The organism is Ferrimonas sediminum (genome assembly GCF_900100175.1).
GTDB classification, from domain to species: Bacteria; Pseudomonadota; Gammaproteobacteria; order Enterobacterales; family Shewanellaceae; genus Ferrimonas; species Ferrimonas sediminum.
The window spans coordinates 1-56718 of sequence record NZ_FNEM01000019.1 but is presented as its reverse complement, the minus strand read 5'-3'; the positions used below and the strand labels follow the sequence as shown (position 1 = coordinate 56718).

At 55.7% G+C, this 56718-nt stretch carries 56 protein-coding genes and 1 tRNA gene (1 of these 57 only partly in view); 22 read left to right on the top strand and 35 right to left on the bottom strand.

Annotated features, from left to right (window positions below):
- The 3 genes from ileS to murJ form a co-directional block, all read right to left on the bottom strand.
- Positions 1-2134, bottom strand: the 5' portion of a protein-coding gene (gene ileS, locus BLT77_RS17155; protein ID WP_090367681.1) for an isoleucine--tRNA ligase. The gene continues 689 nt to the left of window position 1, outside the view; 2134 of the gene's 2823 nt are visible here — the first part of the coding sequence; its start codon is at positions 2132-2134; the stop codon falls past the left edge of the window.
- Between the two features lie 33 nt (positions 2135-2167).
- Positions 2168-3097: a bifunctional riboflavin kinase/FAD synthetase gene (gene ribF, locus BLT77_RS17150; protein ID WP_090367679.1), complete on the bottom strand. Its 930-nt coding sequence runs from the start codon at positions 3095-3097 to the stop codon at positions 2168-2170.
- A 68-nt stretch (positions 3098-3165) separates the two neighbouring features.
- Entirely contained in the window at positions 3166-4722 is a 1557-nt protein-coding gene (gene murJ, locus BLT77_RS17145; RefSeq protein ID WP_090367677.1) for a murein biosynthesis integral membrane protein MurJ, read from the bottom strand.
- Positions 4723-4985: 263 nt separating this feature from the next.
- Between murJ and rpsT the strand changes: the two genes are divergently transcribed.
- Positions 4986-5246, top strand: a complete 261-nt coding sequence (rpsT, locus tag BLT77_RS17140) for a 30S ribosomal protein S20 (protein ID WP_028114160.1) — start codon at positions 4986-4988, stop codon at positions 5244-5246.
- Between the two features lie 131 nt (positions 5247-5377).
- Positions 5378-6772, top strand: coding sequence for a M20/M25/M40 family metallo-hydrolase (locus tag BLT77_RS17135; RefSeq protein WP_090367675.1), 1395 nt, complete (start codon positions 5378-5380; stop codon positions 6770-6772).
- Positions 6773-6821: 49 nt separating this feature from the next.
- Here the strand turns inward: BLT77_RS17135 and yaaA are convergent, their stop codons facing one another.
- On the bottom strand, positions 6822-7598 hold the full coding sequence (gene yaaA, locus BLT77_RS17130) for a peroxide stress protein YaaA (protein ID WP_090367673.1): 777 nt from the start codon (positions 7596-7598) through the stop codon (positions 6822-6824).
- A 115-nt stretch (positions 7599-7713) separates the two neighbouring features.
- Positions 7714-9168, bottom strand: a complete 1455-nt coding sequence (locus BLT77_RS17125; protein WP_090367671.1) for an alanine/glycine:cation symporter family protein — start codon at positions 9166-9168, stop codon at positions 7714-7716.
- Between the two features lie 508 nt (positions 9169-9676).
- Between BLT77_RS17125 and BLT77_RS17120 the strand changes: the two genes are divergently transcribed.
- The 4 genes from BLT77_RS17120 to BLT77_RS17105 all read left to right on the top strand — a co-directional run bounded on the left by BLT77_RS17120 (position 9677) and on the right by BLT77_RS17105 (position 13366).
- Positions 9677-10129 carry a porin family protein gene (locus BLT77_RS17120; protein ID WP_143026670.1) on the top strand — a complete coding sequence of 151 codons (453 nt, stop codon included), beginning with the start codon at positions 9677-9679 and terminating at the stop codon, positions 10127-10129.
- Between the two features lie 285 nt (positions 10130-10414).
- A complete protein-coding gene (gene tal, locus BLT77_RS17115) occupies positions 10415-11371 on the top strand; it encodes a transaldolase (RefSeq protein WP_090367668.1) in 957 nt (318 codons plus the stop codon).
- A gap of 59 nt (positions 11372-11430) precedes the next feature.
- Positions 11431-13074: a glucose-6-phosphate isomerase gene (pgi, locus tag BLT77_RS17110; RefSeq protein ID WP_090367666.1), complete on the top strand. Its 1644-nt coding sequence runs from the start codon at positions 11431-11433 to the stop codon at positions 13072-13074.
- Between the two features lie 109 nt (positions 13075-13183).
- The gene (locus tag BLT77_RS17105; RefSeq protein WP_028114166.1) at positions 13184-13366 is read left to right on the top strand and encodes a DUF3545 family protein; all 183 of its coding nucleotides are present in this window, start codon (positions 13184-13186) and stop codon (positions 13364-13366) included.
- Between the two features lie 51 nt (positions 13367-13417).
- Here the strand turns inward: BLT77_RS17105 and BLT77_RS17100 are convergent, their stop codons facing one another.
- Both BLT77_RS17100 and ung read right to left on the bottom strand, forming a co-directional pair.
- The gene (locus BLT77_RS17100) at positions 13418-13960 is read right to left on the bottom strand and encodes a hemerythrin domain-containing protein (RefSeq protein ID WP_090367664.1); all 543 of its coding nucleotides are present in this window, start codon (positions 13958-13960) and stop codon (positions 13418-13420) included.
- 97 nt (positions 13961-14057) lie between these two features.
- Positions 14058-14714: a uracil-DNA glycosylase gene (ung, locus tag BLT77_RS17095; RefSeq protein ID WP_090367662.1), complete on the bottom strand. Its 657-nt coding sequence runs from the start codon at positions 14712-14714 to the stop codon at positions 14058-14060.
- Positions 14715-14835: 121 nt separating this feature from the next.
- On the opposite strand from ung, the gene nfo reads away from it, so the two are divergent.
- The 3 genes from nfo (at position 14836) to yciA (ending at position 17586) form a co-directional block, all read left to right on the top strand.
- On the top strand, positions 14836-15687 hold the full coding sequence (gene nfo, locus BLT77_RS17090) for a deoxyribonuclease IV (protein WP_090367660.1): 852 nt from the start codon (positions 14836-14838) through the stop codon (positions 15685-15687).
- 484 nt (positions 15688-16171) lie between these two features.
- On the top strand, positions 16172-17191 hold the full coding sequence (ltaE, locus tag BLT77_RS17085; protein WP_090367658.1) for a low-specificity L-threonine aldolase: 1020 nt from the start codon (positions 16172-16174) through the stop codon (positions 17189-17191).
- Entirely contained in the window at positions 17191-17586 is a 396-nt protein-coding gene (gene yciA, locus BLT77_RS17080) for an acyl-CoA thioester hydrolase YciA (RefSeq protein WP_281241983.1), read from the top strand. The genes ltaE and yciA overlap by 1 nt, the downstream gene beginning before the upstream one ends.
- A gap of 49 nt (positions 17587-17635) precedes the next feature.
- On the opposite strand, the gene BLT77_RS17075 is transcribed toward yciA, so the two are convergent.
- The 6 genes from BLT77_RS17075 to BLT77_RS17055 form a co-directional block, all read right to left on the bottom strand.
- Positions 17636-18931, bottom strand: coding sequence for an NAD(P)/FAD-dependent oxidoreductase (locus tag BLT77_RS17075; RefSeq protein ID WP_090367654.1), 1296 nt, complete (start codon positions 18929-18931; stop codon positions 17636-17638).
- 436 nt (positions 18932-19367) lie between these two features.
- The gene (locus tag BLT77_RS17070) at positions 19368-21605 is read right to left on the bottom strand and encodes a putative bifunctional diguanylate cyclase/phosphodiesterase (RefSeq protein WP_090367653.1); all 2238 of its coding nucleotides are present in this window, start codon (positions 21603-21605) and stop codon (positions 19368-19370) included.
- Between the two features lie 355 nt (positions 21606-21960).
- Positions 21961-22125, bottom strand: a complete 165-nt coding sequence (locus tag BLT77_RS20360; protein WP_176819365.1) for a hypothetical protein — start codon at positions 22123-22125, stop codon at positions 21961-21963.
- A gap of 7 nt (positions 22126-22132) precedes the next feature.
- Positions 22133-22765, bottom strand: a complete 633-nt coding sequence (locus BLT77_RS17065) for a TetR/AcrR family transcriptional regulator (RefSeq protein WP_090367651.1) — start codon at positions 22763-22765, stop codon at positions 22133-22135.
- 95 nt (positions 22766-22860) lie between these two features.
- The gene (locus tag BLT77_RS17060; RefSeq protein WP_090367649.1) at positions 22861-23976 is read right to left on the bottom strand and encodes a PilT/PilU family type 4a pilus ATPase; all 1116 of its coding nucleotides are present in this window, start codon (positions 23974-23976) and stop codon (positions 22861-22863) included.
- Positions 23977-23984: 8 nt separating this feature from the next.
- Positions 23985-25016, bottom strand: coding sequence for a type IV pilus twitching motility protein PilT (locus BLT77_RS17055; protein ID WP_090367647.1), 1032 nt, complete (start codon positions 25014-25016; stop codon positions 23985-23987).
- A gap of 28 nt (positions 25017-25044) precedes the next feature.
- Between BLT77_RS17055 and BLT77_RS17050 the strand changes: the two genes are divergently transcribed.
- The 7 genes from BLT77_RS17050 (at position 25045) to hemW (ending at position 29721) form a co-directional block, all read left to right on the top strand.
- Positions 25045-25728 (top strand): YggS family pyridoxal phosphate-dependent enzyme, encoded by a 684-nt coding sequence (locus BLT77_RS17050; protein ID WP_090367645.1) that lies wholly within the window; start codon positions 25045-25047, stop codon positions 25726-25728.
- A 1-nt stretch (position 25729) separates the two neighbouring features.
- Complete coding sequence (gene proC, locus BLT77_RS17045) at positions 25730-26545, top strand: pyrroline-5-carboxylate reductase (protein ID WP_281241982.1); 816 nt, start codon at positions 25730-25732, stop codon at positions 26543-26545.
- Between the two features lie 23 nt (positions 26546-26568).
- Positions 26569-27114, top strand: a complete 546-nt coding sequence (locus BLT77_RS17040; protein WP_090367643.1) for a YggT family protein — start codon at positions 26569-26571, stop codon at positions 27112-27114.
- A complete protein-coding gene (gene yggU / locus BLT77_RS17035; protein ID WP_090367641.1) occupies positions 27111-27398 on the top strand; it encodes a DUF167 family protein YggU in 288 nt (95 codons plus the stop codon). The genes BLT77_RS17040 and yggU overlap by 4 nt, the downstream gene beginning before the upstream one ends.
- A 77-nt stretch (positions 27399-27475) precedes the next feature.
- Positions 27476-27913, top strand: coding sequence for a DUF4426 domain-containing protein (locus BLT77_RS17030; protein ID WP_090367639.1), 438 nt, complete (start codon positions 27476-27478; stop codon positions 27911-27913).
- Positions 27914-27979: 66 nt separating this feature from the next.
- Complete coding sequence (gene rdgB, locus BLT77_RS17025) at positions 27980-28579, top strand: RdgB/HAM1 family non-canonical purine NTP pyrophosphatase (protein WP_090367638.1); 600 nt, start codon at positions 27980-27982, stop codon at positions 28577-28579.
- Positions 28579-29721 carry a radical SAM family heme chaperone HemW gene (gene hemW / locus BLT77_RS17020; protein WP_218126947.1) on the top strand — a complete coding sequence of 381 codons (1143 nt, stop codon included), beginning with the start codon at positions 28579-28581 and terminating at the stop codon, positions 29719-29721. The genes rdgB and hemW overlap by 1 nt, the downstream gene beginning before the upstream one ends.
- A gap of 738 nt (positions 29722-30459) precedes the next feature.
- Here the strand turns inward: hemW and BLT77_RS17015 are convergent.
- The 5 genes from BLT77_RS17015 to trmB all read right to left on the bottom strand — a co-directional run bounded on the left by BLT77_RS17015 (position 30460) and on the right by trmB (position 34421).
- Positions 30460-31389, bottom strand: a complete 930-nt coding sequence (locus BLT77_RS17015; RefSeq protein WP_028114187.1) for a LysR family transcriptional regulator — start codon at positions 31387-31389, stop codon at positions 30460-30462.
- 96 nt (positions 31390-31485) lie between these two features.
- A complete protein-coding gene (locus BLT77_RS17010; RefSeq protein ID WP_090367634.1) occupies positions 31486-32289 on the bottom strand; it encodes a DUF2884 family protein in 804 nt (267 codons plus the stop codon).
- 151 nt (positions 32290-32440) lie between these two features.
- Positions 32441-33355, bottom strand: coding sequence for a glutaminase B (glsB, locus tag BLT77_RS17005; protein WP_090367632.1), 915 nt, complete (start codon positions 33353-33355; stop codon positions 32441-32443).
- Complete coding sequence (locus BLT77_RS17000) at positions 33355-33696, bottom strand: YggL family protein (protein WP_245709986.1); 342 nt, start codon at positions 33694-33696, stop codon at positions 33355-33357. Before BLT77_RS17000 ends, glsB begins: the two co-directional genes overlap by 1 nt.
- An 11-nt stretch (positions 33697-33707) precedes the next feature.
- Positions 33708-34421, bottom strand: a complete 714-nt coding sequence (gene trmB, locus BLT77_RS16995) for a tRNA (guanosine(46)-N7)-methyltransferase TrmB (RefSeq protein ID WP_090367630.1) — start codon at positions 34419-34421, stop codon at positions 33708-33710.
- A 90-nt stretch (positions 34422-34511) separates the two neighbouring features.
- On the opposite strand from trmB, the gene mutY reads away from it, so the two are divergent.
- Positions 34512-35555, top strand: a complete 1044-nt coding sequence (mutY, locus tag BLT77_RS16990) for an A/G-specific adenine glycosylase (protein WP_090367628.1) — start codon at positions 34512-34514, stop codon at positions 35553-35555.
- Positions 35556-35611: 56 nt separating this feature from the next.
- Positions 35612-35887, top strand: a complete 276-nt coding sequence (locus BLT77_RS16985; protein WP_028114193.1) for an oxidative damage protection protein — start codon at positions 35612-35614, stop codon at positions 35885-35887.
- Between the two features lie 33 nt (positions 35888-35920).
- On the opposite strand, the gene BLT77_RS16980 is transcribed toward BLT77_RS16985, so the two are convergent.
- The 16 genes from BLT77_RS16980 to BLT77_RS16905 all read right to left on the bottom strand — a co-directional run bounded on the left by BLT77_RS16980 (position 35921) and on the right by BLT77_RS16905 (position 51573).
- On the bottom strand, positions 35921-36742 hold the full coding sequence (locus BLT77_RS16980; protein ID WP_090367626.1) for an ABC transporter permease: 822 nt from the start codon (positions 36740-36742) through the stop codon (positions 35921-35923).
- Positions 36742-37650 carry an ABC transporter ATP-binding protein gene (locus BLT77_RS16975; protein ID WP_090367624.1) on the bottom strand — a complete coding sequence of 303 codons (909 nt, stop codon included), beginning with the start codon at positions 37648-37650 and terminating at the stop codon, positions 36742-36744. The genes BLT77_RS16980 and BLT77_RS16975 overlap by 1 nt, the downstream gene beginning before the upstream one ends.
- The gene (gene nosD / locus BLT77_RS16970) at positions 37647-38972 is read right to left on the bottom strand and encodes a nitrous oxide reductase family maturation protein NosD (RefSeq protein WP_090367622.1); all 1326 of its coding nucleotides are present in this window, start codon (positions 38970-38972) and stop codon (positions 37647-37649) included. The genes BLT77_RS16975 and nosD overlap by 4 nt, the downstream gene beginning before the upstream one ends.
- A gap of 9 nt (positions 38973-38981) precedes the next feature.
- Positions 38982-39503 carry a nitrous oxide reductase accessory protein NosL gene (locus BLT77_RS16965; RefSeq protein ID WP_090367619.1) on the bottom strand — a complete coding sequence of 174 codons (522 nt, stop codon included), beginning with the start codon at positions 39501-39503 and terminating at the stop codon, positions 38982-38984.
- 49 nt (positions 39504-39552) lie between these two features.
- Positions 39553-40497: an NrfD/PsrC family molybdoenzyme membrane anchor subunit gene (gene nrfD / locus BLT77_RS16960; protein WP_090367618.1), complete on the bottom strand. Its 945-nt coding sequence runs from the start codon at positions 40495-40497 to the stop codon at positions 39553-39555.
- Between the two features lie 5 nt (positions 40498-40502).
- On the bottom strand, positions 40503-41168 hold the full coding sequence (locus tag BLT77_RS16955; RefSeq protein WP_090367616.1) for a 4Fe-4S dicluster domain-containing protein: 666 nt from the start codon (positions 41166-41168) through the stop codon (positions 40503-40505).
- Positions 41169-41267: 99 nt separating this feature from the next.
- Positions 41268-41981: a tetratricopeptide repeat protein gene (locus BLT77_RS16950; RefSeq protein WP_143026669.1), complete on the bottom strand. Its 714-nt coding sequence runs from the start codon at positions 41979-41981 to the stop codon at positions 41268-41270.
- A gap of 43 nt (positions 41982-42024) precedes the next feature.
- Positions 42025-42783, bottom strand: a complete 759-nt coding sequence (locus BLT77_RS16945) for an FKBP-type peptidyl-prolyl cis-trans isomerase (RefSeq protein WP_245709985.1) — start codon at positions 42781-42783, stop codon at positions 42025-42027.
- Between the two features lie 57 nt (positions 42784-42840).
- Complete coding sequence (locus BLT77_RS16940) at positions 42841-43263, bottom strand: rhodanese-like domain-containing protein (protein WP_090367610.1); 423 nt, start codon at positions 43261-43263, stop codon at positions 42841-42843.
- Between the two features lie 49 nt (positions 43264-43312).
- The gene (locus tag BLT77_RS16935; protein WP_090367608.1) at positions 43313-45334 is read right to left on the bottom strand and encodes a cytochrome c3 family protein; all 2022 of its coding nucleotides are present in this window, start codon (positions 45332-45334) and stop codon (positions 43313-43315) included.
- 425 nt (positions 45335-45759) lie between these two features.
- Positions 45760-46704, bottom strand: a complete 945-nt coding sequence (nrfD, locus tag BLT77_RS16930; RefSeq protein ID WP_425431745.1) for an NrfD/PsrC family molybdoenzyme membrane anchor subunit — start codon at positions 46702-46704, stop codon at positions 45760-45762.
- A gap of 5 nt (positions 46705-46709) precedes the next feature.
- Positions 46710-47411 (bottom strand): 4Fe-4S dicluster domain-containing protein, encoded by a 702-nt coding sequence (locus tag BLT77_RS16925; protein ID WP_090367712.1) that lies wholly within the window; start codon positions 47409-47411, stop codon positions 46710-46712.
- A 58-nt stretch (positions 47412-47469) separates the two neighbouring features.
- Complete coding sequence (locus BLT77_RS16920; protein WP_090367605.1) at positions 47470-48168, bottom strand: tetratricopeptide repeat protein; 699 nt, start codon at positions 48166-48168, stop codon at positions 47470-47472.
- Positions 48169-48211: 43 nt separating this feature from the next.
- The gene (locus tag BLT77_RS16915) at positions 48212-49021 is read right to left on the bottom strand and encodes an FKBP-type peptidyl-prolyl cis-trans isomerase (RefSeq protein ID WP_176819364.1); all 810 of its coding nucleotides are present in this window, start codon (positions 49019-49021) and stop codon (positions 48212-48214) included.
- A 39-nt stretch (positions 49022-49060) separates the two neighbouring features.
- The gene (locus tag BLT77_RS16910) at positions 49061-49474 is read right to left on the bottom strand and encodes a rhodanese-like domain-containing protein (RefSeq protein WP_425431744.1); all 414 of its coding nucleotides are present in this window, start codon (positions 49472-49474) and stop codon (positions 49061-49063) included.
- A 74-nt stretch (positions 49475-49548) separates the two neighbouring features.
- Positions 49549-51573: a cytochrome c3 family protein gene (locus BLT77_RS16905; RefSeq protein WP_090367599.1), complete on the bottom strand. Its 2025-nt coding sequence runs from the start codon at positions 51571-51573 to the stop codon at positions 49549-49551.
- 515 nt (positions 51574-52088) lie between these two features.
- Between BLT77_RS16905 and BLT77_RS16900 the strand changes: the two genes are divergently transcribed.
- Genes BLT77_RS16900 through BLT77_RS16890 form a run of 3 tightly spaced genes read left to right on the top strand, consistent with a single transcriptional unit; the run spans position 52089 to position 54993 of the window.
- A complete protein-coding gene (locus BLT77_RS16900; protein ID WP_176819363.1) occupies positions 52089-53996 on the top strand; it encodes a heme lyase CcmF/NrfE family subunit in 1908 nt (635 codons plus the stop codon).
- The gene (locus tag BLT77_RS16895; RefSeq protein ID WP_090367595.1) at positions 53990-54376 is read left to right on the top strand and encodes a cytochrome c-type biogenesis protein; all 387 of its coding nucleotides are present in this window, start codon (positions 53990-53992) and stop codon (positions 54374-54376) included. Before BLT77_RS16900 ends, BLT77_RS16895 begins: the two co-directional genes overlap by 7 nt.
- 14 nt (positions 54377-54390) lie before the next feature.
- Complete coding sequence (locus tag BLT77_RS16890; protein ID WP_090367593.1) at positions 54391-54993, top strand: TlpA family protein disulfide reductase; 603 nt, start codon at positions 54391-54393, stop codon at positions 54991-54993.
- Positions 54994-55052: 59 nt separating this feature from the next.
- Here BLT77_RS16890 and BLT77_RS16885 read toward each other — a convergent pair whose 3' ends face one another.
- Positions 55053-56345 carry a transcriptional regulator gene (locus tag BLT77_RS16885; protein WP_176819362.1) on the bottom strand — a complete coding sequence of 431 codons (1293 nt, stop codon included), beginning with the start codon at positions 56343-56345 and terminating at the stop codon, positions 55053-55055.
- A 296-nt stretch (positions 56346-56641) separates the two neighbouring features.
- Here BLT77_RS16885 and BLT77_RS16880 point away from each other — a divergent pair.
- Positions 56642-56717 (top strand) — tRNA-Phe (locus BLT77_RS16880).
- The last annotated feature ends 1 nt before the right edge of the window (position 56718 follow it).

Sequence of the window (56718 nt, the reverse complement as noted above, 5' to 3'; positions counted from 1 at the left end):
TGTACTCGTCGTAAGCAGCCACAATCTCCTGCTGCAGTTGATAGGCACGGCCCACCAACCAGCGGTCCAGTGCTACCATCTCATCCAGATCGACCATATCTCGAGACGGCTCAAAGCCGCTCATGTTGGCCAACAGGAAGCGAGAGGTGTTACGAATACGACGATAAGCATCGGCACTGCGCTTGAGGATCTCATCGGATACCGTCATCTCACCGGTGTAATCGGTGGACGCCACCCACAGGCGCAGAATATCGGCACCCAGCTTGTTCACCACCTGCTGCGGGCTGATGACGTTACCGATGGACTTGGACATCTTGCGGCCCTTGCCATCCACGGTAAAGCCATGGGTCAGCACCTGCTTGTAGGGGGCTTTGTCTTTGATGGCAACGCCGGTCATCAGGCTGGACATGAACCAACCGCGATGCTGATCAGAACCTTCCAGGTACAGATCGGCTTCGGCACCGTTAAATTCAGGACGGGCATCCACCACCGAGGCGTGGGTAGACCCGGAGTCAAACCATACATCCAGGGTATCCAGCACCTTATGGTATTGGTCGGCTTCCTCTCCAAGCAGTTCACTGGCGTCCAGATCCCACCAGGCCTGAATGCCGGATTCGGCCACTCTGTCAGCCACCATATTCATCAGGGCAACCGAGTTCGGGTGCAGCGCCTGGGTTTCGTTGTGGACGAACAGGGCAATAGGCACACCCCAGGTACGTTGACGGGAGATGCACCAGTCAGGACGTCCGGCCACCATGCCTTCGATGCGGCTCTGGCCCCAGTCCGGAATCCACTGAACGTCTTTGATCTCTTCCAGCGAGCGCTCTCGCAGCTTGGCCTGGTCCATGGAGATGAACCACTGTGGCGTCGCTCGGAAGATGATCGGCGTCTTATGGCGCCAGCAATGCGGGTAGGAGTGGCGGAACGCTTCGTGATGCAGCAGCGCCCCCTTCTCCTTCAATACCTCAACCACGGCGTCATTGGCTTTAAAGACATGTTGACCGGCAAACAGCGGGGTATCCGGCAGGTAAACGCCGTTGTTGCCCACAGGGTTGGCCACTTCCAGGTTGTACTTGTTGCCCACCACAAAGTCTTCCTGGCCGTGCCCAGGGGCGGTATGCACCGCTCCGGTACCGGACTCGGTGGTCACGTGATCACCCAGGATTGCCGGAACCGTCATCTCATAGAAGGGGTGGTTAAACTGTTGCAGTTCCAGATCCTTACCCTGACAGAAGCCAAGATTATGGAACTGTTCAATGCCAGCGCGATCCATGACGTCTTTCACCAGATCCGCCGCCAGGATCAGTCGCTCAGGTTGCTCACCTTCAACCTGGACCAGGGCGTACTGCAGATCGGCGTGCAGGCACACGGCACGGTTTGCAGGCAGGGTCCAGGGGGTGGTGGTCCAGATCACGGCCGACAGCGGACCGTGGCCGGTGTGGCCCTCGGCGCAGTCAAACTTGTCTTCCACCAGCTTGGCATCCACCGCCGTGAAGCGAACATCGATGGAGGGAGAGGTCTTATCCTCATACTCCACTTCTGCTTCCGCCAGAGCCGAACCGCAATCGGTACACCAGTGCACCGGCTTGGCGCCTTTGTGCAGGTGGCCGTTATCGATGATCTTGGCCAATGAACGGATGATCTCCGCTTCGGTACCATAGTCCATGGTCAGGTAAGGCTTGTCCCACTCACCCAGTACCCCCAGGCGAATAAAGTCGGCTTTCTGGCCATCCACCTGCTTATGGGCGTACTCGCGGCACTTCTGGCGGAACTCGGCGGCAGAGATCTTCTGCCCTGGCTTACCCACCTTACCTTCAACCTTCAGCTCAATCGGCAGACCATGGCAGTCCCAACCCGGCACATAGGGGGCATCGAAGCCCGCCAGCGTCTTGGACTTGATAATAATGTCTTTCAGAATCTTGTTAACTGAGTGACCAATGTGGATGTCGCCGTTGGCGTACGGAGGGCCATCATGCAAAATGAATGGCTTCGCTCCCTGACGGCTGGCACGAATCGCTTTATAAAGCGCTTTCTCGTCCCACTGTTTCAACATTTCCGGTTCCCGCTTGGCCAGGTTGCCTCGCATCGGGAAATCGGTTTCCGGCAGGTTTAGCGTTGATTTATAGTCGCTCATTGATCCTTTCACCATTACTCAGGCTAAAAGCTGTTAAGACACAGACAGCAGGCGTCGGGCCTGCTCCGCATCCTTGAAAATCTGATTCTTCAGGGCATCCAATGACTCAAATGCCCGCTCTTGTCGCAGGTGCTCTATCAACAGCACCTGCATGTGTTCGCCATACAGATCACCCTCGTAATCGAACAGGTGAACCTCCAGCTGGCAGCGGTTGCCCGCCACCGTCGGCCGAACGCCGACATTGGCCACACCAGGGTATCGTTGACCCTGAGGGTCGATGGCCTCCACCGCAAACACCCCGTTCACCGGCGCCACCTTACGTTTCATAAGGATATTCGCCGTCGGGAAACCGATGGTGCGCCCCAGCTTGCGTCCGTGGGCAATGCGGCCGGTGATCTGATAAGGGTACCCTAACATCTGGTTGGCCAGATTCAGATCCCCCTGTTGCAAAGCCTGACGAATTAACGTCGAGCTGACCCGTTGACTGGCCAGTTTAAAGCTGGCCGTCGGTACCACATCAAAACCGTGTTGCCGGCCAGCGGTCATCAAGGTATCAAAACTGCCTTTACGGCCCTTGCCGAAACAGAAATCGTCGCCGACCACCAGGTATTTAACACCCAGCTTCTGCACCAGTAACTGCTCGATAAACTGCTCACTGCTAAGCTCGGCAAAGCGATGGTTAAAGCTGACGCACAGCACACGCTGCACCCCAAGCGCTTGCAACCGCCGCAGCTTGTCCCGCAATAAACTGATGCGAGCCGGGGCACGATCGCCAGCAAAATGCTCCTGAGGCTGTGGCTCAAACAGCATCACCGTTACCGGAAGGTTCATGCTTTTGCCTTTAGCAACCAGAGACTTAATCACCTCGGCATGGCCCAGGTGAACGCCATCAAAATTACCAATGGTCAATACGCACCGGCGATGCCTCGGGCGCAGATTGTGTATACCGCGGATGAGCTCCATAGTCCTGCTTGGGCTTTTACTGTCGAAAATCGCCGGATTATACCTCAGAGTGACGCCAGAATCAGCATTCAAACTGCACGCAGATCCCGGGGACGGATCCCCATCACTAACAGGGTCAACAGATACACCGCCACTCCGGCGCCAATCAGGGCCGCCAGAGTCAGGCAGCGGGTCACAAACTCCATCGCCACCCAACCGGCCTCGGCCGGAGACAACCAAGCCACGGTGGCCGCCATCACTACGCCGGCCACCAGCACCCGAATCAAAAACCCCCAGGTCGAGCCACTGAGTTCGAACACGCCTTGATGCTTGAGGCCGCGATACAACAACAGCGCATTCAGCGTCGCCGACGCGGCCGTTGCCATCGCCAGTCCCACATAGCCGAAGGGAATGGCAAGCAGCAGGTTAAACCCCATATTGCTAACCATGGCAATGATGCCGTAACGCACCGGAGTCTTGGTGTCCTGACGGGAGTAGTAGCCGGGCGCCAGCACCTTCACCAGCATAAAACTGAGCAGGCCACTGCCATAAGCCATCAAACTGGCCGCTGCCATCTGGCTATCGTGGACACTGAACTCGCCGCGCATAAACAGCACCATCAGCATCGGCTGAGCCAGGGCAATCAACCCCAGCGCTGCCGGCACCCCCAGCAGCACCACGCTGCGAATGCCCCAGTCCATGGTCGCGGCGAAGCCGCTGCTGCTGGCATCCACATGCTTACGGGACAGGGCCGGCAGAATAACCGTCGCGATAGCGATACCAAACAGGCCGAGAGGGAACTCGAGCAACCGATCGGAGTAATACAGCCAACTGATGGAACCGGTCATCAGGAAACTGGCAATCAGGGTGTCAAACAGCAGGTTAATCTGACTCACCGACACTCCGAACATCGCCGGTATCATCAGGGTCCGAATCTTAGTAACCCCAGGGTCATTCCAACCCCAGCTGGGACGCACCAGTAACCTGGCCCGCAACAAAAACGGCAGCTGAAACGCAAACTGAATCAATCCACCAAGGAACACCCCCCACGCCAGCGCCAACTCAGGCTGTGCCAACTGTGGCGCCAGATACAGGGCGCAGCCGATGATGGCGACATTAAGAAATACCGGGGTAAAGGCCGCCACCGCAAATTTGCCGATGGTATTCAAGATCGCCCCGGACAGGGCGGTAAAGGTAATAAACCACAAATAGGGGAAGGTGATCTTCAGCATCACGCTGGCCATCTCAAACTTGGCACCGTCCGGCTCACCATTGACCCAGGCCACAAACCAGCCGGTGCCAAACAGCGCCGCCAGGACCGGTGACGCCACCACCCCCAGCAGGGTGACCAGAGTCACTATGGTACCCAGGGTACCGCTGACCTTGGCGATCAACTGACGCACCTGGTCCTCACTGCCCTGTTGGCGATACTCGGTCAATACCGGCACAAAGGCCTGGGCAAAAGCGCCTTCGGCAAACAGGCGACGCAGAAAGTTGGGAATTTTATTGGCCAGGAAAAAAACGTCGGCGGCGGCTCCGGCCCCCATCAGGTTGGCCACGACCACGTCACGAACCAAGCCGAGCACGCGGGAAATCAAGGTCATGGCGCTGACCACAGCCCCGGAACGCAATAACTGTTTACTCAATGAAATCTGCTCTTAACCTGAGACGGGCTCGACGAATCCTCGGTGATGCTAACAAATATCACCTCACGCCCCTGTTGCCCGACAAAAAATGCTGCTAGAATTGCGCCCCATCTTAAACTAGTTGGCCGGAAGAAAGCCAAACTTCGGAGTTTCTCCGATTTTTGATGACGCTTATTTGTGCGGTAAGATTGACATTACCCCATAAAAGCGGTATTTTCCACGGCCTTTGAAAATACGACAGCACCGTCTTTTAGGAGTTTGCCTTGGCTAACATCAAGTCTGCTAAGAAGCGTGCAATTCAATCTGAGAAGCGTCGCCAGCACAATGCTAGCCGTCGCTCCATGTTGCGCACCTATCTGAAGAAAACTGTAGCTGCTATCGCCGCTGGTGATAAAGCTGCCGCTACTGAAGCATTTAATGCCGTTATGCCGATCCTGGATCGCATGGCGACTAAAGGCCTTATTCACAAGAATAAAGCTGCCCGTCACAAGAGCCGCATGGCTGCTCAAATCAAAGCTCTGTAAGAGTTTCGATTGTTGTGATGTAAAAACCGGCCTTGGCCGGTTTTTTTTTGCCTCCGATTTGCCTCAGCTGCCCATGAATCGGTTTTTTTGATACATTGCCCGGCCAAGGAACACTCACCACAAGGAAACCCATGCGCCTGCTGTTGACCCTGTCTGCTGCCCTGCTGGCCGCCCAGACCGCCTTCGCCGCCCCGTTCTCCGATTCTGTACTGCAGCACACCGAGGATCTTCGCCATCATGCCATGATCAGCCACCGGCCCTGGCAGATTCTGGAATCCCTCACCACCGAGGTTGGCCCCCGCCTGCCGGGAACCGAAGGAGACAGGCGCGCCGTAGCCTGGGCCCAAGAAACCCTGAATAAGCTGGGTTTCGACCGGGTCTATGCCGAGCCGGTAACCGTACCCCATTGGCATCGCGGCCACGCCGAGGCCAGCATCACCGCGCCGTTTCCACAGCCACTGGTCATCAGCGCTCTGGGCAACTCCATCGGCACCCCAACCGCCGGCGTCGAAGCCGAGGTGGTAGCGTTTGCGGATCTGCAGCAGCTCAAAGACGCTCCAGAAGCGGACGTTAAAGGCAAGATAGTGTTCATCGACAACAAGATGGAGCGCTACCGCGATGGACGGGGCTATGGCCCCGTGGTCAAGGCCCGGGGCAAAGGCGCGGTCGAGGCCGCCCGCAAAGGCGCCGTCGCCATGCTCTTGCGCAGTGTCGGCACCGACAGTCACCGCTTTGCCCACACCGGCATGATGCGGTACGCCGACGGGATCACCCAGATCCCCGCCGCCGCCCTCTCCAACCCGGATGCCGATCAACTGACCCGAATGCTGAATCGTCCACAACCGGTCCGGGTCAAGCTGCAGCTGGGCAGTGAAGACCGGGGGCCTCAGACCTCCTACAACGTCATTGCCGAGATCACCGGTAGCCGCTACCCGGACGAAATCGTCCTGATCGGGGCACACCTGGACTCCTGGGACGAGGGCACCGGCGCCCTGGATGACGGTGCCGGCGTCGCCATTGTCACCGCCGCCGCCAAACACATTCTGGAGCGGGGCAAACGGCCACAACGTACCATTCGAGTGGTGCTGTTTGCCGCCGAAGAAGTGGGCCTGGTAGGCGCCAAGGCCTACAAAGCCGCCCATCAGCAGGAGCTGGACAAGCTCTACATCGCCGCCGAAGCGGATTTCGGTGCCGGTCCCGTCTACCGTCTCGACAGCCGAGTCAATGACAGTGCCCTGCCGATGATGGATCAGGTAGCAATGCTGCTGGCCCCGTTAGGAGTCACCCGGGGTGGCAACACCTCCTGGGGAGGGCCGGACGTCTCCATTCTTCCCGAAGCCGGCGTCCCTGTTGCCGGATTGGCATTGGATGGCACCGACTACTTCGATTTTCACCACACTGCCGACGACACCCTGGATAAAGTCGATCCACAGGCGCTGCGTCAAAGCACTGCCGTCTATACCCTCTATGCCTGGCTGATGGCTAACGCCGAGCAGCCACTGCGCCCCATACCACCGGTCGAGTAAACGGCCACAAAAAAAGGGGCCGGCGGCCCCTTTTTTCATTACGTTGTCGCTACTGCACCTGGTCTCGCAAAAAAACCAGAGTGCTGGAGTCAGACTGCTCCGGGCTGAAGTAGTAGCCACCATCGCTAAAACTCTCCAGCTGCTGCAGCTCGGTCACCTGCTCCCTGGCCATATAGCGGGCCATCATGCCCCGGGCCTTCTTGGCATAGAAGCTGATGATTTTATACTGGCCATTCTTAAAGTCCTTGAACACAGGCGTCACCACCTGGGCATTAAGCAACTTCGGCTTTACCGCCTTGAAGTACTCATTGGATGCCAGATTCACCACCACCTGCGAGTCCATTCCGGCCAGAGTGCTATTCAGCGCCTCGGTAATAATATTGCCCCAGAAAGCGTACAGATCCTTGCCACGGGGATTGGCTAGCTTGGTGCCCATCTCCAACCGATAGGGCTGCATCCGGTCCAGCGGTTTCAGCAAGCCATACAGCCCCGACAGGATGCGCAGATGAGACTGGGTGTAAGCGAGCTCCTGCTCACTCAACGAAGCGGCATCAAAGCCGGTATAGACATCGCCGTTAAACGCAAAAATCGCCTGCTTGGCATTGTCTGCCGTAAAGGGACGCTGCCACGCCTGAAACCGGGCCACATTCAGGCCGGCCAGCTTGTCGCTCAGCTTCATCAGCGACGCCAGATCCGCCGGGGTCAGATTGCGGCACATCTCAATCAGCGTCTCGGCTTGGTCCAGCAGGTCGGCCTCGCTGTAGCCATCACTAGGGGCCTGAGACTCAAAATCCAAATTTTTTGCAGGAGAAATAACCGCCAGCATAGGGCCCGTCCATATTCAATTTATCAGCCCTCACTATAACAACGCGTCAGCCACAAAAAAACCACGCCCGGAGGCGTGGTTTTCGATAGCGACAATCGCTAAATCACTGTGGGGGTTACTTGTCCCACACCCCTTTTGCCAACTTACCCTTAAGCTCAGGGAAGCGGGCCGGATCAAAGCTCGGGGTTTTACCGGCATCCAGTTGCTCGACGTAGTCTTTTGCCAGCTTGATCGCCAGTCCGGACAGCGCTAGAACCGCAACGATGTTCACCACCGCCATCAGTCCCATGGAAGCGTCGGCCATATCCCAGACCAGCGCCACTTTCGCCATGGCACCAAACATCACCATCGACAGCACCGCCAGACGGAACAGCATCAGTCCCTTCTTCGTGTTGCCGTTAAGGAACATGATGTTGTTCTCTGCATAGCTGTAGTTGGCAATGATGGAGCTGAAGCTAAACAGGATAATGGCAAAGGCGATGAAGTAACTGGCCCAGCCGCCCAATTCATTGGTCAATGCCAGTTGCAGCAGACCAATGCCGGAGGCATCACCAGGGTTATCCAGCACGCCGGACAACAGGATGATGGCAGCCGAGGCGGTACAGATAACGATGGTGTCAACAAACACGCCGGTCATCTGGATGAAGCCCTGAGACGCCGGGTGCTTGGGGTTCGGGTTGGCACTGGCGGCCACACTGGCTGCTGAACCCATACCCGCTTCGTTAGAGAACAAGCCCCGCTTGGCACCAATGATCAGGGCACCCAGGGCACCACCGGCAAACTGCTCCAGGCCGAAGGCACTGTCGATGATCAGCCCCAGAGCCGCAGGTACCTTGTCCAGGTTCATCAGCACGACCACCAGGGCTACCGCCAGGTAAACCACGGCCATGATCGGCACAATGATCTCAGAAGCGTGGGCCACTTTCTTCAAGCCGCCGACGATGATCAGACCGGTAGCCACCACCATGATCAATCCCAGCACCACGGTATCGATGCCGAAGGCGCCGCCGATGGCGCCGGCAATGGTATTGGCCTGTACCGCATTAAACACAAAACCAAAAGCGATGATCAGGAAGATGGAGAACAGTATGCCCATCCAACGCTGACCTAGGCCCTTCTCCATGTAGAACGCCGGTCCACCACGATAAAAGCCGTCCTCGTCCTCAACCTTAAATAGCTGGGCCAGGGTGGCTTCGACGAAGGCGGTGGACATGCCCAGCAGGGCAATCACCCACATCCAGAAAATGGCACCTGGGCCACCACCGACGATGGCCACCGCAATACCAGCCATGTTACCGGTGCCCACTCGCGCCGCCATGGAGGTACAGAACACCTGGAAAGAGGAGATGCCGTGCTCGGTCTCCCTGCCATGGAATACCGAATGAAAGCCATGCCCCAGGCGGCGGAACTGGATGAACCCCAGCCGCACGGTAAAAAACAAGCCGGCAAATACCAGCAGGTAGATAAGGATGTGGTTCCACAATATCGAGTTGATGGCGCCTGTGGCTGTAGCCAGAACGTCGTTCACGGCTTCCAGGGCAGACGCACCTGCAACTGCTGTAATAGTCATATTGGAATTCTTCTTTGTCGTTTAGCCTGTTCGATACCGAACGGCTCACTATGAATGGATCTTTCCGTAACCAAATGGCGGCCATTCATGGCCTTATCGCCCTTTTTATAAGGTAGTTATTGATTGAACCACTGTGTGATTTTTCCACAGGGCTTTGGGCGATGGAGCGGCACAGTAGCATAGGTTCCCCGAAAATCCGCGTGACCCAGATCACAACGCAACACAACCCTATCAGCAGCGCAACGGAATCAAAACAATTTCCACGCCGTAAGCAAACGCACCGGCAACACCATTGCCACCCGACTTAGATACGACATCGAGTGGGCGTCAAACTCCGCCATATCTAAGCTATTAAGCATAAGTAACTGCAAAATGGTGAAAAACAACCCAAAAAAACACAATGACTCACTATCGAATTCAAATGGTGGAAGGCTGCAAATAGAGTTCGTACCCTAATGGCACCATTACTCAAAGCCACTCCTGTAGATAAAGGACAATCTGGAGTTAGATGATGACCAGAGAGCTCACCTTGCGCCACGCTGCTCTGCTTTTGACCAGCCTAGTCATGTTGCTTTCTCAAGCCCGTCAGCAACCCCGGTACCCGGGTTGCGGCCAGGGACACTCCAACTACGCGGGGATCTGTCCTCAAAGCTATGGCCAGGCCACGGATTGTGGCGACACCGACTTCAGCTATAACCTGTTCACCGGTTACCGGTTTAACGACGATGCCGCTCTGGAGCAGGGGGACGACAATCTGGGCCAAGCCAACAAGCCGTCCACACGGACCACAGGGCCGACGGCAACGGAAGTGGTCTATTTCGGCCAGGACTCCGACACTCCGGACAGCAATAACGCCGGTAAGCTCGATACAATCGACGAATTTCCGAGCCAATTTCCCGAATTCACCGCCACCTTTATCGGCGATGCAGATAAAAGTGGTAATGTGGATTACAATCAATGACTGGGTATTCGGCGTGGCAAAGCCGTCACCGACGACTTTAGTGATTGGTGGCAGATTGAAAGCCAACGTATGCAGGTAGACAGCCACGGGGCCAGCGACCCGGCCGCCGCTGTAAACCGACCCGACCGAAAAGTGGTTATCAACATTGACGACAAATAAGTTGGTATCGAGCCAGCCTTCGGGCTGGCTTACTGTAATTTTCTTACTTTATTGTTGGCAATTAATACAAAATCGCATTTAATGGTGGGCCAGTCCGCCCACCACGTTGTAATGGAAAAAACATCTATGGCCAATGCTCTATCTCAATTAAAAGCGCTGACGACGATCGTCGCGGATACCGGTGACATCGAAGCGATCAAACGTTACCAGCCTGAAGACGCGACCACCAACCCGTCGCTGATCCTAAAAGCTGCACAGATCCCTGAATATGCACCATTAATTGAAGATGCCGTAGCTTGGGCCAAGGCGCAGAGCAGCGACGCTGCCCAGCAGCTTGAAGACGCTGCCGACAAGCTGGCGGTCAACATCGGTCTGGAGATTCTCAAGATCGTTCCCGGACGCATCTCCACCGAGGTGGATGCCCGCCTCTCTTTTGACAGCAAGGGCTCTATTGAGAAGGCCAACAAGCTGATGCGCCTCTATAATGAAGCCGGTATCAGTAATGATCGCATCCTGATCAAGCTGGCATCGACCTGGGAAGGGATTCAAGCCGCCCGCCACCTCGAGGAGCAGGGTATCAACTGCAACCTGACCCTGTTGTTTGGCTTCGCCCAGGCCCGAGCCTGTGCCGAAGCTGGCGTATTCCTGATCTCTCCCTTCGTAGGCCGAATTCTCGACTGGTACAAGGCCAAGACCGGGGAAAACTACAGCGCCGATACCGATCCTGGTGTCGTTTCGGTCAGTGCCATCTATGACTACTACAAACGTCACGGCTACCAAACCGTGGTGATGGGCGCCAGTTTCCGCAATACCGGTGAGATTCTGGCCCTGGCGGGCTGCGATCGACTGACCATCGGTCCCGGCCTGCTGGAAGAGCTGGAGCAGAGCTCGGCACCGGTCAGCGGTAAGCTCAGCTTCAGTGGCGAACTGGCAGCCCGCCCGGCCCCGATCACCGAGACCGAGTTCCGCTGGCAGATGAACCAGGATGCCATGGCTACCGAAAAGCTGTCTGAAGGCATTCGCAACTTTGCCATCGACCAGAACAAGCTGGAAGCGATGCTGACCGAGCGTCTGGCGGGCTGATTCACGCCCTATTCCATAGGCTCCCAATTGGGGGCCTTACTGTTTTTTGAGGACCTGACATGAGCAACCTGACCTCGCTGCCATCCTGGCAAGCCCTGACAGAACACGCCGATGAGATCAAACAGAGCCATATGAAAGCGATGTTTGAGTCCGATCCAGCCCGAGCCCAGCGCTACGGTATCAGTGCCGCTGGCTTGCGGCTGGATTACTCCAAAAACCGCCTCAACGACGCGACCCTGTCCCTGTTTGAGCAGTTGGCGGAGGAGTGTCAGCTGGAGCAGCAGCGTCAGGCGATGTTTGACGGAGTTGCCGTCAACCACACCGAACAGCGCGCGGTATTGCACACGGCCCTGCGCAGCCACGACACCAGCCCGCTGCTGGTAGACGGCGAGGACGTTCGCGCAGAAATCACCTCGACTCTGGACAAGATGGCCGCCTTTGTGGCCTCGGTTCATCAGGGTGAGTGGCGAGGTTATACCGACCAACCCTTTACCGATGTGGTCAGCATCGGCATCGGTGGCTCCTTCCTGGGGCCCAAAATTATGGCCGAAGCCCTCAAGCCCTATTGGCGCAAGGGCCTGAACTGCCACTACGTTGCCAACGTCGACGGCACCGCCATCAGCGAAAAACTGAAGAAGCTGAACCCGGAAACCACCCTGTTTGTGATGTCGTCAAAGTCGTTCACCACACAGGAAACCCTCACCAACACGCTCACCGCCAGAGACTGGTTCATGGCCAACGGCGGCCCTGAAGAGGCCATCGGTCAGCATTTTGTCGCCGTCACTTCCAATGTGCCGGCCGCGATTCAGTTTGGCATCGACGCCGACAACATTTTCCCCATGTGGGACTGGGTGGGTGGTCGCTACTCCATGTGGTCCGCCATTGGCCTGCCCATTGCCCTGCAGATTGGTTTTGAGCAGTTCCGTCACCTGCTCGATGGCGCCGAGGCCATGGATACCCACTTCAGAACCGCACCAGTCACGCAGAACATGCCGGTAATGATGGCCATGATGGCGGTGTGGTACACCAACTTCTTTGATTCCGGCAGCCATGTGGTCCTGACCTACGACCACTACCTTCGAGGCCTGCCCGCTTACATCCAACAGCTGGATATGGAGAGCAACGGCAAGGGTGTCAACAATCACAACCAGGCGGTGGACTACCACACCGGGCCGGTCATCTGGGGCGGCGAAGGCACCAACGGCCAGCACGCCTACCACCAACTGATTCACCAGGGCAGCGGCGTCATTCCCGCCGACTTTATTCTGCCACTGAACAGCCACAACCCCCTGGGCCGCCACCATGCCATGCTGGCCGCGAACTGCTTTGGACAAACCCAGGCACTGATGGCTGGTAAGACTCTTGAAGAGGCACACCAGGAGTTGTTGGACAAAGGCGTCGACCCGCAAGCCGCCGATGCTTTGGCACCGCATAAAGTGATGCCGGGCAACAAGCCCAGCAACACCCTGCTGATGGACAAACTGACTCCCGCCACCCTGGGCGCCCTGGTGGCACTCTATGAGCACCGAACCTTTGTCCAGGGTGTGATCTGGCAGATCAACTCCTTCGATCAGTGGGGAGTCGAGCTTGGCAAGGTGCTGGGCAATTCGGTATTAGATGACCTGGAAAGCGCCACTCCCAGGTTGAATCAGGATGCCTCTACCGTCGAGCTGATTAAGATCTTCCGTAAAGGGGAGATATAAACCGACGAATCCACCCCTCGAGGCGCAACCTTTTTGCAACATTTAAGTTGCATACTGAAATCCGGCTATGGTATACCGGAGTCACTAAGGTAAGTTGAGGAGGGGACCTATGGAAAGGTTGGATTACGGCTCACCACTGGGCACAGTTGTGGAGAAGCCGACTCGAACAAGGACCAATAAGAAGCGCAAATGGCGAGAGATTGAAGCCTTGAAAGAGCGGCATCGCCTTGAAAAAGAGCTTCAAGGAATCGACTTCTCTTACGAGCCCGATTGGGAATCAATCGAAGCCTGACAAATTAAAAAGCCCCGCGATGCGGGGCTTTTTGTTATCTGCGACTTTGGCCTAGCCATCGGCATCTGCCAGATAGTTTCTCAAATCCTCAAACTCCTGCTCACTGCCTCGGCCAAACAGGGGATCCTCCACCAGTTTCGATGCCACCAGCTGGTCCACTTGTTTCCAGTCATCCTCATTGAAACTGGCTTCAAGCATCGGCAAGATCTTACTCTCCTCATACTCCAGGTGACGCGTCTGCATGCGCACAAAGCGCTCGACATCGCTGATCAATTTCTCCCGGGGTATCACGGCATCGTTGAGGATCATGCCCAGAGTATCCAGTAACTCCTCGGTAGCCACCCGCAACGACTGATGCTCCACTTCCAGTTGGCTGATCTGCTCCTCAACCCCTTTTTTTTCCAGATAGTACCGATACAAAATGTCTTCCATCGGATGATGGCTGGTATCGGCGTACTGAAGCAGATAGTGCACCACGTCGCGGATCAAGGTCAGATTGACCTCCTGTCCCTCCCGCAAACTCTTGGCCTTGCCTGACAACACCCGTAGCAGGGTGAGAATGTGTTTGTGGTCGGTGTGGATCCTGGCCAGCATGGCATTCCCCCTAATAATCACTTTAACTAATAATAGTTAACTTTAAGTTACACCCTATAACCTATCGCCGCCTAGCCTGAAACTGGGTTGACTCAGATCAAAGCTGCCAACGGATAGGATTACGTCCCTGTTTAATCAGCCACTCATTGGCTTTTGAAAAATGACCACAACCCAGAAAACCGCGATGAGCCGAAAGCGGCGACGGGTGTGGGGCTTTAAGAATCAGATGCTTATCGGCATCCAGAGCCTGACCTTTTTTCTGAGCATGAGCCCCCCACAGCATAAACACCACCGGTCTTGGCCCCCGGTTCAACTCCGCCAGCAAAGCATCGGTAAACCGTTCCCAACCCAGTTTGGCATGGGAGTGGGCCCGGCCCTGTTCCACCGTCAACACGGTATTAAGCAGCAACACCCCTTGCTTGGCCCAGTCGCTGAGGTTGCCCTGCTGCGGAATAATGAAACCGTCGACATCCCGGTGCAACTCTTTGAAGATGTTTCTCAGCGAAGGCGGTACCCTGACCCCGTCAGGAACGGAAAAACTCAATCCATGGGCCTGACCGGGGCCGTGATAGGGATCCTGCCCCAGAATCACGACTTGCACCTGTTGCAGAGGCGTCAGGGTCAATGCCGCCAACACCTGCTCTTCCGCCGGATACACGGCCACACCACTCTGCCTCAGTGCCGCCAGCCTGGCTTGCATATCTCTAAAGTAAGCCTGTTGCCGCTCTCGCTCGACAACCTCCTGCCAGTCCATGCCCATTTTCAGTCTCGGATTAAGAAAACGCAAAGCATAAACAACCCTTTATCATTGAGCAATTGATTCACTTAGCGCAAACCCATAGGATCCAGTTACCATTCCCCAGCCAACCCAGACCATGAGACGGATCGGAGCCCATGTCAGTGCACAGGGCGGTGTTGAAAATGCCCCGCTGAATGCCGCAGCCATTAACGCCAAAGCCTTTGCCCTATTCACTAAGAACCAGCGACGCTGGCAGGCCAAACCCCTGACCGAGGACAGCATCAGCGCCTTCAAAAGCAACTGCCTCAAGGTGGGCATTGCCCCTGGGCACATCCTGCCCCACGACAGCTACCTGATTAACCTCGGCCACCCGGATCCGGATGCCCTGGCACGCTCCCGGGACGCCTTTGTGGATGAGATGCACCGCTGTCAGCAACTGGGGTTATCGCTGCTGAATTTTCATCCTGGCAGCCACCTACGGCAGATTCCTGAAGCCCATTGCCTGCGCCTGATCAGCGACTCCATCAACCTGGCGCTGGACGCCACCGATGGCGTGACCGCGGTCATTGAAAATACCGCCGGCCAGGGTTCCAATATGGGCCACCGCTTCGAACACCTGGCCACCATCATAGAGGGTGTGGAAGATCGCAGCCGCATCGGCGTCTGCCTGGATACCTGCCATACCTTTGCCGCCGGTTACGACCTCTCCAGCCTTGAGGCCTGTCAGGCCACCTTTGCGGAGTTTGATCGCGTAGTGGGCCTGAACTACCTCAGCGCCATGCACCTCAATGGCAGCAAATCCACCCTGGGCAGTCGAGTCGATCGTCACCACAGCCTGCAGCAGGGTGAGATGGGTACAGAGGTGTTTCATTTTTTGATGAACCACCCGGCTACCGATGAGATCCCCATGGTGCTGGAGACCATTGACGACAGTTTATGGGCACAGGAGATTGAGTGGCTGTACAGCCTGGAGAGGGCAGCCAGTTAACCGCTGGCTCAAATGTCAGGCAAAAAAAAGGCAGGTCAAAATAATGACCTGCCAAACTTAAGCAGCAAATGGGGCCTCAATTGATGGTGTCCCGACACAAGAAAACACCACCACCCCGAATTGCATTAAAATCAAACTGGATGAAACTGAAAACACTCACACACTGAATAAACACTTACCTGTATTACTCGGCGCGTTCATTGACTCTAACACTGATTGGTTAATCAACGAGGTGGCCATTTTGCCCCCAATCGCCGCCGCCGACAAACGAGGAATAATACTCCTCGAATTAATTTCACTCATCTGAAATTCCAACCTTGCTCCCATCTTTCCAGTAGTGAAAATGTCATTATTCAGCCGCTGTCAGCGGTTACGTGACCTTGCCCACACTGGCGTTACCGGCGCCATTGCAAATAAGTGTCATTTAACCATCAAGCTGCTACAGTGAGCGCAATTTTTACCCAGCACTGCAGTAGGAAATACCATGATTGATTTGCGATCAGATACGGTCACCCAGCCGACTGAAGCAATGCGCCGGGCGATGGCCAGCGCGCCGGTCGGTGACGATGTGTATGGCGACGACCCCAGCGTTAATAAGTTGGAAGAGTCTGCTGCCGAGATGGCCGGATTCGAAGCGGCGCTGTTCACCAGCTCCGGCACCCAGGCCAACCTGCTGGCACTGATGAGCCATTGTCAGCGAGGCGATGAATACCTGTGTGGCCAGCAGGCGCACAACTACCGCTACGAAGGCGGCGGCGCCGCAGTACTGGGCTCCATCCAGCCCCAGCCGGTTGACAATCAGCCGGACGGCAGCCTATGCCTGTCACAGTTGGCCGCTCAGATTAAACCCGACGATTGCCACTTTGCCCAAACCCGGCTGATCAGCCTGGAAAACACCATAGGTGGCAAGGTGCTGCCACTGGACTACTTGGCAGATGCGCAGTCATTTGCTTTTGAGCATGGCCTGAAAATTCACCTCGACGGTGCCAGGGTGTTTAATGCCGCCGTCAAGCAACAAGTGCCCCTGACCCGCATCAGCCAGCACTTTGATTCCATGACCATCTGCCTCTCCAAAGGACTGGCCGCACCGGTCGGATCACTGCTGATCGGTGACGAAGCATTGATCACCAGGGCCAGACGACTTAGAAAAATGCTCGGTGGCGGCATGCGCCAAGCCGGCATTCTTGCGGCAGCAGGACAACTGGCACTGGAACAGCAAGTGGAACGACTCAGCATCGACCATGACAACGCCAACTACCTGGCCCGGGAGTTAGCGCAGTTGGATGAACTGGATGTGGATCGGTCAGCGGTGCAAACCAACATGGTCTTTGCTACCCTCAATCAACCGCATAACCCCAACGCGCTGCAGCAGCACCTGGAGCAGCAAGGGATTCGAATTTCGGCTGCCAATACCCTGCGGCTGGTGACCCACAAAGACATTGAACGAAGCGATCTGGATAAAGTGATTGACCAGATAAAGGCCTTTTTTGCGAGTAACTCATAGTGAATTCTGATCGAAAACCCAGCGGCCAACTGCTGCTCAGAACTCTGGCGATGCCGGCAGACACCAACCCCAATGGTGACATCTTCGGTGGCTGGATCATGTCGCAGATGGACATGGCAGGTGGCCTGTTGGCCAAAGAGATAGCCCGAGGCCGTATCTGTACGGTCTCCGTTGACGGCATGACCTTCCACAAACCCGTCGGCGTCGGCGATGCGGTCTGTGTCCACGGCCAGTGCACCGCGGTCGGCAACAGCTCCATGACCATCACCCTGGAGGTCTGGGCAAAGCCAGTGCTTAAAGGAGAGAAGGACCGCTACTGCGTCACCGAAGGCACCTTCACCTACGTCGCCATCACCGAGTCTGGCCGTCCGCGCACCGTCCCCCCTCAGGGCTGAGTGCCAGGCAACAAAAAGGGAGCCCGGGCTCCCTTTTTTGGCTTGGTTGCTAGTGCAGTTTCAACTCCGGTCGCATGATGCGCTGCAGCCCGTTCAACAACATCAACAGCAACCCCTTACTGACGCCATGCAGGGCAATCAGGTGACGTCGATACAGTGAGGTATAAACCAGCCGCGCCATCTTACCCTCCACCGTCATGCCCCCCCCCACAAACGACATCAGGTTACCCACGGTGTGAAACTTGGACATGTTCACAAAGGATCCCAGATCCTTATAAACATAACCATCCAGTGTCGCCTGGGGATCGGCCATCAGCTTCTCGATATTATCCCCTACCAGCAGTGCCATCTGCCGGGCCGTCTGTCCTCTGGGGGGGACCCAGCTGCCGTCTTCCTGAGGGCAGGCGGCACAGTCGCCGAAGGCAAAGATGCGATCGTTGCTCAGACTCTGGCAACTGGGGTGGACCATAATCTGATCCGCCTGATTTACCTCCAGTCCCAAAGTGGCCAGAAACGGATGCCCCTTCACTCCGGCCGACCATAACACCATGTCAGAAGGGATAAACTGACCATCTGCGGTATGCATCCCCATGGGGGTGACTTCACTGATTCTGGTATCGGTTTTTACCCTGACCCCCAGCTTGGCCAGCTCCTTGGCCACGGCATTACAGATGCGCGGTTTATCGATGCGGGGCAACACCCGATCTGTGGCTTCAATCAAGTTAACCTGCAACAGGTCTTCTCTAATATCATAGCCATAGCCTCTCAGGGTGTCAGCGGCATGATGCATCTCGGCCGCCATCTCCACACCGGTTGCACCGGCGCCGACGATAGAGATCTCGAAGTGTTCCTGCTCCACATTGTGTTCTTTCGCGTAGCGTAAAAAACGGTGACGAATCTTCTTTCTCAGCGCCATCGCCTGTTCGGTCAGATCCAGGAAATCACAGTGTTCCTGCACCCCGGGAATACCAAAATCGTTGGTGACGGCGCCCACACCGATCACCAGATAGTCATAGCCGATTTTTCTCTCCGGAAGGATCTCGGCGCCAAACTCATCCAACATCGGTGCCAGTACTACTTGGCGATCAACCTGATTGAGTCCCGCCAGCATCCCCTGTTCAAAACGGTAGCCATTTTGAGAGGCGTGCATGCGGTAATCCAGCGCGTTCAGCCCCTCATCCAGGCTGCCGGTGGCCAGTTCATGCAGTAATGGCTTCCAGATATGGTGATCACAGCGGTCGATCAGGGTGATCTCCGCCTTCCCTTTTCTGCCCAGCTTTCGTCCCAGCTTGGTAACGATCTCCATGCCGCCGGCGCCGCCGCCAACGATTACAATTTTGGTCATTGTGACACTCCACAGCGGGATTGATTGAGCAACCACCAGTCGTTACAGCTCACTCCCGGGCCAAAATCCGGCCCTGATCACGCTCTGCATCCTGGCAAGTGTGACCCTTATCGAGCCATCTGGCAGTCTAACAACGCCGTCATTCCCTTTCAAACGGACATTAGTTCGACTTAACTCTTTATGATCAACCACTCATGGATGCACAAAAACAGGAACAAGCCCACAGAAGGCGCGCCCTAACTCGAAGGTATTTCAGGGGTAACTTTCACCGACTGAAACTCAATTACGGGATTTCCCAACCTGAGCTGGTATCGATAGCCACATTATCAAGGTGGCTGAAATAGAAGTAGAAAATGTCGTAGCTGCTTTTCTGACCACGATCAGGCAGTGACGCCTTCTTAGAGTGGGTAACAAGGTCAAACCAGCTTCGGTTCCATCAGTGCACCACTGGCTGCAGCGCCAGCAACTTGCGGAACTCCGGTACCGAAACCGGTTTCCCCAGCAGATACCCCTGCATCAGATCGCAGCCGTGCCGACGTAGCCAGCGCATCTGCTCCTGCTGCTCCACCCCCTCGGCTACGACCGTCAGCCCCAGATTCTTAGCCAGGCTTAGAATCGCCTTGGTGACCTTGCAGTAGTGCGGATCCCGAGGCAGTTGTTTGACAAAACTGTGGTCAATCTTAAGCACATCGAAAGGCAGTTGAGACAGGTACGCCAACGACGAGTGACCGGTGCCGAAGTCGTCTATGGCAAAACGGACTCCCATCGCCTTGATCTTCAGCATCGCCTGTTTGCCGGCTTCTAGGTTTTCCATCAGCATCGATTCAGTCAGCTCAAACTCAATCAACGACGGATCCACCTTGGTCAGCGCCAACACCTCTTTCACCGAATCAACAAACTGCGGCACCACCAGCTGTTTCACCGACACATTGATGGCCACCCCCATGCGCCGCCCTTCACGGTTCCAGCTTTTCACCTGTTCACAGGCTTGCTGTAGCACCCACTCACCAATCTCGATGATCTGACCCGATTGCTCAGCCAGCTCAATAAACTCATCCGGAGGAATCATCCCCAAGTCAGGGTGCTGCCAACGTAATAGCGCCTCGGCAGCGCTGATGAATTCGCTTTCACAACACTGCTGCTGGTAATACACCTGCAACTCATTACGCTCCAGCGCATAACGAAGATCTTGCTCCAATCTCAGTTTTCGTTGCTCTTTCTGACTCTGGAGCTCGGAGTGGAAACAGACCCGGTCTCCTCCCTCCCCCACCGCCCGACCGGCGGCACAGTCCGCATCCCGGATCAGGCTACCGGCATCGCGGCTGGAGTTTTTGCTAGAGGAGAACCCCTGGCTCAGGGAAAAGAAAAACTGTCGCTCACTGCGACCGCACACCACTGGCTGACGAAACGCCGCTTTCACCTTGGCCGCCAGCCTGGAAACCGCTTCCGGACGATGGTTACCAACCCAGAGCATGGCAAAGCGGGTTGACTCGAAACGATACAGCGCAATAGGCTGATCCGGCAGTGCCAATTTCTGCAGTTGGTTGCTCAGTATCTCTGTAGCCCGTATCAGCACTCCATCACCGCCGCCGAAGCCCACAGCAGAGGTAACCCGCTGGAATCGGTCCAGATGCAGCATCCCCACCACCAATTCACAGTTCTGATGAGTGAGCCAATAATCGATGTCGTACTCAAAACGGCGCCGATTCGGCAACCCGGTCAGAAAATCATGGTTACTGCGATGCTCCATTAACTCCTGTACCCGCTGTGCCTCCGACACATCCTTAATGTGCATATGGACGCGATCCAGCTCATCCAGCATCACCACAGTCACCGCCAGAGTCCGGCCACAAAACGTCAACCTATGCTCCTTCATGGCTTCAAGGCCGTCAGTGTAATTCAGAGCCTCAAGCAACTTGCCAAACATCAACTGGGAGCAGTCAAAACCCAACTCAGCAGCCAGACGGGCGCAGGCGGGATTACTGTACTTCAGGGTCAGTTGATAATCACAGGCAAGAGCCGGTTCCGGGTTATGCTCGGGAAACATGCTCAGCCGTTGCCGGCGGCGATGCTCCCGCAAAAAAATCAGAGACAAAAAAACGATCAGAGCAATGGCCAGCCACAGCAACAACAGGAACTGCACCACCAGGCGCATGGCCCCCTCGGTGACGGTGTGCACCATTTGCTGGTAATCACCGGCATCGCTCATCAGCCCCGAATCGATTCCGTCCAGCACAGACAGCAACAGCTCGCTGATCTCCGCCAGTTGAGAAAGGGATTCAGCTCGAGGAGAAGATGACGCTGGCCACTGCTGCAGCTGTAATAAAACCAGTTGCAACTCCTGAAACAAGGCCGGTCGGTGTCGTTGCTGCTGTAACTCGGCCAGCAACTGAGTACTTTGACGGACGGTAGACTCAAGCTGTTGATGCAACCCACTGGAGATACCGGCCCGCTCGGCATCCACCAGGAGCCCTTTGAGTACCAAAATCTGATACCTCAACCGGTGAGTTTTGCTCAACTCGGGAATCTTGTTCTGCACCAGGTTGGTGCTGGCATCGACAAGACGCATTCCCATATCAGACAGGCGCCAACTGATGACGGCCCCCGCCACCATCATCACAGCAAACAACAGGGCCAGTCGCCACTTCAGTGGCCGAGCGAAAATCCATTGCATCCTTGCACCTCTTATCTCAAGGCGGGAACCTTCTCACAGCCTGTTACCGGTAAACCGGTTGCTCCCTGAGCCTCGCCCGCATCCTGCGGACAGCGCCACCAGGACAGGCAGCGTACAACGACGGTAAAACTGACCTCCTCGGCAACGGGGCTGAGCCCGGTAGCAGGAGGGGTTATTGGAGTGAAACGCGGGCAGATCGGTAAGCCTAACTCTAGTCTCCCAGCATAGATGACGCCATATCCTGGCCTTAAAGGCAATCATCAACGAATACCAACTGCGATAAAACTAATCCCTAAATATCATAATCTTATAAAACTAATAACCGCCCATCTCCTACTCGAAAAAGGGCGATCTCCTACAACGGCTCCGCCAGGGCCAGGCGGTCATACTGGCGTTTCTCACCCACCAGAACCAACACCCGTTTTAGCTGTTGCAGATCATCGCCCTGAATCCTAACTCGATCTCCCGCTCCCCCTGCCTCATATTTGGATACCGGGGCGAGAAGGCCGGTATCGGGCATGGAACGGTTACTCCGGTTGTTTCAGCAGGCCCGCTTGCAGCAAGGCGATGTTGTGCTCCGCCAGGCGATAGTAAAAATCGTCATCGACCTTAATTCCATTAACCTTCAACATCGACGGCGGCGCCAGGAAGGGAAACACCATCAGACTGGCGAAGCTGAGGCGGGCCAGGGCAGGATCGACGCCGGGTTTGAGTCCACCTTTCTCGGCCAGATCCTCAAACATCAAATTTTCTCCGTGGGAAAACACGCCATGAATCAGTTTTTGCAACTGTTGAACCTGACCGGCGGAGCCCTCCATAGACAGCAAACGGTACACCAGACGCGGAAAATAGGGGCTTTCCGCCATCACCTGGTTATAGGTCCGCATGACCACGCTGATGGACTCGAAATCCTTGCTCTGCTGTGCCTGCAGCACCTTTTCGGAGATGGGAGCGACCGTCTCCGCCATCATGGTCTCGAACAAGCCCCACTTATTGGCAAAGTAGTATCGAATCAGCGCGGCATTGACGTCCGCCTCTTCGGCGATCTGACGGGTAGAAACCTTTTCATAAGGAGCAAAGGAAAACTGTTTGCGGGCGGCGTCGATCAAACGCTGGCGGGCATCGGAGTCACCCACGGGTCGACCCTGTCGATTGGCCATCACGGTACCTTAATATTCATCAATCGATGAATATTAAGGTACCGTAGCAGACTAAGGCACCGCAATAATTCATCTTAATCTCGGTGATTGATGAATTAATCCAACTCGATGGTGACCCCGTCCAGGCTGCTGGTGCTGCCCTGGTTTCTGGAATGCAGCTTGATCATCAGCCTCAGATCATTGGCAGAGTCAGCGTGATGCAGGGCATTCTCATAGCTAATCTGCCCCTGTTGGTAAAGAGTGAACAGCGCCTGATCAAAAGTTTGCATGCCCTGCTCGGTGCTGCAGGCCATCGCCTGCTTCAGCTCATGCAGTTCCCCCTTGGCAATCAGATCCGCTACCCTGGGCGTATTGAGCAGCACCTCGATGGCCACCCGCCGTCCCTGACCGTCGACACTGGGCACCAACTGCTGGGCCATGACCGCTTTCAGGTTCAGAGACAGATCAAACAACAGCTGGCGATGCTTCTCTTTCGGCACCAGATGCATGATGCGATCCAGCGCCTGGTTGGCATTGTTGGCATGCAGCGTCGCCATGCACAGATGCCCGGTCTCCGCGAAGGCCAGGGCAAACTCCATGGTTTCCTGACTGCGAATCTCACCAATAAGAATCACATCCGGAGCCTGCCTGAGCGAGCTCTTCAGCGCCGCCTCGAACGACTCGGTGTCCAACCCCACTTCCCGCTGGGTCACCATGCTTTTCCGGTGTTGATGAACAAACTCAATGGGGTCTTCGATGGTGAGAATGTGGCCGGCCTGGTTGGCATTGCGATGGCCCACCATGGCCGCCAGCGAGGTGGATTTACCGGTTCCGGTAGCCCCCACCATGATAACCAGCCCGCGCTTCATCATCGCCACCTCGGACATGATCGCCGGCAGGTGCAGCTCTTCCGGAGTCGGTATACGGGTTTCAATCAACCGCATCACCATACCGGGGTGCTCCCGCTGCCAGAACGCCGACACCCGGAATCGCCCCAACTGCTCATCAAAACTGTAAGCAAAGTTGGCTTCCCGGTGCTGGTGAAACTGCTGTTTGGTGTCGGTGGTCATCACCGCCTCCACCATCAATAATGCCTGCTCCTCGGTCAGCGGTTGATCCGTCAGCGGCGTCATCACACCATCGATCTTGGCACTGGGTGGAAAACCCACGGTGATAAACAGATCGCTGGCTTTACGGCTGACCATCTGGGCCAGCAGGACGTTGATCTCCATTGCGACTCCTAGAACGAGCTGACGTTCAGCTTGGCCATCATGTCCTGACGGCTGATGACTCCCTGATTGGCCAGCTTGGTCAGGCTCTGCTCCAGAGTCTGCATACCGTAGCTCATGCCGGTCTGAATGGCAGAGTACATCTGCGCCACTTTATCTTCCCGAATCAGGTTACGAATCGCCGGCGTCCCCATCATGATTTCATGAGCCGCCACCCGGCCGCCGCCAACTCTTTTCACCAAGGCCTGAGAGATCACCGCCTGCAGCGATTCCGACAACATGGTGCGCACCATCGCCTTCTCCGCCGCGGGGAACACATCCACTACCCGGTCGATGGTCTTAGCCGCCGAGGTGGTATGCAGAGTGCCAAACACCAGATGACCGGTCTCTGCCGCCGTCAGCGCCAAACGGATGGTCTCCAGATCCCGCATCTCCCCCACCAGAATCACATCGGGGTCTTCCCTCAGTGCACTGCGCAGGGCATTATTAAAGCTGTGGGTATCGCGATGAACTTCACGCTGATTGATCAGGCAATTTTTAGGCTGGTGAACGAACTCAATGGGATCCTCAATAGTCAGGATATGGTCCCGGCGTTCGGCATTGATGTAATCCACCATGGCCGCCAGGGTGGTGCTTTTACCCGAGCCAGTCGGGCCGGTGACCAACACCAGCCCCCGGGGAAACGATGCGATCTGACGGAAAATATCCGGTGCGTCCAACTGCTCCAGGCTGAGGACAGTACTGGGAATGGTGCGAAACACCGCCGCCGCGCCGCGGGCCTGGTGAAACGCATTCACCCGGAAGCGAGCCAGGTTCGGCACTTCAAATGAGAAATCAATCTCCAGGTTCTGCTCATACTCCTTGCGCTGCTTATCGTTCATGATGTCATACACCAGACTGTGTATGGTGGCATGGTCCAGCTCAGGCACATTGAGACGGCGAACCTCACCATCGACACGAATAATTGGCGCAACCCCGGAGGAGAGGTGCAGATCGGAGGCGTTGTGTTTTACACTAAAGGCAAGAAGCTCAGTAATATCCATTTATCTGACAAGAAATTAGCTGAAAATTATGACAACCATAGCAGACCAGTTGAGTCTGGCCCAGCAACGGATTGCACAATCCGCCCGGAACAGTGATCGCCATCCGGACCAGATCACCCTGCTGGCGGTCAGCAAAACCAAACCCGCACCTCTGTTGCAGCAGGCGTTCGAAGCCGGACAGCGCCACTTTGGCGAAAACTACCTGCAGGAAGCACTGGAAAAACAGCAGCAATTGGCCGAACTGCCGATCATCTGGCACTTTATCGGCCCGATTCAGTCCAATAAGACCCGCCCCATCGCCCAGCACTTCGACTGGGTCCACAGTGTGGATCGACTCAAGATTGCCCAGCGGCTGTCGGAGCAGAGGCCGGCGTCGCTGCCGCCGCTGAATCTGTGCATTCAAGTCAACGTCAGCCATGAAGCCAGTAAGTCGGGCGTGGCTGCCGATGAGCTGATGTCACTGGCCGAGCAGATTCACGACCTGCCCAATCTGACCCTGAGAGGCGTCATGGCCATTCCCATGGCCAGCAGCGATCCTGCACATCAAAGGCAACAATTTAGTCAGGTTAAAAAGCTGTTTAATGAGCTAAAATCACGATTTGGTGGTATCGATACCCTGTCCATGGGCATGAGCGGCGATCTCGACGCCGCCATCGAGCAGGGCAGTACCATGGTACGCCTGGGTACCGCAATTTTTGGCGCAAGGAAGTAAAGTGACCTCAACCATCGCATTCATCGGTGCCGGCAACATGAGCCGCAGCATCATCAGTGGTCTGGTAAACGGCGGCTATCCCGCCGACGCCATCGCGGCCAGTAACCCCAGCCGAGGCAAACTTGATGAGCTTCAGGAGAGCTTCGGCATTCGCACCAGTACCGACAACCTTCAGATCGCCGAGGCCGACGTGCTGGTACTGGCGGTTAAACCGCAAATTCTTAAGTCGGTGTGTGAACAGCTGAAACAGCTGGATCTGAGCCAGACCCTGGTGTTGTCCATCGCCGCCGGTGTTACCTGTGATCGCATCGCCGAATACCTGCAACAGCCGGTAAGAGTGGTTCGTGCCATGCCCAACACCCCTTCGCTACTGGGGTTAGGGATGACCGGCCTGTTCGGCGCTCCGGGCATCCTCAAACAGGACAAGGCGCTGGCCTCGACCCTGATGTCAGCGGTGGGCGAAATCGTCTGGGTTGAAGAAGAGAGCGGCATCGACCAAGTCATCGCCTGTGCCGGCAGTGCACCGGCCTATTTCTTCCTGATGATGGAAGCGATGGAGCAATGCGCCGTCGACAGCCTGGGCGTCTCCCCCCAGCAAGCCCGGAAAATGATTGAGCAAACCGCCGTCGGTGCCGCCGCCATGGTCAAACAAAATCCGCAGCTGTCCCTGGCCGAGTTGCGCGCCAGGGTTACTTCAAAAGGCGGCACTACCGCCAAAGCCATCGAACATTTTGAACATCAGGGGCTGAGGAAGACCGTCGACGGTGCCATGAAGGCAGCGGTCAGCCGAGCCCAGGAAATGGCCAAACTTTTTTAATTTTCTAAACGGATTGTCATCCCATGAATGCAACTCTTTACTTGATCTCCACCCTGTTTAACCTCTACCTGATGGTGGTGCTTCTACGTGTCTGGCTACAATGGGCCAGAGCAGATTTCTATAACCCTTTCAGTCAATTCGTCGTCAAAGCCACCCACCCGGTGTTGTCTCCCCTGCGTCGCGTCATCCCCTCCTTGGGTAGTCTGGATCTGGCTGGAGTGGTGCTCGCCTATCTGGTCGCGTTGGCAAAGTGGCTGGTATTGATGGCCATCAAGGGAGCCGCTTTTGATCCCATGACCTTCTACCTGGCCGCCATCAGCGTGGTCAAAGAAGCCGGCATGCTGCTGTTCTGGGTGCTGATCATTCGCGCCATCATGAGCTGGATCAGCCAGGGGCAAAACCCCATCGAGTTCCTGTTTCATCAAATCACCGAACCGGTACTGGCCCCCATTCGCCGAGTGATTCCCGTCATGGGCGGCCTGGATCTGTCGGTAATGGTGCTGCTGATCGGCATGAACTTCATCAACCTGTTCCTCGGTGACCTACTGCCGTTGTGGAGAATCATTTGAAGCCAGTGCAGCGGCAGGCCGATGGCCTGCTGCTAAATCTGTACATACAACCCAAGGCCAGTCGTGACCAATGGGTAGGAGTACACGGCGATGAACTCAAGGTGGCCATTACCGCTCCACCGGTGGATGGCAAGGCCAACGCCCACCTGACCAAATTTCTCGCCAAGCAGTTCAAAGTCGCCAAAGGACAGGTGCAGATTCGCAAGGGCGAGTTGGGGCGCCACAAACAGATACAGATTGACAGCCCAAGGCAGATCCCCGAATCCATTGAACAACTATTATAATAAATGAAGTCGCCAGCGGCTCATGGCCTCTGGCGACCTCTGGTATTACTACCGACATACTAAGAAAGGAGCTCGTTATGTTTACACGCCTAGGTGCAATGCTGGTTTTCAGCCTGGCCCTGTCACTGCCAGCGCAGGCAGAACAAAAGGTTCAGGTAGGAGACTACGCCATTCATTACGTCTCCTTTGGCAGTACTTTTATTCCCCCCAGTATCGCCAAGAACTATGACATTACCCGCAGCCGCTACATCGGCTTAGTAAACATCATGGTCAAGGACACTTCTCAGGATAAGGTTGGCACAGCCCTTTCAGCAGAGATCACCGGCTACGCCCAGAATCTCCTAGGCAGTCAGAAAAACCTAAGATTTAAAGAGATTAGAGAAGGTGATGCGATCTATTACATCGCTGAGATCGAACACAGGAACGAAGAGACCTTCACCTTCAGCATCGACATCAACAATGGCACCGATCTGGACACCAACTTACAATTTGAACAGAAGTTCTACGTAGACTGATATCGCGCTGTGGCCATTGCTCAGTTAGAATCTCCAGTCCGAGCTTTGGTTTAAGTGATTTAGCCCATGAAACAGATTGTCCTGGCTACCGGCAACGCCGGTAAAGTCAAAGAGTTTGCCACCCTACTGGCCGATTTCCCTATTCGCGTTGCTCCCCAGAGTGAATTTGAGGTTCCTGAAGCTATCGAAGATGGCCTGACCTTCGTCGAGAATGCCATTATCAAAGCCCGCAATGCCGCTCAGGCCACCGGCCTGCCGGCCATCGCCGACGATTCAGGAATCGAGGTCGACGCCCTCAATGGCAAGCCGGGTATCTACTCCGCCCGTTTCGCCGGCGAACCCTCCAACGCGGAGAACAACTGGCGAAAACTGCTACAGGAGATGGAAGGCAAGCCGGAACGCAGCGCCCGTTTTCAGTGCGTATTGGTGTTTATGCGCCACGCCGAAGATCCAACCCCAATCATCTGCCAGGCCAGCTGGGAAGGTGAAATCCTCGATCATGCCCGCGGCGAACAGGGGCATGGTTACGACCCGGTGTTTCTGGTCCGTGGCGACACCCGCTCCGCTGCCGAGATGGGTTCGGATGATAAAAACCGCCTCAGCCACCGTGGCAAAGCCATGAAGCTGCTGCTGGCCGAACTGAAAGAGAAGGGCATCATTCAATGATGCAGCTGCCACCACTGTCACTTTATGTTCATATTCCATGGTGTGAGCAGAAGTGTCCCTACTGTGATTTCAACTCCCACGGTCGAAAAGGCCCGATTCCGCAGCAGCAGTACATCGATGCCCTGCTGGAGGATCTCGAGGGCGACCTCGACGGCGCCGGGGGACGACAACTGCACAGTATCTTCATCGGTGGTGGCACACCTTCGCTTATCGACAGCGACCAGATTGCCCGGCTTTTAGAGGGAATTCAGAGCCGAATCGGCTTCGCTCCTGACACCGAAATCACCATGGAAGCCAATCCAGGCACCCTGGAAGCGGGCCGGTTTGAAGGCTACCGCCATGCTGGAGTCAACCGCCTGTCCATCGGTGTTCAGAGCTTTCAGCCACAGAAACTGATTCAGTTGGGGCGCATCCACGATGACAACCAGGCCCATGCTGCCATCGAAGCCGCCGCCAACGCTGGCTTTGAGCGCATCAACATCGACTTGATGCACGGCTTACCACAACAGAGTACGGAAGATGCGCTGTTCGACCTCAGGCAAGCCATCGCCCACAACACCGTCCACCTGTCCTGGTACCAGTTGACCATTGAGCCCAATACCCAGTTTGCATCCAGGCCACCTACTCTTCCCGACGAAGAGGTACAGTGGCAGATATTTGAACAGGGGCGGCAGTTACTGCTGGACGCCGGCTATCAGCAGTATGAAATCTCCGCCTGGGCCAAACCCGGTTATCGCTGCGATCATAACCTCAACTACTGGCGCTTTGGTGACTATCTGGGCATCGGCTGCGGCGCCCACGGCAAACTCAGTCAGCCAGGGGAAAACCGGATAGTGCGTACCACCAAGATCCGCCACCCCAAAGGCTACCTGGATCCTAAGCGGAGTTACCTCGACACCGAGACAGGTGTCGTCAATGACGACATGGCGCTGGAATACTACATGAACCGGTTGAGGCTGATGGAGCCCATGCCGCTGGCAGAGCTGAGTCAGCGCACCCCGCTGACTCAGGCCCAAGTTGCCGGCACCCTGTCTGAAGCCGAGCGCAAAGGGCTGATTGCCATCGATGGACAACAGATGCAACTGACCCCCTTGGGGCACCGCTACCTCAATGAATTACTGGGAATGTTTCTGCCAGAGTAACGCTCTGGTTTTGGTGACAGTTCAGACACAGTAACAATTTCCAGGCGTAGCCAGGACGCGGCCTGAGCATCACGCATCCCCCCGCCCCCTGAATGTACTGCAACAACAGGCGCAAAACGGGGTGAAAAAACCAGCCAGCCGCCCACTTTGGCGCTCACTCCCGCCCTGGTTGTTTCGTACAGCAAACAATGCAAGCCAGGATATTGGATACAGTTTCCAGCGTTTACTAACAGACAGGCAAAGAAAAAGGGAGAGCCTTTCGGCTCTCCCATCTCTTTTTATTATATTGGGCTATTTTATTGTTTTTTGACGCTGCCCATCGCCCGGCTACCACTCTTAAAGCTTTTGAGCTTTTTATTATGTAGGGTACAGAGGGTAATCCTGCCGCTGAAAAATGCCCCGGATCCGACCGGGGCCAAAATTCCAGATGATGGATTTCAATAATCCTGTGATGGCGAACCGCGAGGTAACTCTCCATCACAACAGCGAAACTGAACGGCTGGCTTATCGAAGGGGTCAATTTCAACAAGCTTCAATCTCGGCTGATGTGAAGCATTGTATTCATATCAGAACAATTGGCAAGCCAACCAATGTTAATGAACCAACATCAGAGCAACAAGCCAGCATCAACATGAGTTAAAGTCGAATCTACATGGCTTAAGAATCAACAGGTTACGCCATCATGCCGACCCAGATCACACCATTGTTTCAACCTAAGAACAATGTTTCCGGCAATAGCTACAATAACAGCGCCAACTTTCGGTCCCAGGGCGGTACTTCCCCCAGACTCTCCTTAACAAAGTCGGTAAACGCCCGCACTTTTGGCGCCAGGTTTTGTCGCCTCGGGTAAACGGCCTGCAGAGCCAGAGGGTGGGTCAGGCTCCATTCGGTCAGGATTGGAATCAGGTCGCCCTCCTGGAGCTCGTTCTCCAGCAGATAAGTTGACAGGTAGACAATCCCCAAGCCTTTCTTAGCCACCTCTTTCAATGCTGGCGCGTCATCCACCCGGTAGTTTCCCTTCACCGGAATTTTCTTCTCATCACTGCCACGCTTAAACTCCCAGACCGCATGCTCATACCATTCGCTCTTATAAACCAAGCAGTTATGCTGAACCAAATCATCAGGTGTTCGAGGTACGCCGTGCTTTGCCAGATAATCTGGCGAAGCAACCAACACAAACCGGCAGTCCATCAGCGGCCGGGCCACCATCCCCAGCGGCAGTTGCTCCGACATGGTCAGCAACAGATCCAGCCCCTCATTAACCACATCCACCTTATGATCCAAGAAGCTGATCTCCAGCTCCAGATTGGGGTACCTGGACATAAAGTCCGGTATCAGCGGCATCAGGTGCATGGCACCAAAAGCCTGGGTAATGCCGACTCTGAGTACCCCGCGAATCTCATGATGCAGGCTCTGAACGTTGGCCACGGCCGAGTCCACCTCGCGGATAATCGACTCACCATGACGATACAGGGTCTCGCCGGCTTCCGTCAGGCTCAGGGAGCGGGTGGTACGTTGTACCAGCTGCACCCCCATCTGCTGCTCCAGCAGGCTCACCTGACTGCTGACTTTCGATTTGGAAATGCCCAACCGCCGCGCCGCCGCAGAAAATCCCTGGGCTCGGACAACATGGGTGTAGATCACTATGGGTTCTAACAACTCTCGCATGACACTCTCCGGTTAACCCATACATTGAACCCTTTTAGCCGGCAAAAAAAAAGCGGCAATGCCAGGCATGCCGCAACAAGGGAGATTATTTGCCCATTAAAACCATTTTGACGCCAGGGATTGCCCCTCAATCCTAAGCTGATCGTACTTCTGCAACTGCGGCACCTGCTCCATCAACTGGTCCTCCATCTCGTCCAGTTGCTGCCACTGAGTGCAGACCTGCTCGGCCCAGGCTTCAAACTGCTGCTCCTGACCTTCGAACTGCTGCTCGATCTCTTCCCCCATGCGTTCCATACGCTGACCAAACTGCTCCATCTTCTGTTCGAAGCTGCCACTGTCGCCGCTCATCATCTCCGCCCCCAGTGTCATCATCAGGCTACCCATGGACTGGCTGATAGCCTGCTCCAGTTGCTGCTCGAACTCTTGGTCGAATTGATCGCCAAACTGCTCAAAGTCGCCGGAAACGACCCGATAGGAGCCATCCTCCCGCGCCACTTTTTGATTCACTGACTCGGCAATGGTGTCCATCATTCCCTGCAGGCTGGCGGCATCAATGCCCATCTCCTGCAGTTGCACCGAAATGGTGTCCAGCGCAACCCCGGCCATTCTCAGCGCCTCATCCACCAGCTCCATGGTTGCAGGCATCTGCCGGTAATAAGCCTGCTGAAACTGCGACAAGGCCTGACGCTGATCGCCATCCAGATCCTGAACCTTGCCATCGATGATCAGCTCGCCGCCTTCATAGCGATACAGGGTTTTGCCCTGTTCCTGCAGTTCGAGCACGCTGTCACTGACAATCAGGTCATGGTTAAAAGAGAAGTTGCACTCGCTGGCGTTGGCCGCGGCACAAAACAGGGTAGAAGAAAGAAGTACAACGCCAACCTGGCCCGATAATGTCATCGCTCTGCTCCATAAGTGTGAACTGAGTAATACAATGCCAGAATCAGGCCAAGAATTTTAAATCAATTAAATCAGAAACTTAGTTGATTCATGGGTACGGGGAAAATGAAAAATGACCACAATGTGGTTGAAATAACCATCCGTTGACTGGTTAGAATATCGATCGACCCAGGCGCTTGGCCAATAGCTCCAGCATGCGGGTGCCCGCCAGTGAATTACCGGACTCATCCAGTTCAGGAGACCAGACGCAGACGCTCATCTCTCCGGGAATCACCGCCACGATGCCACCACCGACCCCGCTTTTTCCCGGCATGCCCACCCGGTAAGCAAACTCCCCGGCTCCATCATAGAGACCGCTGGTAGCCAGCAGGGCGTTGATCTGGCGACTGTGGCGCTCGCCTATCAGGCGCCGCCCCTCCAGGCACACCCCTTTATTAGCCAGAAAGAAAAAGGCTCTGGCCAGATCGGCACAACTCATGCGGATGGCGCAATGGTTAAAGTAGCTCTTCATCACTTCATCAACGTCATTTTCGAAGTTGCCGAAGGACTTCATCAGATAGCAGATGGCTGCGTTGCGGGCCGAATGATCATACTCGGATTTAGCCACCATCTTGTCGGAATAGATATTGGGATTTCCCGACAGCTCCCGCACCAGCTCCAGCATTCGGTGCTTAGGCGCAGACAGCCGTCCCTGCAACATATCCGCCACCACCAGGGCGCCGGCATTGATAAAGGGATTACGGGGAATGCCGTGCTCAAACTCCAGCTGAACCAAAGAGTTAAACGGATTGCCCGATGGCTCTTTGCCTACCCGGCTCCACATCTCCTGCTCCTCGTACAGGGTTATCGCCTGCACCAGAGAAAACACCTTGGAGATACTCTGAATGGAAAACGGCTCCAGATAATCGCCAGCCCCAACCACCCCGCCACCGGCACTGCATATGGCAATGCCGAGGCGATTGGCCGACACCCCGGCCAACGCCGGAATGTAATTGGCGACATGACCCTGCCCGATTAAGGGCAGGGCTTCGGCGTGGATGCTTTGCAACAACGCCTTATCGGGCATTATCCCCACCAGATGTCGTACAACTCGGAGGTTTTAACATCGCTGACCGGCTTATCGGCGAAGAAGGTTTCAATGGCCTGGCGGTGAGCCTCGGTGCACTTACCCAACTTCTGAGTGCAGATGATGCCATCCCACTCTTTATGGCCACCACCGGAGAAACCCAGTGCCTGCGGTTCAATCACTTCGGCAATCAGTTGATCCACCAGAGCATCGATCTGCTCTTCACTGACCTCATCATTGAATCGCCAGCTCAAATCAAAGCCCAGTTCCTGGAACTCGTCGATACGCATCTTCTTACGCAAACGACGGCTACGGTTCTTGGCTGTTGGAATCATGGTCATCGGTGTCTCTCCTACTCGCTACGGGCGAAAATCAAATCCCAAACTCCATGGCCCAGGCGCTGGCCTCGAGCTTCAAATTTGGTCAATGGTCGAAAATCCGGACGAGGCACAAAGGTCCCGTCGGCGGCGGTGTTGGTAAATCCGGGCGCTTCGCTCATCTCTTCCAGCATATGCTCAGAGTAATGCTCCCAGTCGGTGGCCATATGGAACACGCCGCCGACTTTCAGTTTACGGCGCACGGTTTCAATAAACTCAGGCTGCACGATACGACGTTTGTGGTGGCGCTTTTTGTGCCACGGATCAGGGAAGTACAATTGAACCCGATCCAACGACTCATCTTTGATGCAATCGGACAGAATTTCGACAGCATCGTGCTCAAATACCCGCAGGTTTTTCACCTCCTGCTCCTCGGCGGCCATCAGGCAGGCGCCGACGCCGGGGCCGTGCACCTCAATGCCGATAAAATCTTTATCCGGTTCGGCCGCCGCCATTTCCACCAGCGACTTACCCATACCGAAGCCAATTTCCAGCACCACGGGAGCGTCACGGCCAAACTCTTCGGCCATATCAATCATGCCGTCACCATGCTCTAACCCCATGGTAGGCCAGTAGATTTCCATTGCCCGGGCCTGACCCTTGGTCATTCGCCCTTCCCGTTTTACGTAAGACCGCACACGGCGGTGATGCTTGCCCTCAGGCAGCTCTGGCTTTTGCTCTTCAGTCATCTCAACCTTCTCGCGATATGCCTCAGGCGTTACACTGTGACGCCGAAAAGCGGCAATTGTAATTTAGGTAGATATTCGATGGAAGCGAGCATGAAACCATTTTCTGAAAGGGTGATTGAGTGGTACCAGCTCGCCGGGCGTAAAACGCTGCCCTGGCAGCAGCAAAAGAGCCCATACAGAGTATGGATCTCAGAGATTATGTTGCAACAAACTCAAGTCACTACAGTGATCCCCTATTACCTGAGATTCATGCAGCGCTTTCCGAATATCGAGTCCCTGGCCCAGGCCCCGGTCGATGACGTTCTGCACCACTGGACCGGACTGGGGTACTACGCCCGTGCTCGCAACCTGCACGCCGCAGCAAAACGGATTCAGGCGGAGCATCAGGGCCAGTTTCCCACCGACATAGAGCAGGTCATGGCCCTGCCGGGCATCGGCCGCTCCACCGCCGGGGCGGTGCTGTCGCTGTCACTGGGGCAGATCCACCCGATTCTGGATGGCAACGTCAAACGGGTGCTGGCCCGCCACCGGGCCATTGGTGGCTGGCCGGGGAAAAAAGCGGTGGAGAATTCGCTGTGGCAAACCTCCGAACAGTTCACTCCCACCGAAGGGATTCATGCCTATAACCAGGCGATGATGGACCTGGGCGCCATGATCTGCACTCGCAGCAAACCCGATTGTCAGCAATGCCCTCTCAATCAGGATTGCCGCGCTTATCTTGCCAACACCATCGCCGAGTACCCGGGAAAGAAACCCAAGAAGGACAAGCCTGAAAAGCACTGCCTGCAACTGATTCTGATCCATGACAACCGTGTGCTGCTGCAGCAACGGCCGCCGTCAGGGATCTGGGGCGGACTGTGGTGTTTCCCTCAGTTTGAGGATCGGCAGCAACTCGAGGACTACCTGCAGCAACACCGGCTCGATAATGACTGTCGGCCACTGACGGCCTTTCGCCACACGTTCAGCCACTATCACCTGCACATTCAGCCCCTGCTGCTGAAGCTGGCCTCGACCACCGGCCTGATCGCCGAGTCGGGTCCGCGCTGGTTTAACCTCAATGAGCCGCCGCAGGTAGGGCTGCCTGCCCCCACCGAAACCCTGCTGACGAAACTGGCGACCGGCGGGCTAAGTTAGTTTTCAGACCGCGAATTTGGTATAAAGACAACAATCAATCTGCTAAGGATACGACCATGGCACGCACCGTATTTTGCCAATACCTGAACAAAGAAGCTGATGGCCTGGATTTTCAGCTGTACCCGGGCGAACTGGGTAAAAAGATCTTCGACAACATATCCAAAGAAGCGTTTGGCTTGTGGCAGAAAAAGCAGACTATGCTGATCAACGAGCACAAGCTCAACATGATGAACCCGGAACACCGGCAGATGCTGGAAGGACATATGACCGCCTTCCTGTTCGAGGGCAAAGACGTCGAAATTGAAGGCTACCGGCCGCCAGAAAGCGAATAATAAAACAGCCCGCATTGGCGGGCTGTTTTGTTATCAGATGGCCCGGGTCTGAAACAGGGTCCGGGTCGCCACCAGTCCCAGCGATAGCCAGGCCAGCATCAGCAGCAACATCAGCCCGAAGCTGAAACTGGATGCGGTCACCACGCTGAGTACCCCTACCACCGAGTCGTGCCCCACATACAACAGATTAGACAGCCGGAACAGATCCACCGGATTGGCCAGAATCAGCCCCTTGACCCACAGCTCTCCGCCCTCGGCGACGATCATCGCCAACAGCACCAGGTCGTACAGCAGCACCAGCAAAAACCACAGCAGCAGACCCACGGCCACCGCCCGCCCCTTAGTGCTGACCCACAGGCTGACCAGATAACTCAGCAACAGGAATACCCAGGACAACAAGGTGGCACTGGTAATAAACAGCACAAACGCCGACATCACTGCCGAAGCCTGCTCGGCCCCCATCGTCACCCCCATGGCAATCGCCGTCACCCCAAACCCCAACAGGCAGGTCACCGCCAGAATGGCCCCCTGACCGATGAATTTTCCCAGCAACAGCTGACCGCGGCTTATGGGATAGGAGAGCAGCAGCAACAGGGTTCCCCCCTCCTGTTCGCCGACAAAGCTGTCATGCCCCAATAACAAGGCGATCAGCGGGATCATAAAGGCAGCCAGGGTCGCCAGAGCAGAGATGGTCGGCGCCAGTTGCGGCGCCACCAACTGGCCATTCACAGCCGAGCCCAGAAACGCCACCGCCAATGACAACAAGGCGAATATCAGCGAAGCAAACAACAACCAGCGATGGCGAAAGCCGTCGATAAACTCTTTATGGGCAACAATCAATACCGGGCTGGACATCAGGCCACCTCCTCAGCCAGCGCCTGATGCTGGCAGTCGTGATAGATCTGCGGCAACGACGGTGGCAACACATTAAAATCGAATACACCATGGTGGTGAATCAGCCTTTCCAGCAGGGGCTTGCGCATGCCATCCGGAACCATAAACGCCTGTTCCGCCGGGTCGTAAAGCGCCGCCAGCTGCATATCGTTCCCGGCCAGCCGCTCCGCTCCCGCCACTTCGACCCGGGTCGGCAACCGATGCTTCTGCCGCAGCTCCCAGATGCTGCCCTGTGCCACCGCCCGGCCCTTGGCCAGAATCAGGGCACTGTCCAGGTGCTTGTCGATCAGCGTCAGTTCATGAGTACAAATAATCACCGCACAGCCCTGCTGCCGTAGGCCGGCCACCTGCTGATACAGCATCGTCGAGGCCTGGGGATCCAGGCCGACGGTGGGTTCATCGAGGATCAACACCCTGGGCTTGGCCAGTATTGCCTGGGCCAGCCCCAGCCGTTGCCGCATCCCCTTGGAGTAGGTCCGGACCTTGCGAGACTGTGCATGGGCCAATTGCAACTGCTCCAGCACCTCCTCAACCCGCTGGGCTCCGATCCCTCGAAGGCGGGCAAAATAGGTCAGCAACTCCAGTCCGGTAAGGTTGTCATACAGGCTGACGTGTTCCGGCAGGTAACCGATAGAGAGCCCGGCACGATTGGCCGCCAGCGCCGGGTCCTGTCCCAGCACCCTGACCCGGCCCTCATCGGGCCGGTTGAGGCCGAGAATAAGCTTTATCAGGGTGGTCTTGCCGGCCCCGTTGTGACCGAGTAACCCCAGCAGCTGCCCGTGCTGCAGCTCCAGGCTGACCCCGTTTAAGGCGTTGACTCCGGAAAAACGTTTTACCGCGCCACTGACGGTTACTGCACTGTCTGTCATTGTTCATTGCTCCAACTGGCTGGCCGTTGCGGCTGCCATTGCCATTGCGGCACCATCTTAGGCCGGTGATCGCTGATCCCGGCACTGTCTGCGGTTTGAAATTGCTGTTCCAGCCAGCGCAGGACGCTGACCACCGGGCTGTCCATCAAAAACCGCCCCTCCGGATAGATCCAGAACAGCCGATCCAGGGCATCATTGGGGCGATAACTCTGATCGCCGATGCCATCGCCATCCAGATCCCAGCCGGAGTAGCTGCTCCAGAAATTACCCACCCCGCGGTGGCTCCAGTCCAGCACATGCTCACCGACGTACTTCACCTGCACGGTGTTATGAATAAACAGGTTGTCGTAGATGAGGTTACCCTCGCCTCCCATGGCCATGGAGATGCCTATCTGCGAAGACTGAAAGTGATTGCTGCTGACCTCGTTGTCACGGGCGCCATAGATAAAGACCCCCTTGCCCTCGCCATCAAACATGTCGGCGGCCCTGGGGTTAGACACCCTGGCCACATAGTTATGCCGAACCACGGAGTCGTTGGTGATATTGAGCAGCACGCCGAACTCGATGGCATCACGAACCCGGTTGCCGATGACCTCGATGCGCTGCGACCCCATGATGGCGTAGCCTCCCACCACATCCCAGCTGTCATTGCCGCTGGCCACTGAGTCTTTGGCGTACATGTAATGGACCGGATACTGCTGTTCGCTCATGCGGTTATCATCGATGACCACCCCGGAACAGGACTCCACATAGACGCCGTCACGGCCGCCAATCAGCCGGTTATTGGCAATGCGGGCAGAGCCGGTCCCTTTCAGATAGATGCCGTCGCCCCGCTCGATCACCCGCAAGCGGCGATCCCCTTCGATGCGATTACCCAGCAGCTCAAACTCCTCGCCCTTATCAAACCGAATCCCGAACCCGGGACCGTCAAGACGGGAATTGGTTACCTGAATACGGGATACATCACGGCCGCGAATGCCGGCATCGAGCTGGTACAGATCCGCGCCCCAGTTACGAATGGTCAGGCCGTCGATGCGAACATCATCACTGGCTACGATGATGGCGCTGCCCTGGCCGCCGGCATCGATAATGGCGCTGGCCGGACCGCTCAAGGTAAGAGGCTTGTCGATATGCAGTTGAGTACGGTACAGCCCGGGAGCAAGCGATAACCGATCCCCGGCACCGGCCTGCTGCAACGCTTGCTGCAGCTGCGACACGGTAGAAACAGAAAAATGAGCGGCTTCACCGGTGTGAGGGAGAGACAGTAACAGACAGAATGCCCACAACAGCCATTGAGATAACCGGAAGCCGCTCGAAATCATCGCCAACCCTTAATGTTTGTGCCCATGGCCGGCCATGGTGCCAAGGTTATCCAGGGTCAGCTGGTCAAAACGCAGCACCTTGCCACCGTAGGAGTTGGCAAAAGCGTTGGCCACATTTTCAGAACTGAAACTCGCCAGAGTTGGGCCCATAGCGCCATGGCGGGAGGAGCCGGCCACGTACCAGGCCTCGTGGGCATCCATAAAAGCCGAGTCGGCAGGCTTATCCCAGTCGGTCTGGGCCAGGTCATGTACCCAGACTTGCGTCACCTGACGCTGGTTCTGGGGCTGAAGAATGAACTGGAACAAATCGCCGGTGGAGCAAAATGCCATCGCCGCCTGCTGCCCCTTGAGCTTAACCACCCCTTTCGGGCCAGGGTAGCGGGTAATGAACATGCCACACTGATGACAACGTCGCTGTTCATCGATGTGGGTCACTGCGGCCTCTGAAGCCGCAACGGTGGTGGACTCCGCCTGTGACTGACCACAACCGGACAAAACGAGTGCAACTAGTAAAAATGGCAAGATTCGCATAACAACTCTCAATACGTCAGGGGGAGGAGACCTCCCCACTATTTGATAATCAGATGGTGTAGATCTGACCGGCATACAACAGGAATAGACGCAGGCACATCATGCCACTCACCACGCTGCCTCCTGTCAGATAGAATGCCTTGGCGGAATGCGCAAATCGTTGACCGAATGCAAAATTCACGACCAAAGGCAGGACAAAACCGAGACCTACAACACCAAACCAGAACAGGCCGGACCAACCGCCCTGAGAGAACGCCCCGGTGGCGGCCTGACTGGTGGCATCACCAAAAATCAAACCGCTGAAGAGCATAAACAGGAACATCCCTTCCACCGCCATGATCGGCCACTCGGCGCCATGCAACAGCTGCATCTCACTGCTGTGAAGCGGCTCTTTGAACCAGGTCACCGCCACCATCTTGGCCATCGCTGTTCCCGCAGACAGACCGGATACGATAAACAGCGCCGGCAACAGTGAGGTGTTGATGATAGGGAAGCTGATAAGGGCCGAGATCAGGAAGCCGGTATAGGCACAGACCGCCACAGCCAGCACCAACGCCAGCATCTCCATCGGCCGGCGCCAGGCCAGCAGACGATCCAGCCACGGAACCAGCCAGGCCAGCGGCACAATCGCCACCAACTCATCCCGCAGGGCAATGGCCGCCATAACCGCGGCCAGAGGGATGTACACCATCAACACGATCACCCCGAGGGACATCACCGAGTTCAGGTTGTAGTAAACAAGAATCTTCCAGAAAAACAGTGGATTGGTAAGATCCAGCACCAGGCATAACATCCCCAGGCAGATAGTGGCAAACGCCACCAGGGTGGCCGCCTTCAGCAATGGGGTGTTGCTCTGCTGCTGTTTATAGAAACGCAGCAGCAAAGCCACGCTCAGGGCGCCACCGGAGATACCGGCAAAAAACAGGTACACGGCAATAGGCCAGGGCCAGGCGATGCCATGGGTCAGCCCGGTGGAAAAATCGATTCCATTCATAATGATTACACCTCAGGCTTGGTAATGGCGATGTAGTGCAGGCTCGGCTCAGTACCGAGATGCGGCTTAATCCGACTGGTATTTTTCACCGCCAGCAGTTTACTGACGTAGGAGTCCGGATCATTGGCATCACCGAACACCAGGGCTTTGAACTTGCACTGCGAGACACAGCCAGGCAGTTCACCTTTGGCCAACTTGCTGTGAAGGCAGAAATCACAGTTATCGGCAACATCGGTTTCCTCATTGATATAACGCACCTTGTAAGGACAGGCGGCGATGCAGTATTTGCAGCCGGCACACTTGTCGGCGTCCATGGTAACAATACCGGTCTTAGGGTCGCGGTAGGCGGCGCCTGTGGGGCAGACCATCACGCAAGGCGCATTCTGGCACTGCTGACACGACACCCGTACGTATTTGCGCTGGCAATTACATTCGGTCTTGCCGCAGGTGGGGCACACCGCTCCCGGCTCACGATCGCTTTGTCGCTCCAGGGTCAGCCTCGCTACCCCTTCCGGCAGGTGATTGGCCTTGTTGCAGGCCTCTTTACAGCGACCACAGCCCACGCACTTGCTCTGGTCGAACAACATCACATAATGTGCTCCGGACTCGGCCACCGTGGGATCCGTCGATCCACACCCCGCCGCCGCCAGAGCCAGAGAGCCGGCGCCCATGCCCTTAAGCAGGTTCCGTCTCGGTAAATCGATGTGTTTCACATCATCCTCCAACCATCTCTATCGTTATTATCTGCTGCGTCATCGCCGCCCCCAGGCTCAGGGCTGACCAGTCAGTATTTTTGCCTGTGCACGGGTTAGGGCATTGCCGATGGCCCGTCTCTGAGCCAGGCCGACATCGCCTTGCAACAGCCGCTGCCAATGCTCAATAGCCAGGTCATACTGACCCTGGCGATAGGCATGGCTGGCCAGCAACTCCCGTGCCGTAAACTCGGTGTCATCCCGCTCCAGCGCCGTTCGGGTCAGGCTTTTCACCTCCGGCGTCAGTTGGCGTCCGTCGCGGTAATACAGATATTTTGCCTTCAGCCCCAGCAAGCCGGCGCTGGCACCGGACTGTGCCAGCAGCGACTCCAGTACGTTAACCGCTTCGGCATACTTTCCACCGGCGGCATAGTCCTCCACCAATCGCAACTGAGCCTGAGGATCCTGAGGATGTTGCTCGGCACTCAGCCGGCTCTGATTGATGGCGGCCTGAAGCAGGTAGTCGACCCGAACCTGGGGAGTAGCACGATTCCAGTCTGAATAGCGCCCCAGGTGCCAATACAACAGCAGGGATGAGAAGATGAGAAAGGTCAGCATAATAAGGGGAGTCCCCTTGATTATCGGAGCGCGGCCTGGGCCACCGGCAACACCGGTTGGTGCCTTTGCGTTGCCGATAGCGGGCAACAGTGCGGTCAGCCGCAGGTGATAGCCGATGATGAAGGAAGTCACCACCAACAGCACCACACTCATTGCTACAGCCAGGCTAATCATATCTGTCCTCTGCCCTTCCCGGATTCGAATCGACGTAATCGGATTATTTCTGATGGAACATGCCAGACATGCCGGCATTACCCATACCCATTCCCATGCCTTGATGGGCCTGGCCGGGCTTGTTGGACTCGATCAACTCGATCTCAAACACCACCGCCGCACCGCCGGGAATCACCCCCATGCCTTCGGTGCCATAAGCGAGTTCCGCCGGAATGGTAAAGCGATAGGTTGAACCAATGGGCATCAGTTGCAATCCCTCTTCCCAGCCAGCGATGGAGTTAATCAGCGCCACCTGTTTGGGTTCGCCCGCTTCGTGGGTATCCTGAAACACCGTGCCGTCGATCAGCTGGCCTTTGTAGTGCACGGTAACCGCATCTTCGCGGGCCGGCTTGTCACCCTGACCCTGCACCAGCACTTCGTACTGCAGGCCGGACTCCGTCACCGATACTCCCTGTTTGGCGCGATTTTCATCGAGGTAATCCACCGAGGCCTGCGCCACCTCAGCCACCAGAGCGTCTCGGCGCTCCTTTTTCACTTCATTTAGCACTTTGGCCCGGGCATTGAGCACGTCCACCAAAGCGTCGTTATCCAGCTTCAGGTCGCCATTTACCGCATCGGTAAACCCCTGAATGATCTGCTCCAGCTCCACATCCAGACCGAACTCTTTCTGAGTCACGATTTGGCCATTGAGGTATTTCCCCAATGACGCGCCGATGGCGTAGGACTCTTCATTGAGCGTCTGCTCCTGTTTGGCCACAACCGAGGCGCTGAAACAAACGGCCACAGCCAGGGAAATCATCATTGGTTTTGCAATCATTTTCATCACGTTCTCTCTTGAACTCGGGAGTTAGGATCAGGGTTATGGCTTTTCGGTCGGGCGTCCTGACATTCGCCACCCATAGATGCCGTCAGGCATCTGTCTGACGTTGGTGTAACCCAGTTGCATCACGGAAAACGCCGCAATCTCACTGGCATTGCAAAGACGATTGGCACAGTAAAAAATCATCTGAGCGTTTTTGTCTTTTGGCAGCAGGGACTTCCAATCTTCGGTAAAGAAATGAACCGCTCCGGGAATGAAGCCTTCGGCCCACAGCTCAAGGGTATTTACATCAAAGAAGTACACCTCTTTGTTACCGACCAGCTGTTCCGCTTCCTGCATGCTGATGTAGTTCAGTTCCATCCGGTAATCGTCGGCAGGCCGTATCTCATCGGCGCCACCGGCCAGCGTCGACGGGGCCAGCAGAGCCAAAGCCAGAGTCGCCGCAGTCATGAGTCGTTGCATAGTCAGTTCCTTAATTCGCCCCCGGCATTACGCCGGGGGCACGTCGGTATTACTGGTTGTAACCGGCTTCATCCATGATGGCCTGAGCTTCCTGAACGTAGATCCAGGCATCACTCATCATGCGTTTCGCCAGAGCCGGACCATGGACACCCCAGGAGCCATCTTTCTCTACCTTGGCGGCGGCCTCACGGGCCTTATCAACCATCATCAGCACCTTGGCCTTGTCAGAGACCGACAGGCGGGTCACATTCATCAGCTCATCAATACGGCTGATCTGCTTCACCACCTTGGCGTGAGTCTCTTTAACCGGCTCCTGCCACTTCATCACTTCACCGTAGATCTCAAGCTGATCTTCGAAGTGCAAGCCTTCATCCAGTTCAGACTGGAACTGGCTGTGGCAGCCTTTGCCGTTGACCACCGTCAGATCCAGCGCCGAAGTCCGGGCACAGGTCCACATTAGATCCAGGTAGGAGTAACCCTCTTCGTCCTGAGCGACTGTCCAGCCTTTGGTGGTCGCCTTGCGAGGCAGCCCTTCCGGCGGGTTCAGGGTCTTCTTGGTCGGAGAGACTTCGATGTTCCAGATGTGGGAAGCACGGACGTTGTCGAAACCAGCCTGATCGTTGAACTGAATCGCGGTGAACTTCTCGCAACTGCCCATGTTTGGCATGTGGCAAGAGGTACAGTCGTTGTCGCTGTGAGGCGCCGAAGACTTGTGGAACTCAGCCTGGGCCTGGTGACAATCGGCGCAGTCCTTCTTGATCTTGGTCTTGGTGAAGCCTGACAGGTAGTTGCCGTCGGTCACTTCATGAGGATCGTGACAGGTGGAGCAACGCATACCTTTGTCATAGTGCTTGGAGTTGAACATCTGACCACCCTCGGTACCACAGGATGGGCAGGAGCCCTTCATCTTCACACTGAAGGCATCTTCCGGCTTGGCATTCGGGCCTTCGGCCATCTCAGCCACGTAGTTGAAGCGCTGGTGACAACGTTCACAGTTGGATGGCATGCCGCCGCCGACGCCGCCATCCAGGTGGGCACCGGCGCCGTGACACTCTTCACAGGAGATGCCTTTGGAGATGGTGTGTTCACGCAGTTTCTTCGGATCGCCGAGGGCGTCGAAAAACTCCTGCTTGTTCTGGAAGTCGAACTTAAAGGTGTGGCACATCTCACAGTAGGAGGAGGCCGGTTGGAACAGGAACTCTTTATCCTTCTTGGCACCATAGGAGTTCACCCCCCAGGTGTCGGAGCCGGAGTCGCCAAACTCCTCCATGGTGGCCGGGAACTCAGGAATCACTTCCTTGATTTCACGGGCCTTTTCTGGAGTCAGGAAGGTCAGCCAGTTGACAGAGAACTGGTTACCACCGGCGTGCAGGGTACCGGTGCCGTCTTTCAGCAGGCCATCTTTTACGTGGTAGGAGCCGCGCACCAGCCAGGCATCAATGAAGCCGTACTTGGTTCGTGGAGTACCGATGACCGCGTAGATGGAGTCTTCGGTGATGCCCTCAGGCAGAATCGTCACATCGGTGCCGAACATCCCCTTACTCAGATCGCCACCGACCTCTTCCATCTCATCAGGGAAGCGAACCACTTTGGCGTGGCGGGAGCGTTTCCACTTCTCGTACTGAACGCCGTGACACTCGCCGCACTTTTCAGGACCGATAAACTTATTGGGGTAATCCAGAATCGACTTGGCACCCAAGCGATACTGAACCGCCATCGGGCGACCGCTCTTGGCACTGTAATCCTCGGAGTTACCTGTGTGCAGATACTCTTCACCACGATCCGAGATGTGCGGTTTGCCCACCATACGGCCTTCCGGAGCATAGGTCTTGAAAACCGGGTGGTTCTCAAACAGGAAGTCCCACAGCTCTTTCTCCTGCACAATGTAGTCGTGCAGGCTCTTTACGCCCTTCTTCTCCTCAGTGCCATCGGGGTTACCCATGATCATCTGAGCCTGAGGCGATTGTTTGTAGCCTTGACTACTCTGAGCCGCATCGGATGCAGAGGCAGAGCCTGCCGCACCAACACAGATCAAGGCGGCCAATGACGCCTTCAATTTCCAGCCTTTCATCATTATCTCCTACAAAAGGTTATTGTTCCTTGCCTGATGCAGCCGTTCTTATTGAGGCCGGCATCGGTTTCGAATCAATTCAATTCAAGAAACGAGGCTATAAGACCAGAATAGGGCCGAAGGAAACCGGAGCTTAACCACAGTCACCATTCGCTTTAGAACTCAAACCTTGCAGTCAAAAACAAAGCCAAATAAAACCAATTAATTCAACTGGATAAAAATAAATAAAAGTCATTTAATGATGATTAAATAGACCTTTTGGCCGCTCTTTTGCCGGCAAAAAAGATCAAAAAGCCGAGCATAGCCATGGTCACTTCGAAGATTTCAGATTTGTGCGATCACGGTCACTGCAACAAAAAACCGCGCTTCCCCGAAGCGAAGCGCGGTGGTCACGCGGCGGAGCCTGACACTCCTGTTGGTGACGCTTAAATGGAATAGATCTGGCCAGCGTACAGCAGGAACAAACGCAGGCACATCATGCCGCACACCACGCTGCCTCCGGTGAGGTAGAAGGCGCGGGACGAACCGGCAAACCTCTGCCCAAACGCAAAGTTCAGCAGCAGAGGCAACACAAATCCCAGTCCCACCACGCCAATCCAGAACAAGCTGGACCAGCCGCCCTGTGAAAATGCGCTCATGGCCGCCTGGCTGGTGGCATCACCAAAAATCAGACCACTGAACAGCATAAACAGGAACATCCCTTCTACCGCCATGATCGGCCACTCGGCACCGTGCAGCAGCGTCATCTCCCGACTGTGCAGCGGCTCCTTGAACCAGGTCACCGCCGTCATCTTGGCCATTGCCGCTCCGGCGGACAGCCCGGAGACGATAAACAGCGCCGGCAACAACGAGGTGTTGATGATGGGAAAACGAATCAGCGCTGAGATCAAAAAGCCGGTATAGGCGCACACCGATATGGCCAGCACCAACGCCAGCTTCTCCAGCGGCCGCCGGGTGAACATCAAACCATCGAGCACCCCTTTGAGCCAGCCCAGCTGAGGGATGGCCAGCAGCTCATCCCGCAGGGCAAACGCCGCCAGCAGCGCCGCCACAGGAATGTAGAACAGCAGCACAATGACCCCGAGGGACATCACCGAGTTCAGGTTGTAGTAAACCAGTATCTTCCAGAAAAACAGTGGATTGGTCAGGTCAAGCACCAGGCACAGCATACCGAGACAGATGGTGACAAACGCCACCGCCGAGGCCGCCTTGAGCAGCGGGGTGTTAGTGGTCTGCTTATGGAACAACCGGATCAACAGGGCGATGCTCAGAGCACCTCCGGAGATGCCGGCGAAAAACAGATACACCGCGATGGGCCAGGGCCAGGCAATGGCATCACCAAGACCGGTAGTAAAATCTATGGCAGTCATAATGGTTAAACCTCTGGCTTGGTAATGGCGAGATAGTGCAGGCTCGGTTCGGTACCGAGGTGCGGCTTGATTCGGCTGGTATTTTTTACCGACAGTAGCTTGCTGACGTAGGAGTCCGGATCATTGGCATCGCCAAACACCAGAGCCTTGAATTTGCATTGCGACACACAGGCAGGCAACTCCCCTTTGGCCAGTTTGCTGTGCAGGCAAAAATCGCAGTTATCGGCGACCTGAGTATCCTGGTTGATAAACCGGGCCTGATAGGGACAGGCCGCGATGCAGTATTTGCAGCCGGCGCACTTATCGGCGTCCATGGTCACAATGCCAGTTTTGGCATCTCGATGGGCAGCCCCGGTAGGACAGACCATCACACAGGGCGCTTTCTGGCACTGCTGGCAAGACACACGGACGTACTTGCGGTCGCAATTGCACTCGGTTTTACCACAGGTGGGGCACACCGCCCCAGCCACCCGATCACTCTGGCGCTCCAACGTCAGCCTGGACACCCCTTCGGGCAGATTATTGGCCTGGTTACACGCCTCTTTGCAGCGGCCGCATCCCACACACTTGGTCTGGTCAAACAGCATCACATAGTGGGGTCCTTTGCCGTCCTGGGCGCCCGGGTCCGTCGAACCGCACCCGCCCGCCAGAACCGCCACGGATCCGAGCCCCATGCCCTGAAGCAGGCGTCGCCTCGGTAACATCATGTCGTTCACATCATCCTCCAACCATCTCTGTTTTTATGGTCGCGGTCCAAATCAGTCGCTAAGGCTGCTGTCTGGCCGCTAATTGCTTGGCCTGGGCGCGAGTAATGGCACTCTCAATAGCGCGACGATATGCTCCGCCATTGCCGCTATCGAGAATGACCTGCCAATGTTCAATGGCCGTGCCATACGCCCCCTTCCGGTAGGCCTGGGTGGCCATGAACTCACGGGTGGTCACATCGGAGTTGTCCAGCTTCAGGGCCTTGGATACCGCCGCCAAAGCTTCGTTGCCGAGCTTCCTGTTATCCCGGTAGTACAAGTACTTCGCTTTCAAGCCAAGCCGTTGAGCACTCTCCCCATCCAGGGAGATCAGCTGTTCTATCACCGTTACGGCGTCGTCATATTTGCCACCGGACGCGTAGCTGTCGGCCAGTTGCATTAAGGCATCCGAGTCCTGAGGCCGGGTGTCGGCCTCCATCCGGCTCTGATTTATGGCTGCTTGCAGCAGGTAATCGACCCGATCCTGAACCACGCCGCTGTTCCAGTCCCCATAGCGCCCCAGTTGCCCATACAACAGTGAGGATGAGAGGATGAGACAGATCAGCATCCATGCCAGCCACCAGGGTGACACGGTGATGATCCCAAAGGGGGGCTCTTCGGCTCCTGACTGGCACTGACGCCGAACATGACGATGACTCAACGTCACGGTCACGGTCGTAGCCAGCAACACCAGTGCCAGAACGAGAGATAAGCTATTCATACCGGACAACCACCTTGCTCAGGTTCGAATCGATTCCCACAACTTATTGATGAGTCAGGATTGGTGAGGTCACCATCCCCATGCCCATACCCATACCTTTACCCATGCCCATGCCTTTACCCATGTCGACCCCTTCATGCGCCTGACCGGGCTTTTTGGTTTCGATCAGTTCGATTTCGAAGATCACCGCAGAACCGCCGGGAATCGCGCCCATCCCCTCCTGGCCATAGGCCAGTTCGGCAGGGATGGTGAATCGATAGGTCGACCCCACCGGCATCAGTTGCAGCCCCTCTTCCCAGCCGGCAATGGAGTTAATCAGCGCGACCCGCTGCGGTTCGCCGCTTTCATGGGTGTTCTGGAATACGTTTCCGTTGATGAAGGAACCTTTGTAATGCACCGTCACCGCATCCTCCCGGGCCGGCTTAACGCCCTCCCCCTTGACCAGCACCTCATACTGCAGGCCGGAGTCGGTGACGCTGACACCAGGCTTGTCGCGGTTGCTGGCAAGGTAGTCCCGCGACTCTTCGCTTAACTGCTTCAGCAACGCCGCCTGACGCTCATCCTGGCGAGTGTTCAACAACTGTGCCCGGGCATTCAGCACCCCGACCAAAGTGTCGTTGTCCATCTTCTCGACCCCATTGATGGCGTCATTGAAGCCGGCAATCAGCGATTCCAACTCCACATCCAGTCCAAACTCCTTCTGACTGGCCATCTGCCCAGTCAGATATTTGCCCATGGACGCGCCGATGGCGTAAGACTCTTTGGCCAGATCCTGCTGCTCGGCCCGGACACCCGCACTGAAACAGGCACTGACCGCCAAAGACACCAATAAGGGTTTGATAATTAACTTCATAATCTGATCTCTCATTCGTTCATTTCAGAGGATTCTGGGTTAAGGTTTTTCCACCACTCGACCGGACATGCGCCAGCCGTAGATGCCGTCGGGCATCTGCCTGACGTTGGTGTAGCCCATCTTCATCACCGCGTAGGCCGCAATCTCACTGGCGTTACACAGGCGGTTGGCACAATAAAAAATCAGCTGGGCGCCCTTGTCTTCCGGAAGCAGCGACTTCCAGTCTTCGGTAAAGAAATGCACCGCACCGGGGATAAACCCTTCGGCCCACAGCTCCAGCGTATTTACATCAAAAAAATAAACGTCTTTGCGGCCCACCAGCAGCTCGGCTTCCTGCATGCTGATGAAGTTCAGCTCCTGCCGGAACTCTTCGGCTGGCCGAATCTCATCGGCACCGCCGGCCATCAGACTCAGGGGAGCCATGGATAACAGCGCCACTAATACAATTCCCATTCCTCGCATGGTGTGCCTCTCTTGCTGCTCAAAGAAATCTGCCCCCGGCACACCGGTGCCGGGGGCAATCGCTGTTACTTGCTGTCGTAACCGGCGTTATCCATGATGGACTGCGCTTCCTGAACGTAAATCCAGGCATCGCTCATCATGCGCTTGGCCAACGACGGACCATGAACACCCCAGGAACCGTCTTTCTCCACTTTGGCCACTGACTCACGGGCCTTGTCGACCATCATCAGTACTTTGGCTTTTTCGGATACGGACAGGCGAGTGACGTTCATCAGCTCATCGATGCGCTCCAGCTGCTTAACCACCTTGGCGTGAGTCTCCTTAACAGGCTCCTGCCACTTGGTGACTTCACCGTAGATCTCCATCTGGTCTTCAAAATGCAGCCCTTCATCCAGCTCGGACTGGAACTGGCTGTGACAGCCCTTGCCATTAAGAACGGTGCGGTCCAGCGCCGAGGTACGGGCACAGGTCCACATCAGATCCAGGTAGGAATAGCCATCCTCATCCTGAGCCACAGTCCAGCCCTTGGTCTTGGACGTACGCGGCTTGCCTTCCGGCGGATTCAGCGTCTTCTTGGTTGGGTGAACCTTGATGTTCCAGATGTGGGAGGCACGAACGTTGTCGAAACCAGCCTGATCCGGGAACTGAATGGCGGTGAACTTCTCGCAGCTGCCCATGTTCGGCATGTGACAAGAGGTACAATCGCTTTCGCTGTGCGGCTTGGAGGATTTGTGGAACTCCGCCTGCACTTCGTGACAGTCGGCACAGTCCTTCTTCAGCTTGGTCTTGGTCACACCAGACAGGTAGCTGCCATCGGTCACTTCATGAGGATCGTGACAGGTGGAGCAACGCATGCCCTTGTCATAGTGTGCAGAGTTGAACATCTGACCACCCTCGGTACCGCAGGATGGACAGGCGCCCTTCATCTTCACCGTAAAGGCATCTTCCGGCTTGGCATTCGGGCCTTCACCCATCTCTGCCACATAGTTAAAGCGCTGGTGACAGCGTTCACAGTTAGACGGCATGCCGCCACCGACACCGCCATCCAGGTGGGCACCGGCACCATGACACTCTTCACAAGCAATGCCTTTGGAGATGGTGTGCTTACGCAGCTCTTCCGGGTTGCCAAGGGCGTCGAAGAACTCCTGCTTGCTCTTAAAGTCGAACTTGAAGGTGTGGCAAACCTCACAGTAGGACGCTGCTGGCTGGAACAGGAACATCTTGTCCTGCTTGGCACCGTAGGAGTTCACCCCCCACACATTGGAACCGGAGTCGCCAAACTCCTCCATGGTGGCCGGGAACTCAGGAATGACCTCTTTGATTTCACGGGCCTTCTCTGGGGTCAGGAAGGTCAGCCAGTTAACAGAGAACTGGTTGCTGCCCGCGTGCAGAGTACCGGTACCATCTTTAAGCAACCCGCCACGAACGCTGTAAGAACCACGCACCAGGTAGGGGTCGATATAGCCATACTTGGTCCGTGGGGTTCCGATCAGGGCGTAGATGTAATCCTGAGTAATCCCCGCAGGCAGCAGAGGCACATCGGTGCCATACATGCCTTTCTTCAGATCACCACCGGCTTCCACAACCTCTTCCGGGAAGCGAACAGTTTTGGCGTGGCGGGAGCGCTTCCACTTCTCGTACTGAACGCCGTGGCATTCACCACACTTCTCCGGGCCAATAAACTTGTTGGGGTAATCCAGAATCGATTTGGCGCCCAGGCGATACTGAGCCGCACTGGGGCGACCAACCTTGGCGCTGTAATCTTCAGAGTTACCGGTATGAAGGTATTCTTCGCCACGATCCGAGATGTGCGGCTTACCCACCATGCGGCCTTCCGGCGCATAGGTTTTGAAAACCGGGTGGTTCTCAAACAGGAAGTCCCACAGCTCTTTCTCCTGAACGATATAGTCGTGCAGTGACTTAACGCCTTTTTCTTCCTCGGTGCCATCGGGGTTAGCCAATATCATCCGAGCCTGAGGCGACTGTTTATAGCCCTGGTCACTTTGTGCGGCATCAGAGGCATGGGCTGAACCCACTGCTCCAACGCAGAACAAGGCGCCTAAAGAAGCCTTTAATTTCCAGCCTTTCATCATTATCTCCTACAAAAGGTATTTTGTTTCCTGCTAGGTGACGCCCTTTATTCGAAGCTTTGTCACCAATTCAAGTCTGCTAGTGCCAAGAAACGTAAATAATGAAAACAGAAAGTTACTGGATAAATGTGGAACTGACGCACAAATTAACTTCAGTTTTTTTCGGACCCTAAAGTCCCGCCCAAAATTACCAGCTAATACCCAACAAAACAAAGACCTATGAAAAATACAGACAGGTTCTGAGCTGATGCTTTAATAGGTTTTTTTATTAAACAAAAGAGGATAAAAAAAGATAAAAAAAGAAAATCACCGAAGAATAACCAAGAATAAAAAACATAATCACATCTAAAAAGACCTCAGGGTAAACAGTTTCGAATTCCACCCGAATTAATTACTTTCTTTGGTCACACTTTTAATTAATGTCTGCGGCACCGTCATTTCATCAATGCTAAGGTAATTCTATCCGTTCAGCTCCACGCTTTTCTGTATCTACCCACGACCTTGAGAGGCCAGTTGTGATTCCTGAAATCGGTCACTTTCTGCTTATAATCGCCACCTCCTTGGCGCTGTTGATCGCCAGCTTTAGTCTGTTTTGGGGGCGGCCAATCGAAGCCTACCTGGCGCGCATGACTCAGCCTCTTACTCTGTTAATGGCAGCTTGTGCCCTGTTGGCCACCGCCACTCTGGTGTACGCATTTCTGATCAACGACTTCTCAGTTGCCTATGTGGCTCATCACTCCAATACCCATCTGGCTTGGTACTTCAAAGTCGCGGCATTATGGGGAGGGCATGAAGGCTCAATTCTGTTCTGGACTCTTGGATTAACCGTCGTGACTGCCAGGGTGGCTGGCTGTCATCACTACCCCAACCGCTTTGCTCCCCGAGCCAGCAATGTGCTGGCGATGCTGAGCTTTGGCTTCCTGCTGTTTGTGCTCTTTACCTCCAACCCGTTTTCCCGGTTACTGCCGGATGTGCCGGTGGAGGGACGGGATCTCAACCCCATGCTGCAGGACATCGGTCTGATACTGCACCCCCCCATGGTATTTCTCGGTTATGTGGCGCTAACTGTACTGTTTGCCGGTGCCATCACCGCACTGCTCAGCAACGGTAGCCATCGCGGCGACAGCGGCTGGTTTCGTCGCTGGAACCTGACTGCCTGGTTCTTCCTGACTCTGGGCAACCTGTTCGGCTCATGGTGGGCCTACAACGAACTGGGTTGGGGTGGCTGGTGGTTCTGGGATCCGGTAGAAAACGCCTCGTTTATTCCCTGGCTCATCAGTTGCGCATTACTGCATACCCTGCACCTCAACCGCAGCCAAAATGCCATGACCCTGACCACCCTGCTGCTGTGCCTGTCTGGCTTTAGTGTCAGCCTTATCGGCACCTTTTTGGTTCGCTCAGGGGTCATCCAGTCGGTGCACGCCTTTGCCGCCGATCCCAACCGCGGCATGGGCATTCTGATCCTGCTGCTGGCCGCCATCATTCCCGCCTTGGTGGTGTTTGCCCTGCGGGCGCCCGGAATGAAGCGGGGTAGCGCCCTCACCGGTGGCAGCAATCACTGGTTGGTCATGGTGGCGAGTCTGCTGCTGATAACCGCGGCATTCTCTGTGTTGCTGGGAACCTGCTATCCATTTATTTTCAGTGCAATGGGACTTGGCAGCATCTCTGTCGGTGCCCCCTATTTCAATACCGTTTTCATTCCCATCGTCAGCCTGTGCGCCGGCTTGCTTGGCTGGGTTACTCTGCCCCAGGCAACCTGGACCACCACTAAGAAAATCACCTTGGCGATGATGGTTATCTTGGCCGCCAGCGGCTTAAGTCTGTATCAGGACAGCAGCGCCCCCCTGTGGATGTGGCAAGGTTTTGTATCTGCCTTCTGGATCGGCAGTTGCCTGCTCATTGGCGCGGCCCACCACTTCAAACACGCCCGGTTGCGCCTGAACCTGCCCTCAACCCTCGCCCATACCGGTGTTGCAGTCTTTATTCTCGGCGCGACTGTTCTGTCCAACTTTGAGCAGGCCGCCATGGTCAGGATGGGGCCGGGCAACGGCAAGGTTGTTGCTGGCCTGACCGCGATATACGAGCAAACGGATCGGGTAGAACATCGGTCCTACAGCGCCATGCAGGGTACCGTCCGTATCGAAGACAGCCGCGAGCAGACACTGACTTACCTGTATCCACAGAGACGCACCTACATGGACGACATGAGCGAAATGACCATCGCCGGGGTCTATCACTCCCTGTTGTCTGATCTCTATCTATCCATGGGGCCGGCGGTCAGCGACAGCGAATACCTGGTACGCATCAGCTACAAGCCCTGGGTTCGGCTGCTCTGGATTGGCGGCTTAATCTGCGCCTTTGCCGGTGCTCTGGCCTGGCGGCGAACGCATCGCGAAACCCATCGGGAGTGCCCCCTATGCTGAAATACCTACCATTGGTACTGGCACTGCTTACGCCACCGCTGTTCAGCGCCGAACCACTCAGTGGCGTCGAGTTGCATCGCGCAGTCAATGCCATCGCCGCCGACCTGCGCTGCCCCTCCTCGGTGAATCTTAATGTGCTGGAGTCTGAGGCCCCCATCGCCTATGAGCTCAAAGGCCAGATTGCCGAGCAGCTGAACCAGGGCAAAAGTCGCAGACAGATCATCGACTTCCTGGTACAGCGCTACGGCGAACAGATTCACTACCAGCCAGCCCTCAATGCCGGCACCGCCATGCTGTGGTTGCTGCCGCTGCTGCTGGTCACCACCATCCTGCTGATACTGATGTGGCCTCTGCTCCGCCGACGCCACACTCAACACTGAAAATGGACTCCGCTATGAAACTACGTCCTCTCCTGCTGTCGCTCACCCTGGCAGCCTGCAGCCTGCCCATCCACAGCCTGGCCTCAAACCTGCCAAAGGTATACCCGACCGGTGATCCCATAGAAAAGCCGATGATCATGACGAAGTTTGTGGAGTTCAGTAACGCCCGCAAGCCACCGGAACTGATCTTCGACGACCGTCAGGGCAAGCCCGTCTCCATGAACCAGTATCAGGGTAAAGTCACCCTAATCAACATCTGGGCCAGCTGGTGTGGCCCCTGTATCAAAGAGTTGCCCGCCATGCGCCAGTTGGAGCAGGATTACGCTCACAAGAACCTGAAAGTCGTGCCCGTTTCCATCGACGAATTGTCACCGGATGAGGTGTATAACGTTCTGGCCAACTATCAACTGGACGACATCGACTCTCTGTTCGATAAAGAGCACAGCATGAATGGCGTGATGCCGGTCAATGTGGTTCCGGCCACCTATGTCCTTGACAGCAATGGCAACTTGGTCGGCTTTGTGCGCGGTTATCTGGACTGGGAAGACAAAGACGTCGCCCCCTATCTGGATCAGTTGATCGACAAATACACCCACCTGAACCCCATCACCCCATAACCCGGATTTGCAATCAAAAAAGGCGGCCATGGGCCGCCTTTTTGTTTATCAATACCGTTTTACATCGCCATGGTGGACTGCTTCATCCAGGCCACAGTATGGCCATAGAACGGAATCACCCAGGCTGCCGAGTGCTCATCCTGATAGAAACGGTAGAAGTACAGTGCCTCATCCGACAGACTCTGGCGACGCAGTTCACGGTAATATGGCAACGCCGCCGGGGTCACGACCTCAGGTTTGTGCAGATTGCGAGAGTTGGTCGACACCTTAAACACATCGATTTTATGGTCGCCGATATAGGCGTCATAACGGACAAACTCGCCCTCGAAGTCGTACTTGATGGGTGACGTTTTGCAGTCCTGATCGGTCACGCAGAAAGACGCGAAGAACATCCCTTTGGAATCGTCTTTGTACACAACCGAGATATTGTGGTCGACCCTGACCAGCAGTTGGTCATTACGGGGGAAGTACATGTCGGCGCTGTACATATGCTCCGTCAACTCCCCTTGATGATAAGGGATGGTCGGCAACTCAATGCGGTTGTAACGGATCCGCTGCTCCATGATCTTGGCCAGCTCGAAAAACACCGGCAGATCCATCTTCACTTTTTCAGTGGTAGGGAAATTGATATTAATGATGTCTTTCCCGGCACACCCCTTCCCGTCCTCGAATCCCGGACAGATAGAAATAGAATCCGTTTTACCATCGGTTAAGGCAAACGCCTTATAGTCGGCAATTACCGGCTGCACATAACCGCTGCCAAAATGGCGCTGCCAGCGGGCCAGTTCAGCATTGGTGGCCTGGGATGACGCCAGTACATCCGTCTGCCCCTTCGCGTTACCAATCTTTAATTTGCCCGACTCAATCCATACCCAATCATTTAGGCTGTTACTGGCATGAATTCTAGGAAATTGCAGTACGAATACCATCCCCACGACCAACAGCACTGTAATGGCTATCAAAGCCATTCTGGTTCGCTTGGAGCTGGGAGCTGGCAGCTCCCCTGGAGAGGCCATTGCCGCCGTAGGGGCAACATTCAGGCTCTCGTCATTAATCACCACTTGATAGCCACGGCGAGCCACCGTCTTTAAACTGAATTCAGGATAAGGCTCAAGCTTTTTTCTCAAGGTACTAATGCACTGAATCAGCGAGGACGGCGCCACAACCCGCTCCGGCCACCCCACTGATAATAAATCTTCCTTGGTGCAAATTTCATGCTGTCTGACTACAAGGTGATGCAATACTGCCGACTCTGCAAAAGAGAGCTTCACCTCATCGCCGGAACGCTGATCAATCAAACACAGATGCTGATTGTCCAGCACAAGATAACTTGTTAGCTGCAAATGTTTCACCACGGCTGCCTAGTTCAATTTCGTAAAAAAGAGTTAGTCGTTTTTACTCTCGATTTTGGAGCATCGAACGCTCCCATAGACCATTATGCCAACAGAAAAACCACTATCCTGTGATGGTTTTCGCAGAAACTAAGTCGCTGTAAAATCAATATCTGATAGTTCCATAAATGAAGCCCCCTTTCCTCCTGAAAATCGCTCTCACCCCCAATGAAAACGGAGGTTTTTTCAGCAAACGGAGGCGAGGTAACTAAAAAAGTTTGACTGCAACTGCGCAAACCCGTTTAATACGCCCCGTCGCCTCGATAGCTCAGTTGGTAGAGCAGGGGATTGAAAATCCCCGTGTCCCTGGTTCGATTCCGGGTCGAGGCACCAT

What these genes read in the sequence shown, in the direction of transcription:
- BLT77_RS16965 (WP_090367619.1), bottom strand. Translation starts at nt 39,503, where the DNA reads ATGCGAATCTTGCCATTTTTACTAGTTGCACTCGTTTTGTCCGGTTGT.
- BLT77_RS17075 (WP_090367654.1), bottom strand. Translation starts at nt 18,931, where the DNA reads ATGACCAAAATTGTAATCGTTGGCGGCGGCGCCGGCGGCATGGAGATC.
- BLT77_RS16945 (WP_245709985.1), bottom strand. Translation starts at nt 42,783, where the DNA reads ATGATGATTTCCCTGGCTGTGGCCGTTTGTTTCAGCGCCTCGGTTGTG.
- BLT77_RS17010 (WP_090367634.1), bottom strand. Translation starts at nt 32,289, where the DNA reads ATGACATTATCGGGCCAGGTTGGCGTTGTACTTCTTTCTTCTACCCTG.
- nrfD (WP_090367618.1), bottom strand. Translation starts at nt 40,497, where the DNA reads ATGAATGGAATCGATTTTTCCACCGGGCTGACCCATGGCATCGCCTGG.
- BLT77_RS16950 (WP_143026669.1), bottom strand. Translation starts at nt 41,981, where the DNA reads ATGATTAGCCTGGCTGTAGCAATGAGTGTGGTGCTGTTGGTGGTGACT.
- tal (WP_090367668.1), top strand. Translation starts at nt 10,415, where the DNA reads ATGGCCAATGCTCTATCTCAATTAAAAGCGCTGACGACGATCGTCGCG.
- hemW (WP_218126947.1), top strand. Translation starts at nt 28,579, where the DNA reads ATGCAGCTGCCACCACTGTCACTTTATGTTCATATTCCATGGTGTGAG.
- BLT77_RS16935 (WP_090367608.1), bottom strand. Translation starts at nt 45,334, where the DNA reads ATGAAAGGCTGGAAATTGAAGGCGTCATTGGCCGCCTTGATCTGTGTT.
- BLT77_RS17105 (WP_028114166.1), top strand. Translation starts at nt 13,184, where the DNA reads ATGGAAAGGTTGGATTACGGCTCACCACTGGGCACAGTTGTGGAGAAG.
- BLT77_RS16980 (WP_090367626.1), bottom strand. Translation starts at nt 36,742, where the DNA reads ATGTCCAGCCCGGTATTGATTGTTGCCCATAAAGAGTTTATCGACGGC.
- yaaA (WP_090367673.1), bottom strand. Translation starts at nt 7,598, where the DNA reads ATGCTGGCGGTTATTTCTCCTGCAAAAAATTTGGATTTTGAGTCTCAG.
- pgi (WP_090367666.1), top strand. Translation starts at nt 11,431, where the DNA reads ATGAGCAACCTGACCTCGCTGCCATCCTGGCAAGCCCTGACAGAACAC.
- BLT77_RS16910 (WP_425431744.1), bottom strand. Translation starts at nt 49,474, where the DNA reads ATGGGAATTGTATTAGTGGCGCTGTTATCCATGGCTCCCCTGAGTCTG.
- BLT77_RS17040 (WP_090367643.1), top strand. Translation starts at nt 26,569, where the DNA reads ATGAATGCAACTCTTTACTTGATCTCCACCCTGTTTAACCTCTACCTG.
- BLT77_RS16915 (WP_176819364.1), bottom strand. Translation starts at nt 49,021, where the DNA reads ATGAAGTTAATTATCAAACCCTTATTGGTGTCTTTGGCGGTCAGTGCC.
- ung (WP_090367662.1), bottom strand. Translation starts at nt 14,714, where the DNA reads ATGGACTGGCAGGAGGTTGTCGAGCGAGAGCGGCAACAGGCTTACTTT.
- nrfD (WP_425431745.1), bottom strand. Translation starts at nt 46,704, where the DNA reads ATGACTGCCATAGATTTTACTACCGGTCTTGGTGATGCCATTGCCTGG.
- BLT77_RS17065 (WP_090367651.1), bottom strand. Translation starts at nt 22,765, where the DNA reads ATGGCCAATCGACAGGGTCGACCCGTGGGTGACTCCGATGCCCGCCAG.
- BLT77_RS16940 (WP_090367610.1), bottom strand. Translation starts at nt 43,263, where the DNA reads ATGCAACGACTCATGACTGCGGCGACTCTGGCTTTGGCTCTGCTGGCC.
- BLT77_RS16890 (WP_090367593.1), top strand. Translation starts at nt 54,391, where the DNA reads ATGAAACTACGTCCTCTCCTGCTGTCGCTCACCCTGGCAGCCTGCAGC.
- BLT77_RS17000 (WP_245709986.1), bottom strand. Translation starts at nt 33,696, where the DNA reads ATGACCATGATTCCAACAGCCAAGAACCGTAGCCGTCGTTTGCGTAAG.
- glsB (WP_090367632.1), bottom strand. Translation starts at nt 33,355, where the DNA reads ATGCCCGATAAGGCGTTGTTGCAAAGCATCCACGCCGAAGCCCTGCCC.
- nosD (WP_090367622.1), bottom strand. Translation starts at nt 38,972, where the DNA reads ATGATTTCGAGCGGCTTCCGGTTATCTCAATGGCTGTTGTGGGCATTC.
- BLT77_RS16985 (WP_028114193.1), top strand. Translation starts at nt 35,612, where the DNA reads ATGGCACGCACCGTATTTTGCCAATACCTGAACAAAGAAGCTGATGGC.
- BLT77_RS16895 (WP_090367595.1), top strand. Translation starts at nt 53,990, where the DNA reads ATGCTGAAATACCTACCATTGGTACTGGCACTGCTTACGCCACCGCTG.
- BLT77_RS17055 (WP_090367647.1), bottom strand. Translation starts at nt 25,016, where the DNA reads ATGGATATTACTGAGCTTCTTGCCTTTAGTGTAAAACACAACGCCTCC.
- BLT77_RS17135 (WP_090367675.1), top strand. Translation starts at nt 5,378, where the DNA reads ATGCGCCTGCTGTTGACCCTGTCTGCTGCCCTGCTGGCCGCCCAGACC.
- BLT77_RS16925 (WP_090367712.1), bottom strand. Translation starts at nt 47,411, where the DNA reads ATGATGTTACCGAGGCGACGCCTGCTTCAGGGCATGGGGCTCGGATCC.
- BLT77_RS17030 (WP_090367639.1), top strand. Translation starts at nt 27,476, where the DNA reads ATGTTTACACGCCTAGGTGCAATGCTGGTTTTCAGCCTGGCCCTGTCA.
- ribF (WP_090367679.1), bottom strand. Translation starts at nt 3,097, where the DNA reads ATGGAGCTCATCCGCGGTATACACAATCTGCGCCCGAGGCATCGCCGG.
- BLT77_RS17120 (WP_143026670.1), top strand. Translation starts at nt 9,677, where the DNA reads ATGATGACCAGAGAGCTCACCTTGCGCCACGCTGCTCTGCTTTTGACC.
- BLT77_RS17125 (WP_090367671.1), bottom strand. Translation starts at nt 9,168, where the DNA reads ATGACTATTACAGCAGTTGCAGGTGCGTCTGCCCTGGAAGCCGTGAAC.
- mutY (WP_090367628.1), top strand. Translation starts at nt 34,512, where the DNA reads ATGAAACCATTTTCTGAAAGGGTGATTGAGTGGTACCAGCTCGCCGGG.
- BLT77_RS17015 (WP_028114187.1), bottom strand. Translation starts at nt 31,389, where the DNA reads ATGCGAGAGTTGTTAGAACCCATAGTGATCTACACCCATGTTGTCCGA.
- ltaE (WP_090367658.1), top strand. Translation starts at nt 16,172, where the DNA reads ATGATTGATTTGCGATCAGATACGGTCACCCAGCCGACTGAAGCAATG.
- BLT77_RS17050 (WP_090367645.1), top strand. Translation starts at nt 25,045, where the DNA reads ATGACAACCATAGCAGACCAGTTGAGTCTGGCCCAGCAACGGATTGCA.
- BLT77_RS20360 (WP_176819365.1), bottom strand. Translation starts at nt 22,125, where the DNA reads ATGCCCGATACCGGCCTTCTCGCCCCGGTATCCAAATATGAGGCAGGG.
- trmB (WP_090367630.1), bottom strand. Translation starts at nt 34,421, where the DNA reads ATGACTGAAGAGCAAAAGCCAGAGCTGCCTGAGGGCAAGCATCACCGC.
- rdgB (WP_090367638.1), top strand. Translation starts at nt 27,980, where the DNA reads ATGAAACAGATTGTCCTGGCTACCGGCAACGCCGGTAAAGTCAAAGAG.
- BLT77_RS17100 (WP_090367664.1), bottom strand. Translation starts at nt 13,960, where the DNA reads ATGCTGGCCAGGATCCACACCGACCACAAACACATTCTCACCCTGCTA.
- BLT77_RS16975 (WP_090367624.1), bottom strand. Translation starts at nt 37,650, where the DNA reads ATGACAGACAGTGCAGTAACCGTCAGTGGCGCGGTAAAACGTTTTTCC.
- nfo (WP_090367660.1), top strand. Translation starts at nt 14,836, where the DNA reads ATGAGACGGATCGGAGCCCATGTCAGTGCACAGGGCGGTGTTGAAAAT.
- BLT77_RS16955 (WP_090367616.1), bottom strand. Translation starts at nt 41,168, where the DNA reads ATGGGCGCCGGCTCTCTGGCTCTGGCGGCGGCGGGGTGTGGATCGACG.
- BLT77_RS16920 (WP_090367605.1), bottom strand. Translation starts at nt 48,168, where the DNA reads ATGAATAGCTTATCTCTCGTTCTGGCACTGGTGTTGCTGGCTACGACC.
- BLT77_RS17070 (WP_090367653.1), bottom strand. Translation starts at nt 21,605, where the DNA reads ATGCAATGGATTTTCGCTCGGCCACTGAAGTGGCGACTGGCCCTGTTG.
- BLT77_RS16905 (WP_090367599.1), bottom strand. Translation starts at nt 51,573, where the DNA reads ATGAAAGGCTGGAAATTAAAGGCTTCTTTAGGCGCCTTGTTCTGCGTT.
- BLT77_RS17060 (WP_090367649.1), bottom strand. Translation starts at nt 23,976, where the DNA reads ATGGAGATCAACGTCCTGCTGGCCCAGATGGTCAGCCGTAAAGCCAGC.